The sequence below is a fragment of the Fructobacillus sp. ChS1-6f1-1-27 genome (assembly GCF_059579415.1).
Genome location: NZ_JCAOER010000002.1, coordinates 114196 through 170773, shown reverse-complemented (window position 1 = coordinate 170773; position 56578 = coordinate 114196). Strand labels below are relative to the sequence as shown.

Below are 56578 nucleotides of genomic sequence, written 5' to 3'. Positions count from 1 at the left end.
TGTTTCGATCACTGATAGGTCCCGAGCGCCAACCATCGCCATGTTCAAGGTTCGAGGGATTGGAGTCGCCGTTAAGGTCAAGACATCGACGTTAGTTCGTAGTTGCTTCAGCTTTTCCTTGTGCTTAACCCCAAACCGTTGTTCTTCATCAATCACTAAGAGCCCGAGGTCAGCAAAAGAGACATCGGCGCTAAGCAGACGGTGGGTCCCCACCACAATGTCGAGTTCATGGTCTTTTAAAGCCTGGATGGTCTGCTTGTTTTCCGCGGCCGTTTGAAAACGAGACAAATGACCAATCCGAATAGCTGGAAAGTCAGCAAACCGTTCGACCAAGGTTTCATAGTGCTGCTGAACCAAAATGGTCGTTGGTGCCAAAAAGGCAACCTGTTTACCCGCATGAGCAGCCTTGAAGACCGCCCGTAAGGCAACTTCAGTTTTTCCAAAGCCAACATCCCCAACCAGGAGTCGGTCCATTGGTCGGATTTTTTGCATATCCGACTTAATTTCTTCAATACTACGAACTTGGTCCGGGGTTTCCGGATAGGCGAAGTCGTTATCAAACTTAAACTGAGCTTCATCATCTGGTGGGAAGGCATAGCCTTGCTTGGCTTCCCGTTCGGCATAAAGCTCTAACAAGTCATCAGCAATGTCTTCAATCTTGGATTTAACCTGGGTCTTCGTCTTCTGCCACTCGGTTCCACCCAGCTTGTTGACCTTCGGCGCCTTGCCGGCATCCGAACCGCCAACGTATTTTTGAATCAAGTTTAATTGCGTCACCGGTAGGAAAATCTTGGCATTTTTCTGATAAGCAATCACTAAATAATCCTGCTTACCACCGTCAGATTCCAGGCTTTGCAAGCCCTGGTACTGGCCGATTCCATGGTTCAAATGGACGACATAGTCGCCCTCTTTCAACTCGTTATAAGACTTCAACCGCTCAGCGTTGGCCATCTTGCGAGACTTGCGGGCCACCGGCTTTCTCGCTTTGGCAAATAACTCGCGTTCCGACAGAACCGTCAAGTGGCTCATCGGCCATTCAAAACCGGCTTCTAAGTTACCAATAATAATCTGAACCTGGTTGGCTTGGATCGTTTCTTGGATATTAACAACAATTTTTTGGGCCGCTAAGGACTCAATTAAGTTGTCCGCCCGGTCACGGTCACCAACTAATAAGACCCAGGTCAAGCCCCGTTCTTGGGCATAACGGAGGTCTGTCACCAAGGCCGGCAACTGGCCATAGTACTGCTTTGGTGGTCGGGAGGTAATTTCCTCTAAGTGCGCAAAAGTTAAGCGGTTCAGTCCGCGCTTAAAGTTGGCAATTAAAAGTTCAGCCTGGTTGCCCTTGGCCAAAACGGCTTCCAAATCGGCCTTAATCGTCAACGGCGGTACGATTTGGTAGGATTCAATTTGCTGGTCGAGCCACTCGGTATCTAAGGCCTGTTGGTTCAGCAAATTTTCCTGGATCCGGGCGTATTCATCAAAGACAAGCAGGCCGGTTTCATCCAAGTAATCCAGCAAGGTCGTTTCTTCTGGAAAGAAGTACTTTAAGTACGGCAAGATTGCCTGGTCCCGCCGCCCCTCGTCTAAAGCCTGCTGGGTCTTATCAAAGCCTTCCGTAGCGTGTTTCTTTTCCACGCCAGCTAAGCCCTTCCGGTAGTCAGTAAAGGCTTCTTCCAGTCTCGTCTTACCGGCCTGGTAGCGGTCTTTATCAATCACTAAGTCAGTCGCCGGCTGCAAGGCAACTTCTTGAACGGACTCCAAGCTATTTTGCTTGATTGGGTCAAAAACCTTAATCGCATCCAGCTCATCATCAAAGAAGTCCAACCGGTAAGGATTGTCAGAAACGGGCGGAAAGACGTCAAAAATTGACCCCCGCTTGGCAAATTCACCTGGGTTTTCTACCCGAGTGACCAGGCGGTAGCCCAAAGTAACCAACTGACTAGTTAATTGGCCAAAGTCATAGGTCTGCCCAACCTTTAATGCTAATTGGGCCGCTAAGAAATCCGCTTGTTGTGGTTCAAACCGGGTAAAGGCCGACAAATTTGCCAAATACAGCCCAGGTTTTGACTGGGCCAAGGCATTTAAAGTAGCCACCCGGTCTGTCACAAAGGCGTTAGAAGAAATTGCCAGTTCCGTTGCCAACGCCTCTTCTGCTTGGAAGAGGTACAGGTCTTCTTCACCAACCAGGTCCGCTAATTCGGTTGCCAGGTCATTTAAGTGGGCCTGAGTATCCGTTAAGACAACGATTGGTTGCGGTTTAAGTTGGTAAAGGGTTGCTAAAGAAGCGGCCTTGGCGGCCCCGTTTACACCCAAAAAAAGCTGACGTTCGCCAACTTTTTGCTGTGCGCTCAAATTCTTCAGCGCGGTTTCATTTGTTAAAAAATTTGTTAATTGCATGGTCACCCATTGTACGCGTTACTTAACTGTGCTGCATCAGCACCCTTGACCCAGTCGACCAAAGCTTGGTCGACCTTTTGAAAGGTTTCGTCCCAAGTGGCTAAGTCCTCTTTTGAGAACTTGCCCAAGACATAGTTGACGACAGATTCGTGGTCGTGGTCTGGGTGACCAATCCCAAACTTCAACCGTAAGAATTCCTGGCTCTGAGTATGAGCCATAATCGACTTCAAACCGTTATGGCCACCAGCAGACCCCTTGGCCCGGAAGCGAATCTTACCAAAGGCAGAATCCATATCATCGGCCAAAACTAAAATATCATCAACGTGGCCACCGTAAAAGTCCAAAAAGGCCCGGACAGCCTGACCAGAATCATTCATATAAGTACTTGGCTTTACCAGCCAAACTGTCTCACCGTCAATCACCGTTTTGGCAGCAGAGGCGAAAAGCTTTGTCGGCGCGAAGGAAACACCCTGACTATCAGCGAAGTGGTCAACGGCCATAAAGCCGATATTGTGCCGAGTTAAGTCATAATTTTGTCCAATGTTTCCTAGACCAAAGATAAATTTCATGAAATTTCCTTCCCAATTGCAAATGTCGTCTATCTTTTCTATTATAGCACGGCAAAGTCTTTGAAATGTGTTAAGATAGACCCAGAAGACACTTTTCAAAGGCAGGCAGATATGTTTCCCAAGTCATTAATTATTCCAAAAAATAAACTTTTGACGGTTTCAGAAGACACCACCATCCAAGAGGTTTATGACCTCTTTCAAAGTAAGGAAGCCGACCACATCCGGACCATTCCAATTTTGGACTCAACCGGCCACCTCTTTCGGGGAAACATCTACCGCCAGCACGTTTACGAATACATCACCCAGCACGGCGACACCAGCAAGTTGGCAACGTCGATTATGCGTAATTCGACCAAGTTTATTTCAACTTCGGCTAATTTCTACGAATTATTCTTTTCAATCCGTGACCTGCCCCACATTGCTGTTGTCGATGACAGCCACCACTTCATGGGTGTTTTGACCCACGCGACTTTGATGAACTTATTGTCTCAGTCATGGTCACTGGAAAAGGGTGGCGTGGCCTTAGCCGTTAAGGACCAGCAGCACCGTGGCGACTTACAAAAGATGGCCAAGGTAATTACTCGCTATGCCAACATCGAATCCGTTCAATCAATCCAGGCAGAAAAGAACGCCCCATTGGCAGTCTTGTTCACCTTACCATTGACCGAGGATTCACCAATCTTGCGCAAGATTATCACCAAGTTGGAAGCAAAACGGTTCCAGGTTCTCTCAGTAGAAAACCTCAGTCAATTTATGTAAAAATCAGCATTGAAAAACCAGCCAGGATCGAACCTGGCTGGTTTTTATTTGCTTAAATTCATAAAGTATCAACGAGTAGGACTAGGACCAAAGCGCTCATTGTAATCATCAAGTTTCGCACCGGTAAATCAGCTGACTTATCCAAGTCGGACTCTAGGCCCACCGCCAACGCCTGGACCATAATCAATGGCAAAAGCACAATCATCGACCAAGCCAAAAGTGGTAGATAGCCGGCAAAAATCATTAATAGGATCTCAACGTAGGCCACAATTGGTAAGGCGATAAAGAACGGCCGCAACCGGCGGTATTGGTGAATCGCCGCTTCGTCCTTCCCCTTTTCATCCATCACCTGTAGCCGAACTAAGCGAATATCATCGGCTAAGTAAATTGCCACCGATAACAGGATAAAGGGCAAGGAAACACCAAGCCAAACTAAGAGCATCAGCCCCGTCACCTTAAAATTCAAGTTCCAAGCAACCTGGAAGGCGAAGAACAGATAGGGCAAAACCAGGTTAGTTGTCCAATCAAACCGACCAAGGGGGTGGTCTACCTTACCGCGGTTAACTGCCACAGTATCAAAAGCCCATTTTAGGGCCATTACTATCAAAACAACCGTAACCGACCGCCACCATGAAAATTGGTGGTACCGCCACCAGGCATAGGCCCCACCAAGAATTAAAGGAGCAACTGTAGGCCAAATACTACTCTTTTGAATTTTGTTAAAAATAGTTTTAACCGCCACTTTGCTCTCCTACATTATCTGTTATAACCGTTTATTAGTCGTGCTTCTTTGATTGTTGGTCTGGCTGTACATATGGCGTCAAGCGTAACTTACCTTCAATATATTCACCAACAAAAATATCATATATTCCAGAATAACCGGCCTCAACGACTTGGTTAGTTAACCAATCTTCATCTTGGTCGATTGCATCCAGCACATCTTGATTAGCTTGTCCATCATAAATAACTGGATACTTGGGATTTTGTTCACCATATTCGATAACGGTCAACTGGCCATTTTGTTCTAAGACCGCCCGCTTAACCTTGGCGATATCATAAACCTGCTGTTCCCGAAGTTTCAGCATCAAATCTGAAGCAGATTTACCGGACATCACGACTGCATCTACATCTATTTTACCATGGTTAACCACAATTGTCGGTTTCCCATCAATTACACGTTTAACCCAACTGCTATGGTCACGCAAAAATTTAAGTACCATCACCAACAAAGTCCAGATAATCAAAACAACAATGAACTGCATTACCGTAATGGCTTCAGAATAAATGGTTCCTCCAATGATGGCACCCAAAACATAGTTTTGAACTTGGTCCAAAGCTGAGGCCGGTGCGAGGTTCCCTTTTCCATAAATATTTAACTGAACAATCAAGACAATCAAACCAATACTTAACTTTAAAAAGATTGGCAAATACATACTTGTAATACTCATCAGTCTTGGACCTCCACGTTCTTATTCATCAAGTAAACCTGGGTCCGTGAATAGGACTGGCCGTCTTGGGCAATTGTCAACTGGTAGTAATCTTTACCCTGCTTAGCGATAATTCCAGTGGCCAAAGAGGTCGAATTAAAGGACAAGTTCTTTTCCTTAATCTTTTGGTCATGGGCATAATTTTTAGCAAAGGTTGCCATCTGAGTTTGCTCAGAATTCTTTGCTTTCGTATTTTCCAAGTTAATCCACTGAAAAGCTGCAAAAAGCAAAAAGAGTAAGAAGGCAATAATTGTCAAGTCGCGGTACCGAGTGTTTAAACGATTTTTAGCGTTAGCCACCACGCCCATCGCCATTAGAACAAAAGTCACAACGACCATTGTTATACCAATTGTATTCGTCAGGCTGGTCTGCCTGGATAAGTAATCTACACTGTAAAATGTCATTTGTTACCTCCAGATTTATTGTATCACAAGGATTTAGAATAATTGTAACCTTGTCCACCAAAAAAGCTAGTCTTTTTCAAGACTAGCTTCGAAAAAATGTTTTTTATTAACGTGAGCTAAGCAAAGATAAAAATTAGAAATTTTGAAAAATAATTACATCATTCCAGGCATTCCAGCAGCCCCACCATCAGACATGGCCGGAGCGTCAGCCTTTGGTTGCTCGGCAACCACAGCTTCAGTCGTCAACAGCAAGGCTGAAACTGAGGCAGCATTTTGCAAAGCTGACCGGGTCACCTTGGTTGGGTCAACGATTCCGGCCTTGACCATGTCAACCCATTCATCAGTCTTGGCATTGTAACCAGTTCCTTCAGGTTGTTCCTTTAACTTGTTAACAATCACAGACCCTTCCAAACCAGCATTCTCAGCGATTTGGCGAACAGGAGCTTCAAGGGCAGCAACAACGGTCTTCACACCGGTCGCAACATCCCCTTCTGCCTGAACACTAGCGGCAGCTTCCATGGTGTTAACCAAGGCTGTTCCACCACCAGCAACGAAGCCTTCTTCAACCGCGGCCCGAGTAGCGTTCAAGGCGTCTTCAATCCGGTACTTGCGTTCCTTCAATTCAGTTTCAGTAGCGGCACCAACGTTAATGACGGCCACACCGCCGGCCATCTTAGCCAAACGTTCTTGCAACTTTTCCTTATCAAAGCTTGAAGTCGTTTCGGCAATTTGCTGCTTAATCGTTTCGACTCTGTCCTTGACCTGGGACTTGTCCCCGGCGCCTTCAACAATCGTGGTATTATCCTTGGTAACGTTAACCTTATTGGCCTGACCAAGTTGGTCAATCGTCACGTCCTTCAAGTTCAAACCAAGGTCGTCTGTGACCACTGTTCCACCAGTCAAGATAGCAATATCTTCTAGCATGGCCTTGCGGCGGTCACCAAAACCAGGGGCCTTAACAGCCACAACATTAAAGGTTCCCCGCATCTTGTTCAAAACCAAGGTTGGCAAGGCTTCTCCGGTGATATCATCAGCCAAAATCACCATTGACCGGCCTTGTTCAACAACTTGTTGCAAGACAGGTAAGATGTCTTGGATATTGCCAATCTTCTTGTCGGTAATCAACAAGTAAGGATTGTCCAAGTTAGCTTCCATCTTTTCGTTGTCGGTCACCATGTACTGGGACATATAACCGCGGTCAAATTGCATTCCTTCGACCACGTTCAAAGTCGTCTCAATTCCCTTGGACTCTTCAATTGTGATAACCCCGTCGTTACCAACCTTTTCCATTGCTTCGGCAATCAACGAGCCAACTTCTTCGTTAGCTGCTGAAATCGAAGCGATTTGGGCAATTTCATCCTTGGTCGAAACGGCATGAGACATATCGTGAAGCTTTTGAACGGCAGCGGCCGTCGCCTTTTCAATTCCAGTCCGGATACCAACTGGGTTGGCACCAGCAGTCACGTTCTTTAACCCTTCGCCAACAATGGCCTGCGTCAAAACGGTCGCAGTTGTGGTACCATCACCAGCAATATCATTAGTCTTAGAAGCGACTTCGGCGACTAACTTGGCCCCCATGTTTTCAAAGTGGTCGTCCAAGTCGATTGCCTTAGCAATCGTAACCCCGTCGTTTGTGATGGTTGGTGAACCGTATGATTCTTCCAAAACAACGTTGCGTCCCTTGGGACCAATCGTCGTCTTGACCGTATCTGCCAACTTATCAACGCCGACCTTCATCTTAGATCGAGCATCTTCTGCAAACTTTAATTCCTTTGCCATAAAAATCTGCCTCTTTTTCTTAATTACGATTAATTTAACTGTTCAAACTTATTCAACGATGGCAATCAAATCTTTTTCATGCAAAGCCAAATAGTCCTGACCATCAAAGCTAACTTCTTGGCCAGCAAACTTATCAAAGAGAACTTGGTCGCCTTCTTTAACCGTCATTTCAAGCACTTGGCCGTTGTCAGTCTGCAAGCCAGCTCCAACAGCTACAACCTTTCCAGTTAGCGGTTTTTCTTGGGTATTGGCGGCTAAGACAATGCCACCAACCGTTTGCTCGCTTTGCTCTGGCACGCTGACAATCACGCGGTCTCCTAATGGTTTTAACATAAATCGAATCCTCCGTTTTATAAGTTTTAGCACTCTATTATTATGAGTGCTAAACTACCTTTAGTATAGCACGGGTCACTTTCATGTCAACAACCGATTTACGAATTTTATCGGATAAAACCAGCCCTTTTTGACAAATAAAAACAGCCCAAACTATCATACGTTTGAACCGTTAAAAAATTTATTTTAAGTTAAAACCTTTGTCCTTTGGATATTGTGACAAGGCTGAGTTAGCCGGAATCTTCTTGAACAAAGATTCATTGTGCTTCGTCCAGTTCGTCTCCATATCCCGGTTAGCAAAGTACTCAGCCATTGTCTGGTCGTATTCCTTGACCGCTTCTTCCAATTGATCTTCTTGGTAACCGTCTGTCATCAAGGAACCTGCTAATGGCAACTTTGGCTTGATGCCAGGCATTTGGTCAGGGTAACCAAGCGAGAAGCCCATGATTGGCTTCACGTACTTTGGCAAATTCAAATTTTGCTCATAAAGTTCGTAAGCACCCATGGCACCAGCCATCGTCACCGATCCAATTCCAAGCGATTCAGCAGCTACTTGGACCCGGCCCAAGGCGATTGATGCCGAAACAATCCCACCTTCAAGGTATTGGTAGTGGGCCAACCGGTCCTTCATGATTTGAACCGTCTCTTCGTCTTGGCCGATAAAGACTTTGTTCCAGTCAACGGCAACCACAAAGTACCGGGTCGCATTTTCGATATACTTCATGTGAACCTTATCAGTAATCTGCTTCTTTAAATCTTGGTCGGTAATTTCAATAAAGGTGACTGGTTGAAAGTTCTGCATATTAGGGCCAGCTAAGGCTGCTGAAAAAATTTCCTCAACTTGGTCATCAGTCACCGGTTGATCGGTAAACGACCGGATTGACTGGTGGTCATGCAACTGCTTTAAAACTTGGTTATCTACTGTCATCAAAGAGCCCCTTTTCTGCAAATAATTTCTTTTCTGTCGCACTCTATGATACGCTTAATAGTACCAAGTTAACAGGAGTTTTCAATGAAAAATATTCAGTTCCGCCTCGGTATGCGGACCGTCAAGACGGCCATCGTGGTGATGTTAATCTTAATCACCTACTTCTTTATCGGTCGGTCCGCTTCCGTCCCTGCGATTGCGGCCGTCTTTGCCTTGCGAGAAAGTTGGGACAACACCATCCAATTCGCCAAGGTCCGGCTGGTTTCCAACACCGTCGGTGGGTTTTTCGCCCTAATGTTCTTCTTCGTCCGGCAATTATCCCACCATAACGCCTTGATGGAAATCATCTTCCTGCCATTATTTGTGATTGGCACCATTATGATTTTAGACGCACTGAATTATGAGCTGGGCATTATCGGTGGTCTCGCCGCCCTCTTGCTGATTGCCTTAACCATTCCAGTCGATGCGACCGTCGACTACGTCTTCTTGCGGATTTTTGATACCTTTGTCGGTGTAATTTTTGCGGTCGGGGTCAACTGGTTTGGCATCCCAAAAAATGAACACGACTAAATAAAAAAAGATGAGCCAATTGGCTCATCTTTTTATTTTAAGTTCAATTCTTTTTTAATCGTCTGCAAGACGCCCTCTTCGACACTTTGTGCGACTGCGAAGTCCTTGTCAGAGTGAATTTGCTTCATTTGGTCCGAAGCGTTTGGCATCAAATAAGCGTGGTTGTATTTGGCCAACATTTCAGAGTCATTGGTATTATCACCAAAAACCATCAACTCATCATCCAAGACATCGTAGTAGTCTTGTAAGACTTCTAAGGCCGCCGCCTTATTGACACCCTTTGGCAAAATATCAACTGATCCAAAACCAGACCCTGTCACGTGGATATCATCTCCAAACTGCTGGTTGATTTCATCGACGTGCTCTTGGACCTCTTCGTTTGGCCAAACAAAAGAAACCCCCAAGATTTGGTCATCAATCTGCAAGAGCTTTTCAACCTGGGTCACATTTGGATAAAACATGGCCAGCATGTCCTGGAACTCCTGACCAACATGGTTGGAAATGTAAGTTCCCTTCACCCCAGACAAAACAATCACATTATCAGCTGATTGCGGGTTTAGGCTATTCCAGTCGATGACCTTGCGAATCTGCTCTGGCGTCAGATAAATGGAGAAAAGTTCCTGACTGGCAGCTGCGACCACCGACCCATTCGAGCCAACATAGTCAATTTGGTCCAAGAGGCCATAATCAGCCATTGGGGCAAATAAGGACTTCAAGTTTTCAACTTGGCGACCCGAAGCAGCCACAAAGCGAACATTTCGGTCTTTGAGCTGCTTTAAGACAGTCGCAAAGTGGTCGTGGTTAAAATCATCTTCAGTTGGGAGGAAGGTGCCATCCATGTCAGAGGCAATCATCTTAATGGTCATATTCTGCCTTTCTGTCTAATCCTTAGTCGGCCAGTTACGTTGCTGGTGGGCTATTTTAGGCAATTTAGGCAAATTGCTCTAGGTATTTTTGGTAGGCGTCCTCATCAACCACCCAGTCCAATTCACCAATATATTCGACCTTAGGGTCGTGGTAAGCAAAACCGTGCTTAAAGCGGAACAAGCCATCGGTGTCGTCCAAGTGGTCAACACCACCAAAGTCATAAGCGACCTTGCCAACTTCAAGTCCCCACTTCAACATTTCCCATTGAATTAAGTAAGGGGCGTAAATCTTAGCAAAGGCGTTATCAGACCCGGCATACATGTACCAAATCTTTTCACCATAGGCAAAGCCAATGCCGGCCGCCACTACTTGGCCTTCATAGTGAGCCAAATAAATCCGGAAGTAATCCGAGTCTTGCCACAAAGCAAGCATCCGTTCGAAATACTCGATTGGACGGTAAGTAATTTCGCGGTGGTTAGCCATCGTTTGGTACATGTTAAAGAAGGCTTGAATGTCTTCTTTGCTGCGACCATAAGTCACCGTCACACCGTTTTTAATCGTCTTACGAACCTTGGTCCGAACTTCGCGCTTGAAGTGGAGCATCAATTCATCTTCGTTTGTAATTGGGTTAGCATCTTCACCACGACCATCGTAGTACAAGACCACGTTCTTACGAGGTTGAATGTTTCCGTGCATCTTTTCGATTTGTGTATTTCGGGTTTTGAAACCAGCTGCCTGGTAAGCGGCATTGAGCTGGTCAGAGTACATGATTTCTGGATCCATCCGTAACAAAAAAACGTTATCTGGTAAGGCCGCTAAGGCTTCTTCAACCAAGCCCTTCACCAATTCAACATCTTCAACATCTGCGACCGGGCCCTTTGGCGCGTAAGCTAGCAGCTTACCTGGGACTGCTTCAACCGTCAAAACAGAGATTGTGGCATCAATGTCGCCGTTGGCATTTTCGTGGTAAACGTAAACATGACCCCAGTTGGCCTTCAGTTCACCCCAGAGGGTATCTTGGGTAACCTGGCCCTTCGGATGCTTTTTAACAAAGTCCTGGAACCGAGCTACCTGGGTTTGGTCATTTAAATCAAGTACTGTCATAGTTTTACTTTCCTGTCGTAATTGAACCGTAGTTTTGGATAAAGTAAACCAAGGTCTGCAACTCATTGGTCAAATCAACGTTTTGAACGCGAACGCCCTTGGGTACTGAAACCCGAAGTGGCGTAAAGTTCATAATTCCCTTGACACCAGCCTTCACCAAAGTATCCGTGATATCTTGGGCAGCTTCTTGTGGGACGGTCAAAATCGCAATGTTAATCCGTTGAGCCTTAATCTGTTCTTCCAGTTCGGCCATGTCATAGATTGGCACTCCTGACAGGATTTTGCCGCGGTTTTCGTTGATATCAAAAGCCGCTGCGATCCGCATATTTGATGATTGGTGGAAGTTAAAGTTCAACAAGGCTTGGCCCAAGTGACCAACCCCAATCAAAGCCACGTTAATCAAAGAATTCTGGTCCAAAACATTGGCAAAGAACTTCAACAAGGCCGCTACGTCGTAGCCATAGCCCCGCTTACCCAAGGCACCAAAGTATGAAAAGTCACGGCGAATCGTGGCGGCATCAAACTTAGTCGCTTCGGCTAATTCTGCAGATGAAATCCGGCTAGTACCAGCATCATCTAAGAAGGTTAAATAACGGTAATAGATGGGCAGCCGTTTGGCAGTCGCCCGTGGAATTTGTACTTGGTCGTCCATAGCGTCTCCATTTCACTTTGTGAACTTAATTGTATTAATTATAGCATAGTTTTAGGCTTTCACAATTAATTCGCTCAATTTTCACAAATCAATCAGCCCTGTTTTCATCGGCCCGCAACGGGAAGTCTAACCCGGGATGCGTGTTCAAATCAAGGTCGGCAAAAACCCCATCTTGGAAGTTCAAATACCCAGCTGCACCAATCATCGCCGCATTGTCACCGGTATATTCTTTTGGTACCGGAATAAAGGTCGTTTCGGGGAATCTTTCAAGCAGGGTGGTCAGGGCTTTCCGCAAACCAGAATTGGCAGCAACCCCGCCAGCCAAGACAAAGGACTTCACTTGAAAGTCAGACAAAGCCCGCTTGGTCCGACCAACCAAAGCCTTGATGACTGCAGCTTGGAAAGAAGCCGCAAGGTCAGCTTTCTCAATAGTTTCACCACGCTGTTCTGCATTGTGAACCTGGTTGATCACGGCTGACTTCAAGCCAGAAAAGGAAAAGTCATAGCCAGCTTCCTTCGCCATCGCCTGAGGAAAGTCGATAGTAACCTGACCCTGAGCAGCTAACTCATCAATCGCCTTACCGGCCGGGTAAGGCAGGTCTAAGAGTCGGCCAACCTTGTCATAAGATTCACCGGCTGCGTCATCAAAGGTCTCACCTAAGATTTGGAAGTCGTTGGCTTTTTCCATCAAGACCAACTCGGTGTGCCCACCCGAAACCATCAGGGCTAAAGCCGGGTACTGGATTGGTTCATTAAAGTTAGCCGCTGAAATGTGTCCCGCCAAGTGGTTCACCGGAATCAAAGGCAAGTCGTGGGCCATCGCAAAGGTTTTGGCCCCCATCAAACCGACTAGCAAAGAGCCAACCAGGCCAGGACCGTAGGTGACTGCCACCCCATCTAAGTCACTGGGGTTAATTTTAGCATCGGCCAGGGCAATATCGAGGGTTTTAGTAATCCATTCCAAGTGGTGGCGGGAAGCCACTTCTGGCACAATCCCGCCAAAGCGTTGGTGAGAATTAATTTGAGTAGCAACGGCATTACTCAGCACCGTCTTGCCATCTTTGACAACAGCGACCGACGTTTCATCAGCGCTTGATTCAAATGCAATTAAAGTTGTCATAGAATTTTCTCCATTAAAATCGCCGTTTGCCCGTCATGGTAGTAATTCTTTCGACTAGCATAGCGGTCAAAGCCAAATTTTTCATACAAGGCCCGGGCCGCCTGGTTATTTTCGGCCACTTCCAAATACACCTTGACCCCCGCCGCCAAATTCGACAGCATCTGCTCGATCAATCGGCTGGCAATCCCTTGTCGCATCCGGTCTGGTGCCACCGCTAAAAAGCCCAGGTCAACTTCATCCAGAATTTGCCGGTAGGACAAAAAGCCCGCTCCGTCAGCTGCTAAGAGGTAAGTCACCTGCCCGCGTTCCAACTGACCTTTAATAAAGGTCAGTGGCACTTGGTCAGTGCCAAAGGCCGCTAAAGCAAGTGCATGAATCTGACCAGCATCCTCAATTGTCGCTTTTTCAATGTTCAAGGTCTAGCACCATCGAAATTGCATCTTCCTTGTTATCAAAATAGTAGTGTTCAATCACATCTTGGACCCGAAAACCATGCCGGTCATACAAGGACAGGGCCCCAGTGTTAGACCGCCTTGCTTCCAAAGAAAGGGTTGGCAGACCGATTTCTCGGGCAACCGCCTTCGCCGTGTTAATCAAGTAAGACCCAACTTGGCGGCCCTGCCAAACAGGTAAGACAGCCAAGTTAGCAATATGTAAGTCTTGGACCAAGTCCCGCCGAACTAAGGCAATAAAGGCGACCACCTGGTCATTTTTCAAAGCAACTAGGTACAAGCGGTCTTTTTCCTGGGTTAACTCGTGGTAAAAATCCCGTGATACCCAGGGGGCATAACCGTTATAAACGGCTTCTTGGATGGCGACTAAGCCAGGAATATCTGAAACGGTCGCAACTCGTAAAAATAATTCTTCGCCAGCACTTTCAAAGGTTTCACTAGGAAAGTGGATTAGTCGTTGGGCGACCGGCTTTTCTTTTGATTTCTTTCTAAACTTCAAAAACATAGGGCTTTTCCATTGGTTGGTTTTGGTGGTTTTGTTCCCAGTTTAATTCGGCCTGGGTCTTCCGTAAGTAAGATGGAGTGAGGTTGGCAATATCAGCCACTGGTTTGGCATTTTTGGCCAAAGCTACCAGGCCAGTCCCTGTTGGCAAGGACTGGCCATGGTCCAAAATTTCCAAGGTCAAAGATGACAAACCTTCGGTTAATTCTTCAACGAAGTGGTCGCCATCACCAACAACTGTTACGGGTTCGCCAACCTGTAAGACCAAGTCAAGCACTTCTTCCAGCGGATAGTGGCCATCTTCTAAGACCGTCACACCCCCTAAGTAAGCCCCAGCAAAAACATTTTGGTTGCGGGCATCAAACATGGCCAGTACCACCGTATCCTTGGGTGCCGGTTGGTTAGCTGCCACCGCCTGGTCCTGCTTTGCCAGTCGGACCTGTTCAGCCAAACTTTGCAAAGAAGAAATAGCCAACAGCGGCTTTTGTAACGTATCGGCTAAGACTTTTCCGACCGTCAGACCAATCCGCAAACCGGTAAAAGAACCAGGTCCTTTAGCAACGGCGATTTGGTCGATTTCTGCTAATACCCAGCCTTGCTTGGCTAGCAAATCTTTAGCAGCTGGTAAAAGATCAATTGAATGGTTTTTAGGTTTATCTGTTTGAAAGCTGGCCACCAACTGGTCATCCTGTGCTAAGGCGACCAATAAGGGTTGGTTACTCGTATCAATCAATAGTGTTTTCATCCAAGTCCTCCACCAGTCAACTGGGCATTTTTATCCGCTTTTGACTTACACTTAGTTTACTAAAAATGGGTTTTAATGCCAACAAAAAAAGCCGCAATCGGCGACTTTTTGAAAAGACTAATTAGCCTGTAAATTACTTGGCCAAACCTTCGTCCTTCATAACTTTTGAAACGGCTTCCAAAGCGTCCTTGGCGTCATCCCCATCGGCCTTGATGGTTACATCAGCGTTGTGACCAACACCAAGTGACATCACACCCATGATTGACTTCAAGTTAACTTCCTTACCTTGGTATGACAGGGTCACTTCAGCGGTGAACTTTGAGGCAGCTTGTACTAACAAAGTTGCTGGGCGTGCGTGGATACCCGTTTCTGAAATGATGTTAAATTCTTTTGTTTCTGCCATGTTTTTTCTCCTTTTTGGAAAAGTCTTGTGCTTGACTTTAGTTTATCAAAGCGCTTACAAAATAGCAAGGTCAATCTCTTTATGACGGGTCAAAGACCTGGCCCGCGCTGGCTTTACCCAGGCGGTTGTTGTAAGCCTTCCCTAACCCAGTGGCCGGCATCGACTGAACGAAAATCTTACTAATTGCTTTTTGGTCATCAAAGTACCGCAAGCCGGCAAAGAGGTTTTCACTAGCAGAGTGCAAGTCTTCACCCAAAGACCAAGAAGGTTGGTCAGCAGCCAGGGTTTCTAGCAATGGGTTTTGAGCCATTACCGCTTCATCAGGCTGCAACTGGTCCTTCAAGTCACTAAAATCCAAAGGGTCAAAGACCACCACTGGCTTGTCTGGAGCATAGTGGCGGTACTTCATCCCCGGTGCTTTTGGCACTTGGTCAGCGGCCAGAGACTTCGTTGAGGTCCCGTCAATCACGGTTTCACCCAAGGCTTTTTCTAACCACTTCTGGTCAACAGCCCCGGTCCGTAAAATCGTTGGTTTTTCCGCCGTCAAATCCAAGACCGTTGATTCGACCCCAACCTGGGTGGGGCCATCGTCTAGGACTGCCGCAACCTTCCCATCCATATCGTGGTGAACGTGGGCGGCTGTTGTCGGTGACGGCTTACCAGACAAGTTAGCCGATGGCCCAACAATTGGGAAACCAGCCTGCTTAATTAACTGCCGAGTGGCTTCGTTATCTGGCATCCGGACAGCCGCTGTTTGGAGACCCCCGGTAACCAGCATTGAAACCGCGCCTTCTTTAATCGGCAAGATGATTGTCAAAGACCCTGGCCAAAAGAGTTTCATCAATTCTCGGGCTTTATCCGAGACCTGGACGTAAGGTTCTAACTGGGACAAACCGCCAACCGTCATAATCAGCGGGTTATCGGCTGGACGGCCCTTGGCCGTAAAGACCTTTTGGACCGCTTCATCGTTGGTCGCATCTGCTCCCAAGCCATAAACGGTTTCCGTTGGAAAGGCGACAACTTCCCCATCTTTTAAGAGGTCAGCTGCTTTCTTGATATCTGTTGAATTGTTTTGTAAATTTTCTGTTTTCATTTCGTTAATTCGACCTTTAACATCCGGTCTAAGCCGGCCAAGTCCTGTTTCAAGGTGACTTTAGCTGCTGGCAAGGCTTCCTGGAAGACCTTTTTCAAGGCCTCGCCTTGGTCATAGCCAATTTCAAAGTAGGCCCGACCAACCGGATTGAGGTGGAAAGCCAAGTTCTTGGCCATTTGCTTGTATAAATAAAGGCCCTGGTCTGGCGCGTACAAAGCCAGGTCTGGCTCGTATTTAACCACCGACTCATCCATCTCATCTTGGCCATCTTCTTTAATATATGGCGGGTTGGACACCACAATATCAAAAAGCTGACCGTCAAAGGCAGAAAAGAGGTCGGACTCAACCAAACCAACCCGGTCTTGCAGGGCCAGCCGGTTCCGGTTCGCTTTCGCCACCGTCAAAGCATCGCGAGAAATATCTGCTCCCAAAACTTGTAGGGCAGGATTTTCGGCAGCCAGGGTCAAGGCGATTGCTCCCGACCCAGTCCCAACATCTAAGACAGTAACAGGTCCGACTTGGCCAGCCTGTTCATCAGCCTTCAAGTCAGCCAAGATCCAGTCAACCAGAAGTTCAGTTTCTGGTCTTGGGATTAAGACCCGGACATCGACCTGGAAGTCCCGGCCATAAAAGGGTGCTTCACCCAAAATATACTGGGCGGGTTCTTCCTTGATAAGCTTCGCAATCCAGGTTGGCCACCGTTCGGCCAGCCAAGGGTGCATTTGCCGGGTGATGTTGGCGCGAAGCATCCCGTAGTTCACTTTTAGAGCACCAGTTAACAAGAAGTCAACGTTATCAACGGCTTGATCTGGGTCTTGGCCGGCCTGTTGCAACTCTTGCAGAGCCCACTTCCGAGCTTCCAACAAAGAAATCTTGACCGGTTTGGTGATCGCCCCACGGCGGGGGCTTTTTTCAGGTTCAACGCCAGCCATTACTTGTTCAACTCAGCTAACTTGGCCGTTTGTTCGGCCAAAACTAGGGCATCGATAATTTCTTCCAGGTCACCACCAATAATCTTATCCAACTTGTTTAAAGTCAGACCAATCCGGTGGTCAGTGACCCGGTTTTGTGGGTAGTTATAGGTCCGAATCCGTTCCGACCGGGCCCCAGAACCAACGGCCGTCTTCCGCTGTTCAGCATATTCGGCTTCGTTTTGCTGGGCAAAGTGGTCGTAAACCCGGGCATTCAAAATCTTCCAAGCCCGGGCCCGGTTTTGTTGCTGGGACCGTTCATCTTGCATCGCCACCGTAATCCCAGTTGGTTCGTGGGTCAAACGGATGGCAGAAGAAGTCTTGTTAACGTGCTGTCCTCCAGCACCAGATGACCGATAAACGTCTTCTCGGACGTCCTTTGGATCAATCAAACTATCGGCATCAACTTCTTCAAATTCAGGCATGATTCCAACCGTGGCGGTTGAGGTATGGACCCGCCCCTGGGTTTCAGTGGCTGGGACCCGTTGCACTCGGTGGGCACCCGATTCAAACTTCAGCTTCGAATAAACCCGGTCACCAACAATCATGGCAACAACTTCTTTATAACCACCGACTTCAGTCGTCGTTTCATCAACGATTTGCAAAGACCAGCCTTGGCTTTCGGCATAGCGCCGGTACATATCAAGTAAATCAGCCGCAAATAGCGATGACTCATCCCCACCAGCTGCACCACGGATTTCCATAATGATGTTCTTGTCATCATTAGCATCCTTGGGCAGCATCAAGACCTTCAACTGTTCTTCTAATTCAGACTTCTCGGGTTTCAAGGTCGCCAAGTCTTCCTTAGCCAGTTCGCCCATTTCCGCATCGCCTAGTAATTCCTCGGCGTCTTGTAAGTCGGAAACGACCTGTCGGTAGCGTTGGAAAGTCGCCACCGTTTCCCGGATACCACCGGCTTCTTTCGACAGTTCCATATAGTGAGTTGAATCGCCCATTACATCCGGGTCGGCCAACATTTGGTTTAATTCATCATAGCGGTCGACAACGGCCTGCAATTGTTCAAAAATCGGATCCATTCTAGCTCCTTAGTTCTTTGGAATCATATTAATAATTGGGTGGTGCCAGTGGTACCGGCAGGTTGGCAAGTAAGACTCATCTCCACCGATTTGGACCTGGTCACCTGAGTATTGGGGGGTTCCATTCGCAATCCGCAACTGGGTTGTCGCCTTCTTACCGCAAAACGAGCAAATCGTTTTCATTTCATCTAACTTATCAGCAACTTCAATTAAACGCTTTGAACCAGCAAACAGGTGGTTGAAGGCGTCTTGCTTCAAACCAAAAGTCATCACTGGCAAATCCAAGTCGTCAACGACTTTAGCCAACTGATCAACTTGGTCTGGTGTCAAAAATTGGGCTTCATCAACTAAGACGACTGCCAATTCCTTGGATTCTGCTGCCTCAATCATTTCAAAGAGGTTGTCTTCTTCATCCACAACCGTTGCTTCACGCTTTAAGCCAATTCGAGAGGCAATCATGCCAACCCCGTCCCGGTCATCAACTAACGGCGTTAATAACATCACCTTTTTACCCTGGGACTCATAGTTATGAGCCACCTTCAAGATTTCAATTGACTTACCAGAGCCCATTGCCCCGTATTCAAAGTACAGTTGTGCCACGAACTTCCCCACCATTTCCAAAATATTCTATCCCTATTATTATAGCAATTTTTGTCCGATAAGACGACAGCCCAGACCGGTTTAGGGCAAAAATTAGGCGGTCATGGTAAAATATATTCTTAGAAACAAGGGGGATTATCTCATGTCTTTAAAAAGCCAAACGGCCAAGTGGACTGCCAAAAGCAGCCACTTCTTCTTACACTCAATTTTAAAGCGGGGCGGGACCTCTTTACCCGGCAAGCTCGCTGTTAAAATTGACCCGGATGTCTTAAACTCCGTCAATTCTGAATTTGACCTCGTCGTTGTGACTGGGACCAACGGCAAAACCCTAACGACCGCCTTAGTGACCCGGGTCTTAGAAGCTGGTGGCTATTCAGTCATCACCAACCCCTCTGGGTCAAACATGGTCCAAGGAATTGCCGGCACGCTGTTAACCACCAAGGTCAAGCCTTCACCAAACGGCAAAAAGCCGGTGGCTGTCTTAGAAGTCGACGAAGCCAACGTTTTGTCACTAACCAAGGCCATAAAACCCAAGTACTTCGTCCTAACCAACCTTTTCCGTGACCAGTTAGACCGTTATGGCGAAATCTATACCACTTATGACAAGATTATCGCCGGGATTAACGAAGCACCGGAAGCAACGGTGATCACCAATGCTGATTCACCAATTTTTGCCCGCGGTCAGTACCCAAACAAGCGGGTCTATTATGGTTTTGACCACGTAAAAGAACCAGACTGGCAAGACTTAAAGGCGCCAACTAATACCGATGGGATTTTGTCGCCGACGGACCACTCGGTTTTGCACTACCAATACATCACCTATGCTAACTTGGGCAAGTACTTCTCCGTGACGGACAGCTTTAAGCGCCCAGCTTTAGACTATGCCGTCACTTCGTTGGATAAGCTCACCCCGAAGTCATCAAGCTTTAGCATCGACAACACCCCTTACCAAATCGCCATCGGCGGTTTGTACAACATTTACAACGCCCTTGCCGCCTATGCAGTTGGCCGAGTCTTTGACGTTTCCCAAGCAGAAATCAAGACCGCCTTTGAAGAAGACAAGCAAGTCTTTGGCCGTCAGGAATCTGTCCAGGTCGGTGACAAAAACGTCACCATTTTACTCATTAAAAACCCAGTTGGAACCAACTCCGTGATTGATATGATGGAAACGGAAGAAAAACCTTTCTCATTAATCACCCTGTTAAACGCCAACTACGCTGATGGGATTGATACCTCTTGGATTTGGGATGCGGAATTTGAAAAGCTCCACGATTCTAAGCTCGTCTCCCTCTCAACTGGGGGTGAACGGTACCAGGACTTGACCGTTCGTTTGAAGATGGCTGGTTTTGATTTGGCCGGGACATACCAAAAGACTGAAGATATCTTAAAAGCAATCGAAGAAGCCCCAACAAACAAGGTTTACTTAGCCGCCACCTACACGGCGATGCTACAAATCCGGGCCGTTTTAAAGGCTAAAGGCTACATCAAGGAGGAATTCTAATGGCAGACTACACGTTAAACCTCGCCCACCTCTACGGTGACTTAATGAACACCTACGGTGACTATGGCAACATCATCGCCTTAAAGTACTACGCTAAGCAAATCGGCGTTGAAATTGATGACCAATTGGTTTCTTTGTCCGATGACTTTGACCCCAAAGCTTATGACTTTGTCTTGTTTGGCGGGGGTCAGGACTACGAAGAAACAATTGTTGCCAAAGACTTAAAGGGCAAGGCCGAAGGTTTGAAGGAATACATCGAAGATGATGGCCCTCTCTTGGCCGTCTGCGGCGGCTTCCAACTCCTTGGTCACTACATGGAAATGGCAGACGGGTCCAAGGTCGATGGAATCGGCGTGATGGACCACTATACCACCAACATGACGGCTGACGAGGTTAAAACCTTAAAAGGCGCTCGGTTAACCGGTGATATTGTCATTAAAAACAACGAAACTGGCGAAGAATACCACGGTTTTGAAAACCACCAAGGTCGGACGTTCCTAGGTAAAGGCGAAAAAGCCCTTGGGACCGTCACCACCGGCCAGGGCAACAACGGGATGGATGGCAGCGAAGGCGTGATTTACCACAACGTCTACGGGTCATACTTCCACGGCCCAATTTTCACCCGGAACGGGAACTTGGCTAAACGGGTCTTAGCGACTGCTTTGACACGGAAGTACAAAGATATTGATTGGACCGCTAAGTTGGCACCAATCGCCGCTGAAACTTTTTAATGAACTGACAAATAAAAACGCCTGACGACAATGCCGTCAGGCGTTTTTCTGTAATTCGATTATTCCGATAAGTGGTAATAATAAGTTGAAATTGAGATGTTATCCATCGTTGACAAAGCGGCCCGCAACCGAAGCGATGACTGATTATGCAAGATGTTTTGCCAAGGCTTCTTTGGCACAAACTGTGGCAAAATGACCGTGACCGAGTGGTTGATCTTTTCAGACTGGCGGGAAACCTTCGTGACAAAGCGCGTAATCGGCTTCACAATTGACCGGTACGAAGTATGAACATCGACATAGCGGACATCTGGAAAGTCTTTTTCAAACAAATCGGCAATTTTCGCCTCTTTTTCCGGGTTAATATCAAAGGAAACGTGCATCGCCACGACCTTGGTTGAGATTGACTGTGCATAGTCAATCGCCTCAGACGTAACCTGAGTCAAGTTTGACACCAGCACAATCGCCGTTGACCCGTCATAGTGGTGGCGGGCTTTATCGTGGTTATCGATATATTGAAGGCGGAGTTGTTTGGAAATTGACGTATAGTGCTTTTTAATCTTAAAGAAGATGAGCAAGACGACTGGCATAATCACAACGTACGGCCAAACATGGGCAAAACGGGTGATAAACAAAACCAAGACCAAGCTACCAGACATAAAGGCCCCTAAGAAATTAATTGAAGCCTTTGCCCACCAAAACCGGGGCTTCAACCGGTGCCAGTGGATAATCATGCCTGACTGTGACAAGGTAAAGGGTACGAAAACCCCAACCGCATAGAGTGGAATTAAATCATCCGTTGACCCATGGAAGATAATCGTTAAGATCATGGCACCAATTGACAAAGACAAGATTCCGTTGGAATAGCCAAGCCGGTCACCCCGGTCCATAAAGAGGTGGGGTAAGTACTTGTCCTTGGCCAAGTTAACCGCCAAAACTGGAAAGGCTGAGAAACCAGTATTGGCAGCAACGGCCAAAATCAAGGCGGTTGCTAATTGAACCATGTAAAAACCAAGGCCATGACCACCGTAGGTAATGGCCGCAATCTGTGACAACACAGTTGAATGTGAATTTGGCCGGATACCGTACCAGTAAGACAGGAAAGTGATGCCAAAGAAGAAGGCCGCCAAAATCAAAGCCATCATCGTCAAGGTCGTAGCAGCATGCTTTTCTTTCGGCGCCTTAAAGTTTGGCACGGCGTTGGAAATGGCTTCGACCCCGGTCAAAGATGATGACCCAGATGAGAAGGCCCGCAAGAAGAAAATCACGGACAAACCAGAAAAGTCGGTACCAATCTTAGCGGCATAGTGGGCCGGTACCGCACCGGTCACAACTTGGTACAAACCGTAAGCAACCGTGACGGCCATCACCATAATAAAAAAGTAAACCGGGACCATCAAGAAATTGGCTGACTCGCGCAACCCACGTAAGTTCATGGTCGTCAACACCCAGATGATCACAATTGATAGCAAGACGGCATAAGGCAGCATGGCTGGAATTGCAGCCGTAATCGCATCTGCAGCGGCAGAAGCTGAAACCGCGACTGTTAACATGTAGTCAACTAAGAGTGAACCACCAGCAACCAGGCCAGCTTTAGACCCCCAATTTTGGCTAGCAACCGTATAGGCCCCACCACCATTGGGGTAAGCGTGAATAATTTGACGGTAAGACATCACAATTGCGGCTAACAAAAGCAAAATCAAGAGGGCGATTGGGAGTTGCAACCATAAAGCAACCGCCCCACCAGCAAGCAAGACAGCTGTAATTGATTCCGTTCCGTAGGCAACCGATGACAAAGCATCCGAAGATAAGAGGGCAAGGGCCTTAGACTTTGACAAGGCTTGGTCAGATGCTTCTAAAGTTTTCAGCGGCTTTCCAATCAGGACACGCTTTAGATTCCGTAACATGTTAATCTCCATCAAATTAGTATCAATTTATTGTACTCCCCTCCTCTAATTAAAAAAAGATTTTTCAGCCAATTCGAACAACTTTTCACAAATATTTTTTTAAAAATCTTCAACTTTTTACCGTTTGTGACTAGACCATTTCTTTTGTTAGCCTTTTCTACTGTTCTTGTTGCAGTTATTATCACGTTTATGCCAAGATTTCGCCTACAATTATTGGGAAAATCACAACTATCCCAATTAATTTTGACTGTGTTATAATGTTCTTCGAAACGGAGGTTATTTATGTACCAACCAGAAAAACACACAGATGATGAAATTCAGGCTTTTGTTACAAAGCCCGGTCGTCAATTGATGTTCTTATCAGCCGACTGGTGCTCTGATTGCAAGGTGATTAAGCCCTTTGTCCAAGCAATCAAGGATGAAGTAACCAAGACCGCCGGCTGGATTGACGCCGACCGCGACGACAACTTGGACTTAGCAAAGAGCTATGGCTTAATGGGTATCCCCTCTTTCGTCTTATTTGAAGATGGCGAGAAGGTTGACCAACTCGGCCACGGTGAACGGCTGATGCCACAGCAAGTAACCGAATGGTACGAAAGTACTTTAAAGTAAAACAAAATAATTTAATTCAAAAAGCCCGACCATGATGGTCGGGCTTTTATTGACTTTATTTATTTGATAAAGGAAGCAACTGTGTTTGAAGGAATGGCAAAGCCCATCCCTTCAATACTTGTATCGGATGAAGAAGCTGAAATCTTGGCTGAGCTAATTCCAATCACTTCGCCGGCCATATTAATCAAAGCCCCACCGGAATTACCTGGGTTAATGGCCGCATCAGTTTGGATGACTTGGATACTCTGGTAATTCGTTTCAGCTGTCGTCAATGTTCGACTTGGTGAGGAAACAATCCCCTTCGTCATCGTTGAGGCATAGGCTGCACCAAGTGGTGATCCCAAGGCCATCACGTGTTGACCTGCCTTTAGAGAGGAACTATCGGCCAACTTGGCAACCGTCTTAAAGGCAGTTGACTTGACTTGGACAACCGCCAAATCCTTGGAAGAATCCGACTTAATAATCGTTCCTTCAACCTTGGTCCCATCTGCCTCAACAATCTGAATGGCATCAGAACCAGAAATTACGTGGTAATTGGTCACAATGTTAACCGTACCGTTTGAGATTTTCACAACTACCCCTGACCCCTGCGAAGCCGTTTCATAGTCGGAAGTCTGCTTATCCTTGGTTTGGTCATTAAAGGCCGCCGTCCCCTGACTCAATGAGGCTGACTTTTGCATGTTTTGGACCGTTACCACGGCATCTTTGACCTTATTATAGGCCGATGTCGCCTGGTCATTACTCTTATAGGCCGTTTTAGCGATTGTCGCGGTCCCAACTGCATTGGTATTCGTTGACAAAGCCAGCCGACTTTGGAACCATGAATTAGGCATAGCGGCTACAAAAACTAAGGCAGACCCTACTAAGAAAGCCACTGCCACGCTAGCGGTATATAAAATTTGACGCTTTGACAGCATGGTGTAGCTTTCCTTTCCAATCAGAATTTAAAGCGGCAGGCTAATGTTAAAGACCGTACCGTGCGGCTCGTTATCACTTACCGTTATCTTACCATTATGTGCCGCAACTATCCATTCGGCAATTGAGAGGCCCAGGCCAGTTCCACCAGTTTCACGGTTACCAGTCTTATCTTCGCGGTAAAAGCGGTCGAAAATGTGCTTTTTGGCGTCGTCCGAAATCCCGCGGCCGGTATCAGCAACTGACAACAGCAAGTGCTTCTTTTCAACACCAGCTTTCATGGTGATGACGGCGCCTTCGTCAGAATACTTCAAGGCATTGTCCATCAACAAGACGAGCAGTTGGTGAATTCGCTTTTGGTCAATCGCCACTTCTTGTGGCACATCCGTTTCAATCGTAACTTCCTTGTCTGAAATTTCACCCATTTCAACGTATGGGGTCATAATCTGGTTTAAGAAAGCAGCGATATCGGTTGGCTCTTTTTCAATTTTGGTCATATTTGACCCGGTTTTAGCCAAAGTCAGCATGTTATTGGTCAAAGAATTTAACCGGCGAACTTCTGACAGTGACAAGATGATGGATTCATATTGGTCTTGAATCGTCGTCTTTGGCTTCGTCAGCATCGTTTCCAACTTTCCCTGAATAACGGCCATTGGCGTCCGCAATTCATGGGCAGCATTGTTCACGAAGTCTTGCTGTTGCTGCCAAGACTTAATAATTGGTTTCATACTCCGTCTCGAGACAAAGAAAGCAAAGAATAAGGCAAAGATAAAGGCCGAAACAAAGGACCAAATCATCACGTCCTGGAACTTTTTCAAATTCAAAACCGTGTCGGTTACATCAACAAAGACGTAGCCATACTTGGCAGAAGTAACGCCGCCCTTGCCATCTGGGACGTAAACCGTATTGGTCTTAAAACGAACTGCTTGTATTCTTAAATAAGAGGTCTTAGTATGAATGGTCTTAGTGGCCTCACCAAGGTCATCCTTATTAAACTTCAAGCCCAAACTCTTAGTGAAAACATTTTTAGAACCATTTGTGCTGGTGACACCCTGGTTTTGGATTTGCTTGCCCGTTTTATCGTAGTAAACAATACTACCACGGTAATCATCTGGCATCCGCTTCTGCTGGCTTGGATCGCCACCCTGGTATTTTTTATCAAGCTTAACTGTTCCGTTTAGCCAGTTGTTTTTCTGGTAAAACTCGACGTACTGGTTGATGACTTTATCTGAACTATCGTAAACCGTAAAAGTATAAACCCAAAAGATTACCCCGGCCAAAAATGAAAAAATCACCATCAGCCCGAGGGCCAGGGTGGAGAAATTATCAATTTGTTGACGGCGGTTAATCAGCTTGGGCATCAGGCACCTCGAGGATAAATCCGATATTACGTAATGTCTTGATCAAGCCACCTTGGCCAACGGCTTCCAGCTTACGGCGTAAGTTGTTCAGGTAGATGTTAACAACGTTGATAGTTGTATCAGAATCAATTCCCCAAACCCGGTCAAAGATTTGGTCACGGGTAACAATAATGTTTTTGTTTTGACCCAAGTAAGTCAAAATATCAAACTCTTTTCCAACCAACTTAACAGATTGACCGTGAACTTGGACACCGCGGTTTTCCAGGTTAATCGTTAATTCACCAACCGTAATCGTGTTATCTTCTGAGTAAACACCTGTTCGACGAAGCAAAGCCTTGACTCGGACCAACAATTCTTCCCGGTGGAAGGGCTTGGTCAAGTAGTCATCGGCCCCAACATTAAAGCCTTCAAGTTTGTCATCCAAAGAATCCTTGGCAGTCAAAATCAAGACGGGAGTTTCAACCTTATCTTCCCGCAAGTTCTTAATGATTTCGAGCCCGTTTTCGCCAGGCAACATCAAATCCGAAATGATCAAATCATAAGGAACTTCTTTTCCTTCAAATTCACCGTCTAAACCATCGTTAACTGCCGTGACATCGGCGAAATCTTCCAAAAAGCCAACAACATTATCAGCCAGGTTCTTGTCATCTTCAATTAATAAGATTTTGATTGCTTTGGCCATACTTGTACTCCTCTTTTTTTGGTTAATATTTTTAACAAAGTTATTCAATAATGTTACTTTAGCAATAATAGATTAAGGTCATATTAAAGCACTATGTCAAAGACCAACGCTGACTTTCAATGACTTAGCTACGTCCTGCATCACTTTCGAATCTGCTGGCAAATGGGCAATCCGGTCGCGCAAACGGTGCTTATCAATTGTTCGGATTTGCTCACACAGGATAACTGAATCCCGTTTCACCCCACCTTGGTCAGCCGGCAAGGAAACATGGGTTGGTAACTTAGCCTTGGCCATCTTTGACGTAATCGCTACAATAATCGTGGTTGGGGCGTTAATGTTGCCCGCATCATTTTGAACAACCAAGACCGGCCTCAAGCCAGACTGTTCCGAACCGATTCCCTGCTTTAAATCCGCATAAAAAACATCGCCACGGCGAACATTTTCATAATCTGCTGTCATATTTTCCCTCTTGATATGTATGGGCCATTGGCCCGTAAATTCTTTATTTCTAATTATACTATTATTTCACGTCAATCCTTGGTACCCGGTTGGAAATTCCGGTTAAGAGTTCGTGTGGAATCGTGTGGCCGTAGTCTGCCAGGTCTTCAATGGTAATTTTTTGGTCGCCGTCTCGACCAACCAGTGTGACGGTTGTTTTAACAGGGACTGGTTCTGATAGTGAAACCACTAACTGGTCCATTGTGACCCGACCCAAGATATGTTCAACCTGGCCATTGACCAAGACCTTTGCCCCGGCTAAAGCTCGTTTGTAACCGTCAGCATAACCAATCGGCACGGTGCCAACCAACTGGTCTTCTTGGGCCACATAAGTAGCGCCATATGATAAAGCTTCACCTTTTTTTAACCGGCGAACTGCCCATATTTGAGCCTGCCAACTTAAGACTGGCTCCAAATCAATCGGGCAGTCCTTCAATGGGTAAGCAGGGTTATAGCCGTACAAGACGGACCCCACCCGGATGGTCTGGGTTGAAATTTCGTTTGAATGGTACAGGGCGGAGCCTGAGTTTGCCAGGTTCCAGTACTTTTCTTCAATACCAACCGCTTGGACCAGGCCCAAAAACTTTTGCTTTTGCCGATCATAGTAAGGTTGGTCATTTTCATCAGCCGTCGAAAAATGGGTGAAAACCGACCCAAGCTGAAAAATGGGTTCTGCTTTAACCAAGTCGTAAATGGCTTGAAGGTCAGAAACCGTTTTAACTCCCATCCGGCCCATACCAGTATCTAAGGCAATGTGAACCGTCAAGGGCTGGTTATTTCCATCCGTTTTCTCAATCACCTTCTTAGCCTCTTGCAGCCAGTCCAATGAGCCAACCGCCGGTTGGAGGTTGGCTTTGGCCATCACAGCTGCTGCGTCGGAATTTTGAATACCAAGTAAGATCACGTTGGTTTGGCCTTTTGGCAAAACGGTCCGAAGGTCTAAGCCTTCTGCTACCGTTGCGACTGCAAAGTCCTTTACCTGTGCTTCTTCAAAAAGAGTTTGACCCACCCAGGTGGCGCCATGACCATAAGCGTTGGCCTTGACGACAGCAATTAAGCGGTTTGCTTTGGCGTGTTTCATCACAGCCAATGCATTATGAACCAGGGCTTTTTTGGAGCGAAAGAAACCGACGCCCCGGTCTTTAAAAGCAGTTTGTTCTGCCATGTTTATTTCCCAATTCCTTCTCATTATTTGGCAAATAACCGAGTAAGCCAAGAAGCCTTTTCAATGATAACAACGGTACTAACAAAGTCGCCACTGTGGGTGATTGCCACTGACAGGCGGTGCTTTTGTCCCTTAACCTTAATCACTGGTCGGCCGGATGGCGCATTTAAAATCGAAACATCCTGCCAGGAAACAGACTTGCCAATCCCCGTTCCCAGTGCTTTCGAATAGGCCTCCTTCGCTGAGAAACGACCAGCTACATACTCCAGGTAGTGCTTACCCGTTCGTTCATTAGCGGCCGCTTGCTCAGCTGGCGTTAAAATTGTTGACAAAAAGTTTGGCCGGCGGTCCAAGACAGCTTGGACCCGGCTGATTGACTCCATGTCATTTCCAATTCCGATAATCATACCCTTATTTTAACAAAAAAAACTAACCAGGACACCATTAGTCCTAGTTAGCTTTAATTTTTATGAAAACGACTGCAGGCTTTTGTCCTGAGGCTTAAAGTTTTGCCATTCCTTGGACAAGAAGCGGTTATTAATCGTGTAATGTTGGTCTTGGTAAGGTGATGACAAGAATGGATTCAAGTACTGGTCAAGCTTTAACCAACCACGCCAACCGATGTGAATCGTGTCTTGCATGTAGTAATCGTGATTACCATCATGGGACAAGTCAGCAATGTTATTAAAGCCTTGGCTTTGCAACTGGTACTTAATCTTATCAACAGCCTGGTAGTACATAGTATTTGACAAACCAGTGTACTTAGTCCAACGTTCGTTAACCGGTTGAATAACAAATTCAACATCAGAGTGCTGCTGAGCAAACTCTTCCAAAACGGCTTGCAAGTAAGCATATTCAACTGATTGACGGTAGTCATAGTGGGTCTGTGAATTCTTCAAAGACTTCACTTGTGACTTAACCCGACCATTATAGAACGACTTTTTAATCTGGAACGGATTGCCCTTCGTGGCCTTCTGACCTTCTTTAAAGCCAAGTTGGTTCAAAGCACTTAGACTATAAGTGTTAGGCAACTTGTTCCGGGCCGGCACAATCCGTTGACTATAATTCGTGTTCTTATCGAAGTTCGAGAACAATTCATCTTGGCGAGACAAGACCCGTTGTTGAACCTTCAACAGTGAAGTATCACCAGAAGATAGTGCTTCCCCATTTGAAATCTGGGTTAAAATCCGGTGGTACATCGGCTTGTTGCTGACCACACTTTGGTCAAGCAAGGATTTAGCAATGAACTCTTCTGTCTGGTTTGGCTTCCCATCAATGTTTAATAACCAATCAACTGTTTGAAGTGGTGAGTAGAACAATGAAAAGGCGCCAGTTTCCCCGGTCTTTGTGAACCACTGAGGTGAAATGACATAAACAACCTTCTTATGGTCCAAGCCGTTCTTCATTTCTTGCATGCTCATATATTGGACCAGTGATTCAGAACCGGCCTTACCAATCATAAATGGTCGGTAAGAGCGATGGTACTTTTCCGCCAGAACAACTGGGTGCAAGGAGTCAATTCGAGAAAATTCTGAAGAACCCAAAAAGGCAACATAATTTACTTTTTTATCGTTAAAGGCAGCCTGCTTGATTGCCTCGCCCTTGACCACGTTGTAGTCAAAAGAAACGGATTGTTCCCGCAACTTGTTTTGGCTCAAGTGGCTCAAAGGAAATGGCAGCAAAAAGACTAAGCCAACCAGAAGGAAGGCACAAATCACTGGTCCGAAGATCTGCCATAGTTTTTTCTTGTCACTCATGACGTTTTATCCCATCAAAGATTCTACTTTTGCAATAATCTTGTTGGCTGTGTTCCAGTCTTCACGGTTAAATTCAGAAACAGGGGCTTGGATGTTGAACTTACCTTCCATATCGAGGAGCAATTCAACTGTTGCCATTGAATCCAACAAACCAGCTTCGAACAAGTCTTCATCCATTTGACCAGACATGTCTTCACCAATTACGTTTTGCAAAACTTCTAATACGCCTTCTTTTACATCCATTGTTAATCTCCTTCAATTAGTTGTTAAACCAAAACTGGTTCAAGAATCCACAAAATACTAAGAACGTTAACATCACGAAATTAAAGGTCAAGAAGATGGCAAATAATTCCGTAAACTTATTGTGTGGGATTTGGTCGCGGTGCTTCTTTTTAAACCGTAACCAGGCATCGTTAACCGCCATCCCCGTGGCGTGCAACAAAGCATAAACGATGTAATACCAGGTCAAACCGTGCCACAGTCCCATCACCATCATGTTCACAAAGTAACCGATGTTTGAAACGGTGTTGCGGTTCTTAATCCACTTTTTCTTCAACATTAAGAAGACAAAGCGCATAAAGACAAAGTCTCGGAACCAAAATGACAGTGACATGTGCCAACGGTTCCAGAAGTCTTTAATGTTTTTAGCCCGATATGGCTGGTTAAAGTTCATTGGTGATTCAATCCCCATCAAGTATGAGGTTGCAATGGCAAAGCGAGAATAACCCGCAAAGTCAAAGAACAAGTACATACCATATGAGTAAGCCACCGCAATCAACCACCAAGAAAAGCCATGGTGGTTGTTAGCCATTGCCATACTTTGGAAGTATGGGTAAATCACTTGGCCAAAGTAATAAGACAAGATGAACTTATAAACGAAACCGACAAAGTAAGATTTGACGGCATAGTTCAACATGTCTAAGTACTTCGCCCGGTCAGGCACTGAACTAGCATCCTTGGCAAACCGAGTATACCGGTCAATTGGACCAGAAGACAAGGTTGGCATAAAGAGCATGAACCGCAGGAACATCAAGGGTTTGAAGTCCTTGATAGCTCCGTCCCTGGTTTCAATAATCATCCCCGTTGACCGGAAGGTCAAATAAGAAATTCCCAAGAAACCAAGCAAGGTAAACTGGGCCTGGTAAACGCCGATATCACCAAAACGAACAATAACGATTGGGACAATCGACAACGCCACAGTTAGGTAAAAGACCCAACCGGCGTTATGCTTCTTCCGGTACCAAGAATAAAGCGATACCAAGAAGAACTGGAAAATACTATAAATAATTAAGGCAATTCCTTGGCCGATATACTTACCAGCATCAAAAGTCAAAAACAAAAAAGCCAGTGATGCTAGGATTTCATACCAAACCATGCGCTTACCAAAGTAAAGCGCAATTGCCAACGGTGCCAACGCTAAAATCAAATAGAAGAAATAGGTTGGATCGTTATAGGGTTGGAGGTTAGGCATTGCCGTTCACCTCAGCAATCAAGCCCTTCAAGTTGACCTTACCATTTGGTGTCAAAGGCATCGCATCGCGGTAAATGAAACGGGAAGGCATCATGTAAGGCATGACGATATCCTTCAAGTCATCTTTAATCGCGTTGGTCAAATCCATAGGCTTTTCAAAGTCGTTTTCCTTAGCAACCACGATAGCAAGCATTTGCTTAACCTTACCATCGGCATCATAGCGAGGCACAGCCGCAGCTTGTTCAACCCACTGTGATTGTTGCAAGTGCTGGGCCACTTCTTCGAGTTCCACCCGGAAACCGTGAATCTTAATTTGGAAATCAGCCCGACCCTTGTAATGCAAGAGTCCGTCTTCATCGATGAAGCCAAGGTCACCAGTCCGGTAACCAGGTTGGCCATCAACTTCTAAGAAGGCAGCAGCAGTCTTTTCAGGGTTGTTCAAGTAACCCTTTGAAACGGCTGGACCAGACAAGACGATTTCACCAGCTTCACCTTGTGGTAAAGCCTTGCCATCTGGGTCCATAATCGTCGCAGTCATATCTGCTTTCATATAGCCAATTGGCAACTTGTCATACTTGGCCAAAACGCCATCAGTAATTTCCAAGCCCGAAACGGCCACCGTTGCTTCAGTTGGACCGTAAGTGTTATAAATTTGAGCACTTGGGAACCGTTCGCGTAACTTCTTAGAAGTAGTTGACGTCAAAACTTCACCACAGAACAAGAACTTCTTCAAGTTTGGATAGTTTTCTTGGTTAAAGTCAGGGCTTAACAAGGCCACGTTGGCAAATGAAGGTGTTGAAACCCACAAATCCAAGTTCATTTCAGGCAAAACGGCAAAGAGTTGCTTGAAGTCATCCGCCACTTCCTTTGGCATCGGCTTCATAACACCACCAAGGAGGAATGAACCGCCCCATGACATCACGGAAACGTCAAAGGAGAATGGTGTTTGCGTCAAAACGTTCATACCTTCAGTCAAACCGAAGTCTTCTGACAAAAGCCAGTTCACGTATGACAAGGCGTTCTTGTGTGAAATCTGAACACCCTTTGGCTTACCGGTTGTACCGGAAGTAAAGATAATATAGTAGTTATCGTCGCCCAAAACTGGGTGCGTTAATTCATAAGATTTATTTGCTGTCAAAGCATTTTGCAATTGGTCGCCCTTGAAAACAGGGACAGAGTCAATTGTCATTGGCAATTCATCAATCGCAATCACTGCTGCGGGTTGACCAATTTCTAAGATATTATCAATCCGGTCTTGGGCCGAGTCCTTATCAACAGGGACGTAGGCGTGGCCCGACTTAACGGCTGCTAAGAACGAAGCAACCATTTCGAATTGGTGCCCACCAAAAACCATGATTGGCGCCTTATCTTCAAGACCTTGTTCGTCCAAAAATGCGGCTAAGGAGTCAGAATATGACTTCAAATCACCATAGGTATAGGTCTTACCCATTCCATCATAAGCAACCTTGTCAGGATTTTCCATGGCAAAGGCATCAATATGTTTGTAGATATTTTCAATCATTTTTATATCCTTTTAATCAAAATTCGTTATAAATAAAGTGGCCGCCTGTGACGCCTGAGTAACTATATAGGTACATCAAGGCTAAAATGATTAGAAAATAGGCCAAGGTTTTTAAAACAAAAACCACCCACGGCCTACTGATAAAACGCTTAAACATCGCTGTGCGCCCCCAAAAACTGCTAAAGTGCTATAATAGTCTTCGCGTTGCCGAACCAGTCCGGCAAAACACTTTTACTATTATAGCACAGACTAAAATTTTTAACTCTGTCATCATTTTTGTGAATTAGAACCATTCGGGAGGTTTTGTTAGATGATAACAAATTTCAAAGCAAGATTAAAAAGGTGGGATGACGCCTGGGTCAACTTGGTCCCAATCAAAACCCTCTTTGCTTCTTTTATGGAAGTTTTACCACTTGTCGTCATTGACGTCTACTTCCACTTAATCAGCCAACTCTTTTTGTACCCCGGGGCCTTGTTCCCTTCAATTTTCCGCTATAAAACCAAGATGCTATCATTCTTGCTGTTTAACCAAACTGCGGCAAACGTTTTAGACTACTTAATTATTATCTTGGTCATTGCCTTATGGAGTAAAAAATACTTAGGCGAATACCTAAATAGCCAACGCGATACAACTTTACCGGTTACAGTGAATTCTGGCATTGTCTTAATCCAGGCATCCGAAATGCTAAACTACCAAAGCCAAACCACAATTCACCTTGGCTTCACTTTCCTCGTAGCTTACTTAGTTAACCTCTCTTACTTAGGCCTAACCAAGGCAAGCAAGGATAAGCTCCACGACCTTGGCTTTGTCTACATTGCCTGGGGAGCTGTCTTAGTCATTTTGGCATTAATCATGTTTAATTTTATGCCAGATGTCTTGTTTCAAGGATCATACGCTTCCTTCTTTTCAAATGACTTTTTCTCCCACTCTTGGGGATTAATGTTAACAGCCTTCTTGCTCCCCTTCTTTACCTTGCTCGGTATTTCAGTACCAACTGATTTTTCAAGCTCAGCAACTGACCTTGGCCAGATCAACAATAACCTGAACGCCGTTTACCAGTCAGTTTCAGCTACTTTGCCAGACCCACAAAACATTTACTCGGTCATCACGACCTCTGCAATGATCGGTGGCGTCGGGGCCTCGTTGGCCTTGGCGCTTGTCTTGCTCTTTTCAAAGAGTCACAAGGCCCAACGCCTTGGGGTTTGGTCAGTCATTCCAGCCTTGTTTGATAACAACCAAATCTTGGCCTTTGGCTTTCCCCTTTACTTCCGGCCATTGATGCTGGTTCCAATGATTTTAAGTTCTGTCTGGGGGGCCGGCATTACCAGTATCGCGATTAAGTTGCACCTCGTCCGGTCAACGGTCTTCAGCGCACCAAGCGGGACCCCGCACTTAATGCTTTCTTACTTTGCCAGCCAAACCCCAATTCGATCACTAACCTTGGCCTTAGTTGTCCTAGCCGGTGCAATTGTTATCTACTGGTACTTCTTAAAAGAAATTATTTTCAAGGAGGGGCACCATGCTTAAGATTCCAAAAAGTTCAAAAATCGTCTTAGCCATTACCGTCCTAATCGTGGTGATTATCGCCATCATTGGTGGATTTTGGAATAAGTCAGAACATAAAAATGACCGAGCCATCCAAAAATCAAAGATTGAACCCGTCATCTTCATTCCCGGTTCATCTGCAACGATTAACCGGTTTGACGGTTTGTTTACGACTTTGAATAACGAAGACAAGGGCAAGAACGCTCACTCTGTTTTGAAGGTCCAAGTCAATAGCGATGGCTCATTGACGTATTCCGGCCACCTATCAACGGATAACAACCACCCATTCATCGTCATTGGTTTCCAACGTAACCAAGACAACTACCCAACCATCCAAGCCGATTCAAAGGCCGTTGCCACCGTGATGTCGGACCTACAAGCCCGGTACCACTTCCGTAATTTCAACGCCTTGGGCCACTCAAACGGAGGCTTGATTTGGACAGATTATTTGGAAAACCATTACGATTCACAAAGCTTCCACATCAAGGCCTTGATGACCTTGGGGTCACCATTTAACTTCTCAGAAACCTCAACGACTCGTAAGACGCAGATGCTCTCTGATATGATTGACAACGCTTCGAACTTGCCAAGTGACCTAACGGTTTACTCGGTCGGTGGGTCTGAAGATTATACCGATGACGGTCTCGTGCCACTCCAGTCTGTTTTGTCTGGTAAGTATATCTTCCAAAACCACGTTGCCAAATACACACAAACGACGGTTTCTGGTGACAACGCCCAACACTCAAAGTTACCTGAAAACCCTGAAGTAATTAACTTAATTCGTGAATTGTTACTAACCAATTCAAACGGTATCAGCCCTGACCGTGCCAAAAAGCTTGGTGCCAAAGACGCCCAAAACTAAGAATCACCAATCACAAGAAGCCCGACGCAGCTGTGTCGGGTTTCTTTTTTACGCTTTAATACCTTGGCAGATATTGTCAAGGTATTCTCTGGAATTTGTCAAAGTCGGTCTAAATGTTGGCTTTATTAACACAAGCCTTTCTTGTCCTAGTAATTTCATTTATAATGAACCTATCAAAAATCACGTTTTAAAGGAGCCTTTCTATGGCAGTTATCGGACTACTCATTGTGGCCTTCGGCCTTCTAATCATCTTGTTTGCCGGAATTCATGGCTTTATCCGCTTACAAAACGGCGATACCAGCATGCTTCCCTTGCTCTTTATTGCCGCCACCCTCTTTTTAATTGGCCTGGTCTTTATTATTTTTAACTTGGTGAAGCTTTAAGCCTTCCCTTAACATGGTTTAAAGTCTTGTGATTACCACTTGTACAATGGAGTACACTACCCTAAATAAAGTCCATTAAAGCAGCCTTTCTACCAGGGATAACTTTGACTTTACTAAAAATAGCAACAAAAAAGAGCCTGGCACAATGACCAGGCTCTTTTTAGATTTTCTCATGAAGAAATGAAAAGAATCGAGTATAAGCGTAAGTTTTATTGAACGACAACCTGCCAAGTTTCAGGAACTTGCAAAGTATTGCGTTCCTTAACGAGGTTATCTTCCTTGTGTTGCTTGAACAACCACTTCATCAAGTCAGACTTGTAAACCCACTTCGTGGTCTTGGTCTTAACTTGAGCAGTTTGAACGTTAGCCTTTTCGAAAGTAGCTGACGTCTTCACTGTCTTGATGATGTCCTTGTTATTTGGAACAAAGTGAGCAGATGCCTTGGCATCGCTTTGCTTGTCCTTATAAACCAAAACATAGTCATTAGGGCCAATCTTCTTGGCAGCAACTGCACTAATTGGTGAAGCTGCTGGTGTTGAAGAATAAACCTGCTTAGTAGTGGTCGTTGTTTCCTTCTTCATTCCATAGTGGCTGTCCATGTTTGCGGCCAAAAGTGCAATTAAAACAACACCAATAATGGTGAAGACGGAACCAAAGATGACTTGTAAGGCAGTTGACTTAACCAGCAACCAGCTTGCTACGGCCAAAACCATAAATAATACAATAAGCCAAAGAATCATTATTCAGCCTCCTTTTCATTCTTCAAGAAGAATACGAAGATAAAGCCAAGGACAGCAAAAGCTAGCGAAATCATGAAGGCGGTCTTAAAGCCATCCAATGAAGCATCCAAGACCCGACTTGCATAGTGCAATGGATTGGTTGTTTGCATGTGCTTTGAAGGAGTATTGTTGTTAATCACGTTTTGTACAACAGAAGTCAACAAGGCAACCACAACAGAACTTGAAACCTGACGCAAGGTGTTGTTAGCGGCAGTTCCATCAGCATTCTTGTTATCTGGCAAAGAAGCCATGGCATTTGTCGTCAAAGGCATCATTGTCATCGCAATTCCAGCCATCCGCAAGGCATACAAAACAGTGATGATGATTGTTGGTGTTTCAGGTGTCAAGAAAACCAATGGGAAAGTTCCTAAAACAAGCAAACCAAATCCCATGAAGGCCAACTTGCGAACCCCAACCTTGTTGTACAATGCTCCGGCAATTGATGAAACAACCCCCATGAACAAAGCACCCCAAAGCAAAGTCAATCCTGAATCAAAGGCTGACAACCCACGAACGTTTTGCAAGTAGGTTGGCAACATCATTTCAACCCCGTACATTGCCATTGTCGTCAACAACAAGGCAATCGTTGGGAAGGTAAAGTCCTTGTTAGCAAAGACGCGGACATCCAAAAATGGTACATCTAACTTCAATTGTCGCCATACAAAGACAGCCAAGAGAAGGACACCAATTACGATTGGCATAATCACATTACCAAAGTCAGACCAACCATCTGAACCAACGTTGGTGAAGCCCCACAAGAAAAGGCCAAAGCCAATGACTGACAGGATAAGCGAAACAAAATCTAGTTTCAACTTCTTAGTTTCAACAACATTTTGCATAGCAAAGATTCCAAAGATAATTGCAATTGCAATAATAATCAAAGGAATCACGAAGATTGACCGCCAGCTATCTGACAAAGTCATTCCCAAGATAGTGTGGTCTTTTTGCAAAATCCAGCCCGACAAGGTAGGGCCAATGGCTGGTGCCATTCCAACAACCAAGCCCATTGAACCCATGGCAGCTCCTCGTTCCTTTGGTTCATACATGTGTAAAATGATGATTTGCAACAAAGGCATCATCACCCCAAAGGCCATCGCAGCCAAAATTCGGCCGACCAAGAAGACCCACCAGTAATCCTTATTTTCAGGGGTGAACATCGAGATTGCCACTCCAGCAAAAAGTAAGGCAAAGGCAGTCAACGTTAAAATTTTTGTTGGAATCCGGTTTGCCAAGTAAGCTGACAAGGGTACCATCATTCCGTTAAAAAGCAAAAACCAGGTTGTGGCTTGTTGAGCAGTCGATAGGTTAATATCGAAAGCCTTCATCAAGGTTGGTAAAGCTGTTCCCAATGAAGTCTGCATCAAGGCACCGGCAGCCATGGCAACCATCATAACCGCAAGGACAAGTGTCCGGTTATATGATTTTCCAGTTTGTGTTTCTGACATCATAATTTCCTTTCCGTGATACAATTTGTATCAGTTAATGATGGTACATAGTGTACCACGTTTCCAAATGATGAGTCAAACTGTTTCATTTTTGATTTTTCTGCTATAATAATTTGTTATAAAGAACACACTTTTACTTATAAAAAGAAGGGAGACTATGATGAAAATTGACCGCCACCAAAACGTTCAAGTTAAGGACAGGATTGTTGATGGTTTTTTCAAATGTTTAGAAACTTGTTCCTTTTCAGAACTTAGTGTTTCTAAAATCATTAAGGCCGCCGGCGTAGCCCGGGTATCTTACTACCGGAACTTTAAGAGCATCGAAGAAATTTTAGACTACTACCTCTTTAGAATTCTCCGTCGCCATCACGAAATGATTAAAGATGACAAGCGCAACAGCATTCACTCCAAGGAGCGAACTCGCGACCACATGCGCGACTCTTTTATTATTTTTAAAGCTGAAATAGACCGCTTTGCCCTCTTATTTGACAAAGGTGTTTCCAGTCACGTCTATGACTTCTTTCAGGAATTCTTTAACCGGGTCCACCCAAAAAACACAACCAATTTAAAGATGATGTATACTAAGTCCTTCTTTTCTGGGGCAGTCTACCATGTTTTGATGACGTGGTTACAGACCGGTGCCAAAGAGACTCCTGATGAAATGGCCGACTTCATCATCCACTACACACCATCTTCAATCTTTGAAGAGGCAAATGAAAACGACTAACGAGAGTTAGCCGTTTTTTAAATTAATTCTTTTCGATGAGCAAGTAAAAAGTCAATAAAATATTGGCTAGCAATTGGTAAGGTTTGCTTGTCACGGTAGACAATGGCAACCGGCCGAGTAACCTTAGGCGTAATTTCTTTTGTCACAATTTCAAAATTTGTTCGACTCGCCACCAATTCAGACAGCATACTAATTCCTAAACCAGCCTCAACCATTGCCATAATCGTATAGTCATCTTGGATTCGATAACGAATGTTTGGTTTTACCCCAGCATTACGAAAGGCCTCTAGTGGTTCACTATAGCCTCCTCCTTCTACTAAGATAAACGGGTCGTCGATCATGGCAGTAATTGGCACCTGGTCAAATTTCGCCAACGGGTGGTTTTTAGGAAGAACTGCCTTCATTTGGGTCGTATGCAAAATTTCTTTATGCAGGCCATCACCATATTCGGCCGTCATCAAGCCAAAGTCAATGCTCCCATCTTTTAACCACCGTAAAATCGTCCCATAATCCCCTTGGTGCAAAACAAATTCAATTTCTGGATACTGTTTTTGAAAGTCCTTAAATAAGTCAGGCAACCAGTAACAAGAAACACTGGTAATGGCGCCAATCCGGACCGTTCCAGTTTTTAGCCCCCGAATTGCACCAGCCGTTTCCTCAAAGGTTTGGTATTGACGCAAGGCTTGCACTAAGTACGGATAAAGTTTTTGACCCTCAGCTGTTAACTCAACCCCTGTCCGGGACCGCTTTAAAATTTGGACACCCAATTCTTGTTCGAAGTTAGCGACCATTTGACTGATCGATGACTGGGTATAGCCCAGTAGTGCCGCTGCTTTGGTAAAACTCTTAGTTTGAATAATCGCTTCAATCACTTTCAACCGGTTCATATCATTTTTCCTAATGTAACTATTCGATTTATTAATTTTACTTATTGGTGTATTCAGCTTATATTGTATCATGCAGATTAAATAAAAAGTCGAGGAAGTATTCTATGAATATATTTAAGAAAGAATCGGTTGACAACTTTATTAAAGCCGATTCGAAGTTAGCTAAAACACTAACTGCCAAAGACCTGATTTCCCTTGGAATCGGGGCCGTAATCGGAACTGGAATTTTTATTCTACCTGGTCACGAAGCTGCCAGCCATGCTGGTCCCGCCGTTGCCATCGCCTTTTTGATTGCAGCCCTAGTATCCGGGTTAGTCGGGATGGCTTACGCTGAATTTTCTTCCGCCATGCCAATCGCCGGGTCAGCCTACTCGTTTGGCTCGGTTGTCTATGGTGAATTTATTGGTTGGATTTTAGGTTGGTCTTTAATTTTGGAGTACTTCCTTGCCGTTTCAGCGGAAGCAACCGGTTTTGCCGCCTACTTCAATAACAATATTTTGGCCAGTTTAGGTATTCATTTACCAGCCGCCTTGCAAGCCAGTCCGATGGAAGGGGGCTTTATTAACTTAACGGCTGTTTGGGTCGTTTTGATTATTGCCTTCATTTTGATGAAGGGAACCGCCCTTTCCACCAAGGTTGAAAACTTTGCCGTCATCGTCAAAGTTGCCATTATTATCATCTTTATTGTTGTTGGCTTCTTTTACGTCAAGTCATCCAACTATGTTCCCTTCTATCCAAAGGAATTTCACAGTACACCATTTGGCATGGGTGGAATTTTGACCGCTGCCGCCACCGTGTTCTTTGCCTTTATCGGCTTTGACGCCTTAGCATCAAATGCAGCCGAAACGGTCAACCCTGGCAAAAACGTCATTAAAGGAATTCTTGGTACGGTCACGATTGCTGTAGTACTGTATGTTTTGTTTTCTCTTGTACTAACTGGGATTGTTAACTACCAACAATTAAACGTTGATGACCCCGCAGCCTTTGCTTTAAGTGTCGTTCATTTGACCGCCTGGAATAAACTAATTACGATCGGAGCACTCTTTGGTATCTTTACGGCGATTGTCACCATGTTCATTGGTGGGTCACGGCTTGTTTACGCCCTTGGTCGTGATGGTTTACTCCCCAAAAAAATGGGAACAGTTAGTGCTAAACATTCCGTTCCTAAGAACGCCATTATTGTGGCAACTATCGTCCAAGCTTTCTTTGCTGGTTTAGTACCACTAACCCAACTTGCAGCTTTGATTAATGCCGGTACTTTGATTGCCTTTACCTTTATTTCCTTTGGAATTTTAAAGTTACGCAAGCGCACTGATTTAACCAATACTGGTTTCAAGATGCCTTGGTACCCTTACCTACCAATCATTGCTGGTTTGTGCAGCATCTTCTTTATCATTATGCTGCCAAATATCACAAAGGTATCCGTTGGAATTTGGCTGGTTATTGGTGTGGTTGTTTACTTCACATATAGTATCCGCCACTCCAAGTTACAACAGCAAGAAACCGACTAGCGAGACAGCTGAACTAGGCTTTACAAATAAAATAATTTCGCTAAAAAAAGAGTCAGGAATTTTTAAACTTCCTGACTCTTTTTACTATGCTTTTTCAATCGTATTCGCACACTTTTCCATATAAGCAACGCGTTGTTCTTGGGTAACACCAGAGTCCATGTGACCCAAAATAAAGGCCTTATTCAACTTCATCCCCGTATAAGCAAAAATTCCAAACTTATAACGAGTAATCAAATTACCAAACATCTTGTAATACCAACCACCAAAGTTTGCACTCGTAAAGACATCAGCCTTCTTACCATTGAGGTAATGAACAGACTTGCCATCTTTCTTATTATAAGCAAATCCTGGCGTAAAGACCCGTTCGATTAACCCCTTTAAAACAGAAGGTTCCGCTGACCACCAAATTGGAAAGAAGAAAGAAACCCGGTCAGCCCACTGGATTTTTTCTTGAACCTCTTTTGGAAAAGTTTCATCTTCCATATGTTGGCGATAACCGTAACGCAAAACGCTATCAAACTTAGCTGTTGCCAAGTCAACAATTTGAACCTCATGGCCCTGTTCTTGAGCCTTTTGATAGAAGTTCAACGCATTAGCATGGGTAAAGGACTGTTCATCTGGGTGACCTTGGATTACGAGAATTTTCATAATTTGCTCCTATTTGGGGTTTGTCATCTTTCAAAAAATATCAACAAACAATTAATATGTTTATCCCTTTTAAGTATATCAGACTGTATTTAATAAAAGAACAACAGATAATGAACGAGTGTTGGGAAAAATATAAAAATTTAATTTTCGTTTGATGCTCACTTAATTTTTATATAGGCAACACCTTTTAGAATAAAGTCATTGCAAACAAGGAGGTCCACGCTTTTGCGAAATAAAAGGATACACAACTATGATTGGTATCTTATCGGGATCCTAGTTCTCAGCGCCTTTCTATATGGCTGGGGAATCTGGGATGCCGGTAGTGCCAACAGCTTCTACACGGCTGCTATTACCTCAATGACCAAGTCTTGGTCAAACTTCTGGTATGGTGCCTTTGACCCCGCCGGCTTTATCACCGTCGATAAGCCACCTATTGCCCTCTGGTTCATGGCAATCTCTGCTAAGATTTTTGGTGTTCACGGCTGGTCAGTCGTTTTGCCATCTGTCTTATTCGGAATTGGTTCCGTTTACCTACTATATAAGTTGGTTGCTTCCAAATTCGGACCATGGGGTGGACGCATTGCTGCCTTAGTAATGGCCCTTACCCCAACAGTGGTTGCCAACAGCCGGACAGATAACATGGATGCCACCTTGGTATTCTTCCTCTTGTTAGCCGTCTTTATTCTTCAAAAGGCCGTCAATAAGAAGAACATCTGGCTAGTAATGGTCAGTTTTGGTTTAATCGGGGTTTCCTTTAACATCAAGATGTTACAGGCCTTCATGATTTTGCCCGGAATGTTGGTCTTCTACTGGGTAGCAATCAAGCTTCCTTGGAAGAAAAAGACTGCTTGGCTTGGCCTAGCGATGGCCTCTCTGGCCGTCTTTACCTTAGCCTACCCAATGGCCGTTGACTCAGCTAATAAGAGTGACCGTCCATACATTGGTAGTTCACAAACCAACTCCTTGATGGAATTGGCCTTTGGTTATAACGGAACGCAACGTTTGTTGGGTCAATCAACTGGTACCGGTGGAACCTTTGCTGGTATGGGTAACTCAAAGTCTAAGTCGAAATCAAACTCTAAGCAACAAGCCCCTACTGGTGGCACCAAGGGTGGTCAAACCGGTAACAAGACCGGAACTACTGGTGCCCCAACTGGTACTGGTGGTAACGGCGGTGGTACCCCACCTACTGGTACGACAGGAACCGGCAAGAAACCAAGCGGTACTGCTCCAACTGGTGCAAACGGTAAGAAGATGACTGGTACTAAGCCATCTGGAACTGGCCAAATGGGCAAGATGTCCAATAAGGGCGGTAAAGCTGGTGGTAATGGTGCCGGTGGCGGAAACGGTATCGGTTCAGCATTTGCGATTGGTAATGCTGGTGTCTTCCGTCTCTTCCAAGCAGACCTTGGTTCACAAATTGGCTGGTACTTACCATTTGCCATCCTTGGCCTTGTGGCTGGTTGGTTTGGCTTTAGAAAGCGCGGTGCTAAGTGGTACCACATTTCTTCAGAACAAGAAGATATTTTGCTCTGGGCTGGTTGGTTCGTTCCAGTTTATGGCTTCTTCTCAGTTGCCTCATTCTTCCACCCTTACTACACCATCATGTTGGCCCCAGCCATCGCTGCTTTGACAGCAATCGGAGTCCTTGGAACCGCTAAGATGATGAAGGCTGGTAAGAATACCTCAACGACTGAAGTTGACGATGCAACAGATGGCACCATTGCTGCTGAAACACCGGTTATTTCACGTACTGCCCCTAAGGCAAATAAGGAAGCCCTTGCAGGCCGAATCTTACTTGCTATCACCGTTCTGGGCACAATGGCCTTGCAAGCCTACTACGCTTACTCAAACTACCCTGCTATTAGTATCGCAATGGTTGTGGTTGGCGGTGGACTTGGTGCTTGGTGGTTGTTCCCACAGCAAAGTGGTAAGGCAGTTAAGATTGCGGTTACTACAGTTGCTGTCGTTGCAATGGCTGGTTGGTGGTCACTGACCCCAACCTTGTCACACACCTCCGCCGCTATCCCATTTGCTAGTCCATCATTGTTGACTTCAAAGGGTAGCTCAGATATGGGTGGTTCCGTTGACTCCGACTTGCTTTCATACACTGAAAAGCACCAAGGATCAGCTAAGTACCTCTTTGCCACAACTGATTCAAACTCAGCCTCAGGCTACATCATTAAGTCTGGTAAGGCAGTGATGGCTCTTGGTGGTTATAACGGTACCGACCCTACCATGACCTTGAAGCAATTCAAGAACTTAGTAAAGACTGGCCAATTGAAGTACTTCATGATTGGTTCAACGACTAAGAGTTCTGATGGTCAAATTTCTAAGATTCTCGCTTGGGTTAAGAAGAATGGAACAAAGGTAACTTATAGTTCTAAGTCAAGCCAAAGCTCTTCATCATCAACTAGCCAGCAAGTTGGTATGACTGGTGGCATGGGTGGCAGCTCAACTTCTACTCTTTACGACCTTTCAAGCATTTACTAAGTTAGTAAAAAAAGGAGGCACAACCCGATGCTTTCTCGCACTAAAACACCCAGGTTAGGGTTGATCTTGCCGGCTTATAACGAAGAAGAAGTTTTACCTACGACCTTGGAAAAGCTTCACGAGTTAAAGACTGGCTTAATCGACAACCAACTTGTCACAAATGATTCTTTCATCATGATTATTGATGATGGATCTGCTGACAAAACCTGGACCCTCATTGAAGAACAAGAACAGGCGCATGACGATATTATCGGTGTCAAACTTTCAAAAAACTTTGGTCATCAATCAGCCTTATTAGCTGGGATGTCTGAAAGTATTAAGTTGGCTGATATCATCATCACCTTGGATGCCGACATGCAAGACAATCCCGAAATCATCGAGCAAATGGTCCAAAAATACCACGATGGTAACGAAATTGTTTACGCAGTTCGTTCCAACCGAGAAACCGATACTTGGTTTAAGCGCAATTCCGCTTTAGCCTTCTACAAAGTAGCTGGTTACCTTGGCGTCAAATTGGTTCCCAACCACGCCGACTTCCGCTTAATGAGTAAGACAGCTGTGGCAGCATTACTCCAATTGCCTGAACGCAACGTCTTCTTACGAGCGATGGTTCCATTGGTCGGTTACCAATCTGATAAGGTTTACTACGAACGTGGTAAGCGTCAGGCTGGTTCTTCGAAGTACCCACTGAAAAAGATGCTCTCATTTGCCTTAGATGGCATTACCAGCTTCAGTATCCAACCAATCAAGTTGCTACTGAACTTGGGCGTCACAGTTCTTGGTATTGCTGGAATCGAAATTCTCTATACCCTGTTTGAAAAAATGGCAGGTAACTCGACCGCCGGTTGGTCGTCATTAATGATTTCCATCTGGCTTCTCGGTGGCTTAAACCTACTCGCCCTTGGTGTCGTTGGCACCTATGTCGGCAAGGTCTTCACCGAAGTCAAGCACCGACCACACTTCCAAATCGAACAAGAAAGTGGTTCGATTATCACCCAGTTAGCTAATAACCAACCACAAAAGCCGGTACAACCACCAGTACAAAGCGTTGTACCACAGCAGACCCCGATAGGAGATTCCAAAGAACCAGAAACATCCCCCGCTTTTCAAGCATTCATTGAACCAGTTAGCCCCCACTAATTGGTCCAACTTCTCTCTTCTCTTAATGTTATAAAAAAGGCGCCGCCCACCTCGTATCGAGGTGGGCGGCGCCTTTTGGTTTAGAGAGTATTTTATTTAATTATTTAACAGAATACCATTCTCAAACTAATCGCTTACGAATTTGTCCAGATAGGAAATCAATCAAAGTGACCATCAAGACAATTCCAATCACAATAATTCCAACCCGTGGCCATGACCGCGTTGATAGAGCAAAAATTAACGGGGAACCGATTCCCCCGGCACCAACAATTCCAAGAATCGAGGCGGAGCGAACAGAGATTTCAAACCTGTATAAGGTATAATCCATAAATTTAGGCAATACCGCCGGGAAGGTCGCCAAAGAAAGTTCATCGATGGCAGTTCCACCGGCCGAACGAATTGCCTCTTTTGACCCCGGTTCAACACTCTCAACAGCTTCAGAAAAGAGTTTTCCCATCATCCCAACGGAATGAAATCCGAGAGCTAATGTCCCAGCAAAAGCCCCTGGACCGACGGCTTTAATAAACATAATGGCCAACACCAATTCTGGAAAAACACGAATTACCGTAAGAGCGAACTTCCCGGTTGCTGAACGTGGTGAAAAGAATCGGTGAGAGGTTTTAGCTGCCCAAAAGGCAAAGGGAACCGCCATAATTGCTGAAATAAATGTTCCTAATATAGCAATAGCTAATGTTTCGAGTAAGTTAGATAGGAGGTCTTCCCCATCACCAGTGTAAAAATAGGCCCAGTCCGGGTGAATAAGTCCGTTCAAAATCGAACCTAGCACCTGACCCGCATTACTTTTAATACCAGAAAATGGAACACCAATAAAGGACCAAATAAAGATAATGAGAACAAGTAAAGTAATTAACCAAGGCCTTGCACGACGCATAGCAGTCTGTTTTCCAATCATTATGCCAATGCCTCCCGTAGTTGGTTAGAAATAAAATCAACAATCAGAACAACAATTAAAATTCCTAAAATAACAATTACTGCTCGATCATAACGGAATAACTCGAGACTTGTATTCAAGTAAAGGCCAATTCCCCCAGCACCTAGATAGCCCAAAATTGCGGATGCACGAATATTAATCTCTAACGTATATAAGAAGAAACTCAACACTTGATTAATAACTTGTGGTACCACCGCAAAAGCAACTATTTGAACATTATTTGCGCCCGCGGCTTTCATTGCTTCAATGGGACCATTGTCAATCGTTTCAATCTCTTCATAGAGTAATTTAAAGACCATTCCAAAGGAAAAGATTGCCAGGGAGGCAACACCGGAAAACGCCCCAATTCCAACTACAGCAACGAACAATGCAGCCAACAGCATTTCAGGCAAAGACCTTGTCAAGTTCATAATAATACGAACAATTGCACGTACTGTTGCACTCTTAGTAATATTTTTAGAAGCTAAAAAAGCTACTGGAACAGCTGCGGTGCCACCAAGGAAGGTACCGGCCAACGCCATTTGCATTGTTTGTATCAATGGTGTCAAAATCGCTGGGAAATATCCCCAATCAGGGCTCGACATCTTAATCCATAATTGCCAAAATTGATCCCAGGAAAAATCCTGAACAATTCCGACAATATTACCCGAAACAAGTAACAAGAGTACAAAACTGATAAACATTGAAAAACCGATTACATGCCACTCTTTTAACCCTGACCTTTGAGGTAACTCATTCATCATTATTAGTCACCTGCTTCCGCGTAAATTTGATTAAAGTCAGCTGCGTCTACGGCGGAAATTGGCTTATCATAAACTACTTTACCAGCCTTCAACCCGATAATTCGAGTAGCATACTTCATCGCAATTTCTTTGGAATGAAGGTTCGCAACCACTGTTAAACCATCTTCTTGATTAAGCCGTTGTAGGTCATTCATCACAATTCTCGTTGTTTTTGGATCAAGGCCAGAAACTGGTTCATCTGCTAAGAAAACGCTCGGTTCTTGCATCAAAGCTCTGGCAATACCAACTCGTTGCTGCTGACCACCGGATAAGTCCCGTGCTTTTGTATAGTACTTTTCAAGCAAATTTACCCGTTTCAAGCTCTCAGCAGCACGCTCTTGGTCTTCTTTATCAAACAACCCCAAAGCCGATTTCCAAGTTGAATAATACCCAACTCGACCAGACAAAACATTTCGAGCAACAGAAGAGCGACCAACTAAATTATAATTTTGAAAAATCATTGCGATATTACGCCGAATAGTGCGTAAATTCTTTTTTGAAGCTTGGGTAATATCTTGGCCATCAATCAGAATGTTGCCTGAACTGACATCATGCAATCGATTAATTGCTCGCAATAGCGTTGATTTTCCTGCTCCCGAAAGTCCAACAACCACAACGAATTCACCAGATTGAATATTCAAATTGATGTCATCTAACCCAACAACACCGTTCTTGTATACCTTTGATACTCCAGATATCTTAATGGTACCTTTATTATTCATCCTTTATCCTTTTGAATACACGTTAATTAAAACAACGTACTGAACAATATGTAAAAAGGCCGCCGCCATTCAAGATGGAGGCGACTTTTTTACTCAACCTTGCTATTTAATTTTTTGAATTTCTTTAGCGTATTCACGAACACTGTCGAAATTTGAATCTTTTGAGCTAGTTACGCCATTCCATTGGTAAACTTCACTAAAGATTTTCTTACCTTCGGTAGTCTTCGAGACAGCAATAATAGCTTTTTTAATTTTATCAGCGTCAGAGTTTGAAATACCGCTACGCAAAGTAACTGTATCGTTTGGAATACCCGTCGTGTAATAAAGAACACGAGTATCTTTGAAGACATCAGGTTGGTCTTTTTTAACAACGTTTCGAGCATCGTCAAAGACAAACGCAGCATCAACGTCACCGTTGAGGACCGACATAACAGCCTGATCGTGACCGTTTACTTGGACAAGGGTTGAATCCTTAACAACGTTAACACCCTTCTTGTTTAATTCAACAATTGGATAAATATATCCGGATGTTGAACTTGCACTTTGAACAGCAATCTTCTTGCCCTTCAAATCTTTAATAGACTTAATTGAAGATCCCTTCTTCACTACGACAATTGACTTGAAACTATCAACTTGCTTGTTAGTCGTGTCTCCGGTGTTGTTATCAGACAAGCCCCATCGGGTTGACTGAAGAATAACCTTAGCACCATATTGCTTATGAGCAATGACATAATCATTAGGTGGCAAGAAGCCCACATCAATCTTTTTAGAACCAAGTGCCTCAGTAATCGTACTGCTACCAGTCGAAATTGAGACATGTACAGGAATACCTAATTGCTTACTTAGCAATCCTTCAAGCGGCTTAGCTTTTGCTAAGAACGTATTTGCTTGGGATGCTGGGGAAAACTGAATGTTAAGTTCTTTCATCGAAATCTTTGAAGAACTTCCAGACGAACTAGACGCTGAAGACTTCCCGTGTGATGTAACCGCGAAAAATCCAATAACAACGACTAGAAGGACGGCAATTGCTGCAACAACCTTCTTCATGACGATATTTATCTCCTAATTTTCGGGACAACTATAAACTATAACTATGCAATTGTATTCTGTTACTAGTTCTGATTAGAAATGGGCCCATATCTGATCTCTTGTAACACCTAATTTATACCATAGATTAAATGAATATTTAAATTGATTTTAGGTTACAAAACGTTTTCGTGAATTTCGAAACATTCTAAACGCCTTAGAATAAGCATTTTATTTCTGCAAAAGCCGAATTATAACTTAGTAAAAAAGTCATTTTTTCAAGGTGATATTTGTTCTAAAAAGTATTCTACTTTTATTAAAAAACTATTTTTTACCATAAATAAAAAAAGGTCTTAAACCAACAAATCTTTGTTGACTTGAGACCTTTTTTTAGCTGATGGATCTGAGGGGATTCGAACCCCTGTCCAAACCGCCCGCCACACTAGCGTCTACATTCATAGGGCAATCTTAATTACCACAAGTCCAGCAGTCATTGTCCAGAACTTAACTGAAAATGGGAACCTAATTGATTTAAACTCAGCCGTGCAGGCATCACCACTAAGCCGATCTGACCATTTATTAAAGCAAGCAACCCATGTCAGACTATGTTACTTGCCTACGAATCACTGGTTTTTAGGCAGCGACAGCGTAAGAGTTATTGTTTTTTGCAGTTAAATATCTGCCCGCTTTACGCCCGGATGGCGGAACGCAGCTAGTGCTCGTAACAGCCTGTCGAATTCCAGGAACAGACCCAAAATAAAAAGCTGAGGAACATTCCTCAGCCTTTATTATAACAGACAATCGCCTGTTAGATTTTGCTTTTTAATCTACCAGTAAGCATTTAATCCTTCTTGTTGCGACTAAGAAAGGCAAAGAGCGACAAGATTCCGACTAGGGCCTCAAGACTAGCAGCAGTTAGGGTAGTCCGTTGCTGCTTAGCAGTCTTTGGCAGGGCAATCTCTTCCAAATCACTGGCTTGGTCGGTGGCGGATGGCGTTGCGGAGCTGGTATTCGATGAGCTTGTTAACGAACCACCGGTCACTGGCAAAACATTCTCATCATCGTTTGAATTAGTTTCTGAAGATGAATTGGCTTCATTAGCAGCATTGTTTGATGACCCACTATTATTGCTTGAAGTGTTATTAGCTGATGAGCCACCGTTTGATGACGTTCCACCATTAGTACTGCTTGAACCACTATTAGCCGATGAGCCACCGTTATTTGTCGACTTCGTCTGATAAACAACGTTTACAGTTGAATCGGTATCATCAGCACTAGACGTTTGGCTAGCTACTTCGGTTGCTGATTGGCCGTTAACCGTTGGGTTAGTGTATTTATCATCAATATCTGTCGGCAACTTAACGGAAGCAAAACTAGTGGTATTGCTATCATCTGGTTCCCAAGCACCGTCCGTTGTTTGACCGGTAAACTCATTCTTCGTTACTGTCCGGTGGTAAGAAACACTTTGAACAGTTGGCGTTGTGTTAGCAATTTCATTGCCATTCGAATCTTGGTAGTTAATCGTCCGATTAACCGTCTTATGTTCGGTTGTTGTTGTCGTCTTACTTTGGTAGTTAATCGTATAGGTATCTTGGTTCATTGTACCGTAGTAAGGACCGCCAATGATATTACCAAGACTTGAAAGACCGGTTGCATCACGGTCAACAACCGTATAACCATCAATGTTGAAAAAGGCTGGGTTAAAGTAATTTTCTTCATTGCTTGGTTGACTAGAAGTAAAGAAGTACTGATTGGTAGAACTTAGCACCGTATTTGCATTCTGGTAAGTCTGATTTGAGTTCGTCGATGAAACATATTGAACTTGACTAGCTGAGAGGCCGGTATTATAGGCCACCCCATCCAGCCAGAAACTGTGACCACCAGAACCATTAGTCGTTATATTTCCCCAACTAGTTGTAGGGTCTTTGGCAACTTGGCCAGTGATAATATTGGCATCTGACCCATCATCTTGTTGCAAGGTCCAATACACCTTTTTAACACCATTTTCATGGCGAATAATCAACTTCCGGTGTAGGGTAAAGGTTTGATTAATGTGCTTATATTCTTGGCCATCGACATTGATGGTAACGTCCATTGGAATATTGTAAGTGAAGAAGATTGGGTCAACCCCACCGTTATTGTTTTCATCATAAACGCCGTCAGTATTTGGGTAGTAATCCAGGTTGGCATAGTCAGCAAAAGTTGGACCAGTCGCATCTGCATTGGCAACCACAGCCTGGCCAAAGTGAAGCGGACTAACACCATGTACACCGGCACTAACCCCCAGCAGTGCAAATGATGCCAATGGTAGTGCCACCCACTTTTTATTAATTTGCCGAATCATAATACCTTTCATAATAATGCTGCTCTTTTCTCTTATTGTTTATATTACAATTATAAGACAATAAGTCTAAAAGGTCAATGTGATTACATTTATATTACTATAGTTATATTTTCGGGGTAAATGAAAAAGCTTAGGAATTAAATTATCCCAAGCTCTTTCTAACAAAGATAAAAATATAGAGGGCCTAACTCTATGAATTAAAAGGCCCGGAAACGGTCACGGCGTTGCTTCAACAAGTCTTCATCAGACAATTCTTGCAATTCACCGATCTCTTCAGACAACTTAGTCTTGATACCGTCAAAGATTTTGGCGTGGTTGCGACCTTCGCCAATCACATAATCAATAATGTGCTTTTCATAAAGGTCAGCAGCGGTAATCCCCATAATCCGGGCCGCTTCATCCGCCCGCTTTGAATCTTTCCACAAGATTGAGGCAAAGCCTTCCGGTGACAGAATTGTATAAGTGGCGTTTTCAAACATCCAAACTTGGTCCGCAGTCGCCAGAGCCAAGGCCCCACCAGAACCACCTTCACCATAGTCAATGGCAATCATTGGTACTGGCAATTTCATTGATTCCAGGATTGATTGGGCAATTGCTTCACCCTGACCCTGTGCTTCAGCATCCTTACCAGGAAAGGCTCCTGGCGTATTAATGAAGGTAACAATTGGGCGGTGGAACTTAGCGGCTTGCTTCATCAACCGTTGTGCTTTCCGGTAACCCCAAGGTTCTGGAGAACCATTACGCTTCGACAACTTATCGTTGATGTCCGTTCCTTTATCGATTGCGATAACGGTAACAGGTTGACCGTTTAACCGGGCCAAACCACCAATGACAGACTTATCATCACCATACAAACGGTCACCGTGCAATTCAACGAAGTCATCAAAGATGCCGTTGATCAATTCACGGGCCATGAAGCGGTCTTCACGAGACTTCTTCACCACCTCGGCTGGATCAACATCTTTTTTAAACAATGTTTTGATAAAGTCTAACATTATTTAGCCTCCTGTTGGTGCATTCCCACGATTTTAGCAATCATGTCTGCCAATTCTTGACGAGGGACAATCTTGTCAACAAAACCGTTTTCAAGCAAAGTTTCAACCCGTTGGAAGTCCTTTGGCAACTTTTCGTGAATCGTCGATTCAATTACACGAGCACCAGCAAAACCAACTAAGGCATGTGGTTCTGCTAAGGTCACATCACCCTGCATGGCAAATGAAGCCGTAACACCACCAGTGGTTGGGTCAGTCAAAACGACCAAGTACAACAACCCAGCTTCTTGGTGCTTGGCCACAGCAGCAGATACCTTGGCCATTTGCATCAAGGAATTAATTCCTTCTTGCATCCGAGCCCCACCAGAAGCGGTAAACATCACAACTGGCAAGCGATTTTCAGTCGCATGTTCGAACAAGCGGGTAATCTTTTCACCCGTTTTTGAACCAAGTGACCCCATCATGAAATAAGCATCCATGATACCAAGGGCAACCTTTTGACCTTCGATGGTTCCGGTTCCGGTCAGCACTGATTCTTTCATATCAGTTTGCTTCTTGGCCCGGGCCAACTTGTCTTCGTAACCAGGGAAGTCAGAATGGTCAATCGTCAAGTCTTCGTTTAATTCAACGAAGTCGTCAGACAACAATTCGACCCGTTCCTTCGCCTGCAAACGGAAACCGTAGTTACAGTTTGGGCAGACACGGTAGTCACCTAATTCTTTGTTGTAAATTTGCTGGCCACAGTATGGGCACGCAAGGAACAAACCATCAGGAATCCGGTCTTTGATGTCACTTGTGACCTTTATTTTATTTGCTTCTTGTTTTTTTGAATTAAATAAATCCATCATTATTTGGGCTAAGCCCATCCCCCTCATCAATGTTTGGGTATTAGTAATTTAATAAGCTAAAGCCGCACAAAGGCGGCTTTTCTTAATTACTCTGCGGTTGCTTCTGCCATCTTTTCTTCCCACTCTGGCATAAAGTGGTCTTCCAAGTACTTAGTACCGAAGTTGTCAGTTAAGACGTTTTCATCAAGCAACAAAGCCTTTTGGAAAGATTGTGACGTTGAAACACCAACCAATGATGTTTCATCCACCATTCGTTCCAACTTAGCCAAGGCGCTCGCACGGTCTTCATCGTGCGCAATCAACTTAGCAATCATTGAATCGTAAAATGGTTGGATAGTATCACCATTGTACAAAGCGGAATCAATCCGAACACCAGGTCCACCAGTTGGCAAGAAGACAAAGTCAACCTTACCAGCAGATGGGGCAAAGTTCGCTTCAGGCTTTTCAGCCGTCAAACGCATTTCAACGGCATGGCCGTCAATCTTAACGTCTGATTGCTTCAACTTCAATTCTTCACCAGCGGCAACTTCCACCTGCAAACGAACCAAGTCAAGGCCAGTTACCATTTCAGTGACTGGGTGTTCAACTTGAATCCGAGTGTTCATTTCCATGAAGTAGAACTTACCATCTTGGTCTTGCAAGAATTCGATGGTACCAGTGTTTTCGTAATCAATGGCGTTAACAGCCTTGGTTACGATGTCCATTAATTCTTCGCGCATCGTTGGTGTAACAGACGCAGCTGGTGATTCTTCCATCACCTTTTGGTTCCGGCGTTGCAAGGAACAGTTACGTTCTGGCAAACACAAGACGTTACCAAATTGGTCACGGATCACTTGCATTTCGATGTGGCGGACATTCGTCATCACCTTTTCAATATACATGTGGTCATCACCATATGACAACTTCGCTTCACTTTGGGCGTTGGTAAAGTTTTCAGCCAAGTCTTCTTCCTTGAAGACAAAGCGCATTCCCTTACCACCACCACCAGCAGCAGCCTTCAACAACAATGGGAAGCCAGTCTTCTTTGAAACTTCTTCGGCTTCTTCAACGTTGTGGATATAACCATCTGAACCAGGGATAACTGGGACACCAGCCTTGGTCATTTCTGCCCGGGCGTGTTCCTTGTTTCCCATCAAATCAATTGTATCTGGACGTGGGCCAATCCACTTAATGTTGACATCGCCAACCATTTCGGCAAATAGGGCGTTTTCAGACAAAAAGCCATAACCGGGGTGGATTGCTTCTGAACCCGTCAAAACGGCTGCAGAAACCACGTTTTTCATGTTTAGGTAAGAATCAGCAGGCTTTGGGCCACCAACACAAACCGCTTCGTCAGCGACTTGAACGTGCAAAGAATTCTTATCGGCAGTTGAGTAAATAGCAACCGTTTGGATGCCCATTTCCTTCAAAGTACGAATGATTCGCACAGCGATTTCGCCACGATTGGCTACCAACACTTTTTTAAACATTTTAGTCTCCAATGATAAAAGTCAATTCAGCAGTTGTTGCCTTCTTGCCGTTGACCCAGGCAATTCCCTTACCTGAGCCAACAGGGCCACGCAAGCGGTCCAAAACAACTTCAAGCTTCATTTGGTCGCCAGGGCGAACCATTTGACGGTAACGAGCCTTCTTAATGCCACCAAAGTAAGCAGTCTTACCCTTGAATTCAGGCATTGAAAGCAAGGCAACGGCACCAGCTTGGGCCAAGGCTTCAACAGTCAAAGCACCAGGGAAAGTTGGGTTACCAGGGAAGTGACCTTGGAAGATTTCTTCGTTGATTGAAATGTTCTTCATCGCAACACAGCGCTTGCCGGGTTCCAATTCTTCAACAGTATCCAACATCAACATTGGGTAACGGTGTGGCAAAATTTCTTGAATTTCTTGGGTGTTTAATAGGGACATGGTTTTTCTCCTTTTGTCTATGTATGCCCAAAAAAAATTGGGCGTTACACTCTAACGTGTAGGATAAATCAGTTCTTAGCCTTCTGTAACAAGGTAAAGTGGCTTGTCAAAGTCAACCACTTCTTCGTTTTCAACAAGGACTTCTGCAATCGTACCAGTAACGTCTGACTTGATTTCAGTCATCAACTTCATGGCTTCGATAATCGCAACTGTTTCGCCCTTTTCGACGTGGTCGCCAACTTGCTTGAAGTTTGGTTGGTCAGGCTTTGGTTGCAAGTAAACAGTTCCAACCATTGGTGCCTTGATTTCCTTGCCGGAAGCAGCAGCTGGCGCTGCAGGTTCTTCGGAAGCAGTGTTTGCTGCAGGAGCAGCTGGAGTAGCTGGTGCAACAGGAGTTGCTTGGCTTTGAACAGGGGCAGCAGGAGCTGCTTGAACCTGTTCATTCTTTGACAAGTGCAGTGAAAATTCACCGTCTTGAATTGCTACATCGCGCAAAGTTGACTTTTCCAAGTCAGCCATTAATTCGCGAATTTCTTTCACATTCAAATTCATGGTTAGCCTTCCCTTACCACTTCTTAAAGATAATGGCAGCGTTGTGGCCACCAAAACCATAGTTGGCTGACATTACGTATTCTGGTGCAAAGTCCTTGTTTGACTTGTTAACCAAGTTCACCAACTTTGTGTGTTCGTCTGGTTCGTCAAAACCAACGTTAACTGGCACTTGGCCACGAACGATGGCACCAACTGAAGTAACCGCTTCAATAGCACCAGCGGCACCAAGCAAGTGACCAGTCATACCCTTGGTTGATGAAACCAAGACAGAGTTAGCACCGAAGACAGAGGCAATTGCTTCTGCTTCACCTGAATCGTTAGCACCAGTAGCAGTACCGTGAGCGTTAATGTATGAGATGTCTGCAGGCTTCAAATCAGCATCCTTCAATGCCAAGTTAAAGGCCCGGGCAGCCCCTTCACCATCAGGAGCTGGTGATGTCATGTGGTAAGCATCAGAAGAAGCACCGTAACCAACGATTTCTGCCAAGATGTTAGCACCGCGGGCTTCAGCGTGTTCCAATGATTCCATCACCAAGATACCAGAACCTTCACCTAAGACGAAACCATGACGGTTCTTATCGAAAGGCTTTGAAGCTTGGTCTGGGTCTTCTTCCTTTGACAAAGCAGTCAAAGCGGCGAAACCAGCAATTCCGATTTCGTTAACAGTGGCTTCAGCACCACCGGTCAACATAACATCTTCACGGCCAGATTGGATCCGCCAGAAAGCTTCACCAACAGCGTTAGTAGCGGAAGCACAAGCAGTAACAAGGGTGTAGTTAACACCACGGGCACCGAAGCGCAATGAAACGTTACCAGCAACCATGTTTGGAATAGCTTCAGGAACGAACAAAGGTGATACTCGTTGAGGACCCTTTTCGTGCATCTTGATAACTTGTTCTTCAATGGTTGTCAAACCACCAATTCCGTTTCCTAAGATAACTCCGAAACGGTCTGGGTTTGCAACAGTGGTCTTTTGGTCTGAGTCTTCATCAGCCAACAAACCAGCTTGTTCCATGGCTTGGTAAGAAGCATCGATCGCATATTGTGAGAACAAATCCATCTTACGAGCATCACGCTTACCAACACGGGCAGCTGGGTCGAAACCATCAACTTGCCCGGCAACTGAAATACCAGTTTCTGAAGCAT

General features: G+C 44.9%; 60 protein-coding genes and 1 other RNA gene (2 of these 61 running past the window's edge). 12 read left to right on the top strand and 49 right to left on the bottom strand.

All coding sequences use genetic code 11. The features are described from left to right. Both mfd and pth read right to left on the bottom strand, forming a co-directional pair. Positions 1 to 2397: the 5' portion of a transcription-repair coupling factor gene (gene mfd / locus AC5162_RS01915; protein WP_496533571.1), read on the bottom strand. 1146 nt of this gene lie to the left of the window's left edge; only the first 2397 of its 3543 coding nucleotides appear in the window; its start codon is at positions 2395 to 2397; the stop codon falls past the left edge of the window. A 2-nt stretch (positions 2398 to 2399) separates the two neighbouring features. Next, on the bottom strand, positions 2400 to 2966 hold the full coding sequence (gene pth, locus AC5162_RS01910; RefSeq protein WP_496533570.1) for an aminoacyl-tRNA hydrolase: 567 nt from the start codon (positions 2964 to 2966) through the stop codon (positions 2400 to 2402). A gap of 111 nt (positions 2967 to 3077) precedes the next feature. Here pth and cbpA point away from each other — a divergent pair, with 111 nt between their 5' ends. Next, positions 3078 to 3725: a cyclic di-AMP binding protein CbpA gene (gene cbpA / locus AC5162_RS01905; RefSeq protein WP_496533569.1), complete on the top strand. Its 648-nt coding sequence runs from the start codon at positions 3078 to 3080 to the stop codon at positions 3723 to 3725. A gap of 58 nt (positions 3726 to 3783) precedes the next feature. Here cbpA and AC5162_RS01900 read toward each other — a convergent pair whose 3' ends face one another. From AC5162_RS01900 to AC5162_RS01875, 6 genes are all read right to left on the bottom strand, one after another. Continuing rightward, positions 3784 to 4467 carry a hypothetical protein gene (locus AC5162_RS01900; RefSeq protein WP_496533568.1) on the bottom strand — a complete coding sequence of 228 codons (684 nt, stop codon included), beginning with the start codon at positions 4465 to 4467 and terminating at the stop codon, positions 3784 to 3786. A 34-nt stretch (positions 4468 to 4501) separates the two neighbouring features. Further along, on the bottom strand, positions 4502 to 5173 hold the full coding sequence (locus tag AC5162_RS01895) for a DUF421 domain-containing protein (RefSeq protein WP_496533567.1): 672 nt from the start codon (positions 5171 to 5173) through the stop codon (positions 4502 to 4504). Continuing rightward, positions 5173 to 5616, bottom strand: coding sequence for a DUF3290 family protein (locus AC5162_RS01890; protein WP_496533566.1), 444 nt, complete (start codon positions 5614 to 5616; stop codon positions 5173 to 5175). Before AC5162_RS01890 ends, AC5162_RS01895 begins: the two co-directional genes overlap by 1 nt. 153 nt (positions 5617 to 5769) lie before the next feature. Further along, positions 5770 to 7395, bottom strand: a complete 1626-nt coding sequence (gene groL, locus AC5162_RS01885) for a chaperonin GroEL (protein WP_496533565.1) — start codon at positions 7393 to 7395, stop codon at positions 5770 to 5772. A 48-nt stretch (positions 7396 to 7443) separates the two neighbouring features. After that, complete coding sequence (gene groES, locus AC5162_RS01880) at positions 7444 to 7728, bottom strand: co-chaperone GroES (protein ID WP_496533564.1); 285 nt, start codon at positions 7726 to 7728, stop codon at positions 7444 to 7446. A 181-nt stretch (positions 7729 to 7909) separates the two neighbouring features. Further along, complete coding sequence (locus AC5162_RS01875) at positions 7910 to 8656, bottom strand: nitroreductase family protein (RefSeq protein ID WP_496533563.1); 747 nt, start codon at positions 8654 to 8656, stop codon at positions 7910 to 7912. A gap of 84 nt (positions 8657 to 8740) precedes the next feature. On the opposite strand from AC5162_RS01875, the gene AC5162_RS01870 reads away from it, so the two are divergent. Beyond that, complete coding sequence (locus AC5162_RS01870) at positions 8741 to 9226, top strand: FUSC family protein (RefSeq protein ID WP_496533562.1); 486 nt, start codon at positions 8741 to 8743, stop codon at positions 9224 to 9226. Between the two features lie 32 nt (positions 9227 to 9258). On the opposite strand, the gene AC5162_RS01865 is transcribed toward AC5162_RS01870, so the two are convergent. The 12 genes from AC5162_RS01865 to AC5162_RS01810 form a co-directional block, all read right to left on the bottom strand. Next, entirely contained in the window at positions 9259 to 10092 is an 834-nt protein-coding gene (locus AC5162_RS01865; protein ID WP_496533561.1) for a Cof-type HAD-IIB family hydrolase, read from the bottom strand. A gap of 64 nt (positions 10093 to 10156) precedes the next feature. After that, positions 10157 to 11197 (bottom strand): lipid II:glycine glycyltransferase FemX, encoded by a 1041-nt coding sequence (locus AC5162_RS01860; RefSeq protein ID WP_496533560.1) that lies wholly within the window; start codon positions 11195 to 11197, stop codon positions 10157 to 10159. Positions 11198 to 11201: 4 nt separating this feature from the next. Beyond that, complete coding sequence (locus AC5162_RS01855; protein ID WP_496533559.1) at positions 11202 to 11849, bottom strand: redox-sensing transcriptional repressor Rex; 648 nt, start codon at positions 11847 to 11849, stop codon at positions 11202 to 11204. Positions 11850 to 11937: 88 nt separating this feature from the next. Next, the gene (gene tsaD, locus AC5162_RS01850; protein ID WP_496533558.1) at positions 11938 to 12969 is read right to left on the bottom strand and encodes a tRNA (adenosine(37)-N6)-threonylcarbamoyltransferase complex transferase subunit TsaD; all 1032 of its coding nucleotides are present in this window, start codon (positions 12967 to 12969) and stop codon (positions 11938 to 11940) included. Next, positions 12966 to 13385, bottom strand: a complete 420-nt coding sequence (locus AC5162_RS01845) for a GNAT family N-acetyltransferase (RefSeq protein WP_496533557.1) — start codon at positions 13383 to 13385, stop codon at positions 12966 to 12968. The genes tsaD and AC5162_RS01845 overlap by 4 nt, the downstream gene beginning before the upstream one ends. Next, complete coding sequence (gene rimI / locus AC5162_RS01840) at positions 13375 to 13926, bottom strand: ribosomal protein S18-alanine N-acetyltransferase (protein WP_496533556.1); 552 nt, start codon at positions 13924 to 13926, stop codon at positions 13375 to 13377. The genes AC5162_RS01845 and rimI overlap by 11 nt, the downstream gene beginning before the upstream one ends. Further along, entirely contained in the window at positions 13910 to 14668 is a 759-nt protein-coding gene (tsaB, locus tag AC5162_RS01835; RefSeq protein WP_496533555.1) for a tRNA (adenosine(37)-N6)-threonylcarbamoyltransferase complex dimerization subunit type 1 TsaB, read from the bottom strand. Before tsaB ends, rimI begins: the two co-directional genes overlap by 17 nt. A gap of 133 nt (positions 14669 to 14801) precedes the next feature. Beyond that, on the bottom strand, positions 14802 to 15071 hold the full coding sequence (locus AC5162_RS01830; protein ID WP_496533554.1) for a phosphocarrier protein HPr: 270 nt from the start codon (positions 15069 to 15071) through the stop codon (positions 14802 to 14804). 79 nt (positions 15072 to 15150) lie between these two features. After that, entirely contained in the window at positions 15151 to 16164 is a 1014-nt protein-coding gene (locus AC5162_RS01825) for an L-threonylcarbamoyladenylate synthase (RefSeq protein WP_496533553.1), read from the bottom strand. Then, positions 16161 to 17096: a peptide chain release factor N(5)-glutamine methyltransferase gene (gene prmC, locus AC5162_RS01820; RefSeq protein ID WP_496533552.1), complete on the bottom strand. Its 936-nt coding sequence runs from the start codon at positions 17094 to 17096 to the stop codon at positions 16161 to 16163. The genes AC5162_RS01825 and prmC overlap by 4 nt, the downstream gene beginning before the upstream one ends. Beyond that, on the bottom strand, positions 17096 to 18172 hold the full coding sequence (gene prfA / locus AC5162_RS01815) for a peptide chain release factor 1 (protein ID WP_496533551.1): 1077 nt from the start codon (positions 18170 to 18172) through the stop codon (positions 17096 to 17098). Before prfA ends, prmC begins: the two co-directional genes overlap by 1 nt. A gap of 9 nt (positions 18173 to 18181) precedes the next feature. After that, positions 18182 to 18772 carry a thymidine kinase gene (locus AC5162_RS01810; protein ID WP_496533550.1) on the bottom strand — a complete coding sequence of 197 codons (591 nt, stop codon included), beginning with the start codon at positions 18770 to 18772 and terminating at the stop codon, positions 18182 to 18184. 142 nt (positions 18773 to 18914) lie between these two features. On the opposite strand from AC5162_RS01810, the gene AC5162_RS01805 reads away from it, so the two are divergent. Both AC5162_RS01805 and AC5162_RS01800 read left to right on the top strand, forming a co-directional pair. Further along, positions 18915 to 20273, top strand: a complete 1359-nt coding sequence (locus AC5162_RS01805; protein ID WP_496533549.1) for a MurT ligase domain-containing protein — start codon at positions 18915 to 18917, stop codon at positions 20271 to 20273. Beyond that, the gene (locus AC5162_RS01800; RefSeq protein ID WP_496533548.1) at positions 20273 to 21004 is read left to right on the top strand and encodes a type 1 glutamine amidotransferase; all 732 of its coding nucleotides are present in this window, start codon (positions 20273 to 20275) and stop codon (positions 21002 to 21004) included. The genes AC5162_RS01805 and AC5162_RS01800 overlap by 1 nt, the downstream gene beginning before the upstream one ends. Before the next feature lie 59 nt (positions 21005 to 21063). Here AC5162_RS01800 and AC5162_RS01795 read toward each other — a convergent pair whose 3' ends face one another. After that, positions 21064 to 22908 carry an APC family permease gene (locus AC5162_RS01795; protein ID WP_496533547.1) on the bottom strand — a complete coding sequence of 615 codons (1845 nt, stop codon included), beginning with the start codon at positions 22906 to 22908 and terminating at the stop codon, positions 21064 to 21066. Positions 22909 to 23190: 282 nt separating this feature from the next. Here AC5162_RS01795 and AC5162_RS01790 point away from each other — a divergent pair, with 282 nt between their 5' ends. Then, positions 23191 to 23520 carry a thioredoxin family protein gene (locus AC5162_RS01790; protein ID WP_496533546.1) on the top strand — a complete coding sequence of 110 codons (330 nt, stop codon included), beginning with the start codon at positions 23191 to 23193 and terminating at the stop codon, positions 23518 to 23520. Positions 23521 to 23579: 59 nt separating this feature from the next. Here the strand turns inward: AC5162_RS01790 and AC5162_RS01785 are convergent, their stop codons facing one another. The 11 genes from AC5162_RS01785 to AC5162_RS01735 form a co-directional block, all read right to left on the bottom strand. After that, complete coding sequence (locus AC5162_RS01785) at positions 23580 to 24437, bottom strand: S1C family serine protease (protein ID WP_496533545.1); 858 nt, start codon at positions 24435 to 24437, stop codon at positions 23580 to 23582. Between the two features lie 27 nt (positions 24438 to 24464). Next, positions 24465 to 25796, bottom strand: a complete 1332-nt coding sequence (locus AC5162_RS01780) for a sensor histidine kinase (protein ID WP_496533544.1) — start codon at positions 25794 to 25796, stop codon at positions 24465 to 24467. After that, positions 25780 to 26478: a response regulator transcription factor gene (locus AC5162_RS01775; protein WP_496533543.1), complete on the bottom strand. Its 699-nt coding sequence runs from the start codon at positions 26476 to 26478 to the stop codon at positions 25780 to 25782. Before AC5162_RS01775 ends, AC5162_RS01780 begins: the two co-directional genes overlap by 17 nt. A gap of 96 nt (positions 26479 to 26574) precedes the next feature. Then, positions 26575 to 26937, bottom strand: coding sequence for a type II toxin-antitoxin system PemK/MazF family toxin (locus tag AC5162_RS01770; RefSeq protein WP_496533542.1), 363 nt, complete (start codon positions 26935 to 26937; stop codon positions 26575 to 26577). Positions 26938 to 26998: 61 nt separating this feature from the next. After that, positions 26999 to 28141: an alanine racemase gene (alr, locus tag AC5162_RS01765; protein WP_496533541.1), complete on the bottom strand. Its 1143-nt coding sequence runs from the start codon at positions 28139 to 28141 to the stop codon at positions 26999 to 27001. A gap of 23 nt (positions 28142 to 28164) precedes the next feature. Beyond that, on the bottom strand, positions 28165 to 28548 hold the full coding sequence (gene acpS / locus AC5162_RS01760; protein ID WP_496533540.1) for a holo-ACP synthase: 384 nt from the start codon (positions 28546 to 28548) through the stop codon (positions 28165 to 28167). Positions 28549 to 28608: 60 nt separating this feature from the next. Further along, positions 28609 to 29898, bottom strand: coding sequence for a D-alanyl-lipoteichoic acid biosynthesis protein DltD (gene dltD, locus AC5162_RS01755; protein WP_496533539.1), 1290 nt, complete (start codon positions 29896 to 29898; stop codon positions 28609 to 28611). Positions 29899 to 29904: 6 nt separating this feature from the next. Next, positions 29905 to 30141 (bottom strand): D-alanine--poly(phosphoribitol) ligase subunit DltC, encoded by a 237-nt coding sequence (dltC, locus tag AC5162_RS01750; protein ID WP_496533538.1) that lies wholly within the window; start codon positions 30139 to 30141, stop codon positions 29905 to 29907. Between the two features lie 16 nt (positions 30142 to 30157). Next, the gene (gene dltB, locus AC5162_RS01745; RefSeq protein ID WP_496533537.1) at positions 30158 to 31369 is read right to left on the bottom strand and encodes a D-alanyl-lipoteichoic acid biosynthesis protein DltB; all 1212 of its coding nucleotides are present in this window, start codon (positions 31367 to 31369) and stop codon (positions 30158 to 30160) included. After that, positions 31362 to 32891 carry a D-alanine--poly(phosphoribitol) ligase subunit DltA gene (dltA, locus tag AC5162_RS01740; RefSeq protein ID WP_496533536.1) on the bottom strand — a complete coding sequence of 510 codons (1530 nt, stop codon included), beginning with the start codon at positions 32889 to 32891 and terminating at the stop codon, positions 31362 to 31364. The genes dltB and dltA overlap by 8 nt, the downstream gene beginning before the upstream one ends. 16 nt (positions 32892 to 32907) lie before the next feature. After that, positions 32908 to 33048: a teichoic acid D-Ala incorporation-associated protein DltX gene (locus tag AC5162_RS01735; RefSeq protein ID WP_496533535.1), complete on the bottom strand. Its 141-nt coding sequence runs from the start codon at positions 33046 to 33048 to the stop codon at positions 32908 to 32910. A gap of 153 nt (positions 33049 to 33201) precedes the next feature. Here AC5162_RS01735 and AC5162_RS01730 point away from each other — a divergent pair, with 153 nt between their 5' ends. From AC5162_RS01730 to AC5162_RS01720, 3 genes are all read left to right on the top strand, one after another. Further along, positions 33202 to 34419 (top strand): PTS transporter subunit EIIC, encoded by a 1218-nt coding sequence (locus AC5162_RS01730; RefSeq protein ID WP_496533534.1) that lies wholly within the window; start codon positions 33202 to 33204, stop codon positions 34417 to 34419. Continuing rightward, positions 34412 to 35299: an alpha/beta hydrolase gene (locus tag AC5162_RS01725; protein ID WP_496533533.1), complete on the top strand. Its 888-nt coding sequence runs from the start codon at positions 34412 to 34414 to the stop codon at positions 35297 to 35299. The genes AC5162_RS01730 and AC5162_RS01725 overlap by 8 nt, the downstream gene beginning before the upstream one ends. A gap of 203 nt (positions 35300 to 35502) precedes the next feature. After that, the gene (locus AC5162_RS01720; RefSeq protein WP_496533532.1) at positions 35503 to 35682 is read left to right on the top strand and encodes a hypothetical protein; all 180 of its coding nucleotides are present in this window, start codon (positions 35503 to 35505) and stop codon (positions 35680 to 35682) included. 75 nt (positions 35683 to 35757) lie between these two features. Here the strand turns inward: AC5162_RS01720 and AC5162_RS01715 are convergent, their stop codons facing one another. Genes AC5162_RS01715 through AC5162_RS01705 form a run of 3 tightly spaced genes read right to left on the bottom strand, consistent with a single transcriptional unit; the run spans position 35758 to position 37909 of the window. Next, positions 35758 to 35913, bottom strand: a complete 156-nt coding sequence (locus AC5162_RS01715) for a KxYKxGKxW signal peptide domain-containing protein (protein WP_496533531.1) — start codon at positions 35911 to 35913, stop codon at positions 35758 to 35760. After that, entirely contained in the window at positions 35892 to 36422 is a 531-nt protein-coding gene (locus AC5162_RS01710) for a DUF4811 domain-containing protein (protein ID WP_496533530.1), read from the bottom strand. Before AC5162_RS01710 ends, AC5162_RS01715 begins: the two co-directional genes overlap by 22 nt. Then, positions 36422 to 37909 (bottom strand): MDR family MFS transporter, encoded by a 1488-nt coding sequence (locus tag AC5162_RS01705; RefSeq protein ID WP_496533529.1) that lies wholly within the window; start codon positions 37907 to 37909, stop codon positions 36422 to 36424. Before AC5162_RS01705 ends, AC5162_RS01710 begins: the two co-directional genes overlap by 1 nt. Positions 37910 to 38063: 154 nt before the next feature. Between AC5162_RS01705 and AC5162_RS01700 the strand changes: the two genes are divergently transcribed. After that, positions 38064 to 38633 carry a TetR/AcrR family transcriptional regulator gene (locus AC5162_RS01700; RefSeq protein WP_496533528.1) on the top strand — a complete coding sequence of 190 codons (570 nt, stop codon included), beginning with the start codon at positions 38064 to 38066 and terminating at the stop codon, positions 38631 to 38633. Positions 38634 to 38650: 17 nt separating this feature from the next. Here AC5162_RS01700 and AC5162_RS01695 read toward each other — a convergent pair whose 3' ends face one another. Continuing rightward, positions 38651 to 39520: a LysR family transcriptional regulator gene (locus AC5162_RS01695; protein ID WP_496533527.1), complete on the bottom strand. Its 870-nt coding sequence runs from the start codon at positions 39518 to 39520 to the stop codon at positions 38651 to 38653. A gap of 104 nt (positions 39521 to 39624) precedes the next feature. On the opposite strand from AC5162_RS01695, the gene AC5162_RS01690 reads away from it, so the two are divergent. Then, the gene (locus AC5162_RS01690; RefSeq protein WP_496533526.1) at positions 39625 to 41031 is read left to right on the top strand and encodes an APC family permease; all 1407 of its coding nucleotides are present in this window, start codon (positions 39625 to 39627) and stop codon (positions 41029 to 41031) included. Between the two features lie 84 nt (positions 41032 to 41115). Here the strand turns inward: AC5162_RS01690 and AC5162_RS01685 are convergent, their stop codons facing one another. Beyond that, entirely contained in the window at positions 41116 to 41679 is a 564-nt protein-coding gene (locus tag AC5162_RS01685) for an NAD(P)H-dependent oxidoreductase (protein WP_496533525.1), read from the bottom strand. Between the two features lie 225 nt (positions 41680 to 41904). On the opposite strand from AC5162_RS01685, the gene AC5162_RS01680 reads away from it, so the two are divergent. Continuing rightward, positions 41905 to 44172 (top strand): ArnT family glycosyltransferase, encoded by a 2268-nt coding sequence (locus AC5162_RS01680; protein WP_496533524.1) that lies wholly within the window; start codon positions 41905 to 41907, stop codon positions 44170 to 44172. Between the two features lie 27 nt (positions 44173 to 44199). Next, complete coding sequence (locus AC5162_RS01675; protein ID WP_496533523.1) at positions 44200 to 45312, top strand: glycosyltransferase family 2 protein; 1113 nt, start codon at positions 44200 to 44202, stop codon at positions 45310 to 45312. 121 nt (positions 45313 to 45433) lie between these two features. Here AC5162_RS01675 and phnE (AC5162_RS01670) read toward each other — a convergent pair whose 3' ends face one another. The 12 genes from phnE (AC5162_RS01670) to fabF all read right to left on the bottom strand — a co-directional run. Then, a complete protein-coding gene (gene phnE / locus AC5162_RS01670; protein WP_496533607.1) occupies positions 45434 to 46228 on the bottom strand; it encodes a phosphonate ABC transporter, permease protein PhnE in 795 nt (264 codons plus the stop codon). Next, a complete protein-coding gene (phnE, locus tag AC5162_RS01665) occupies positions 46225 to 47007 on the bottom strand; it encodes a phosphonate ABC transporter, permease protein PhnE (RefSeq protein WP_496533522.1) in 783 nt (260 codons plus the stop codon). Before phnE (AC5162_RS01665) ends, phnE (AC5162_RS01670) begins: the two co-directional genes overlap by 4 nt. 2 nt (positions 47008 to 47009) lie before the next feature. Continuing rightward, entirely contained in the window at positions 47010 to 47768 is a 759-nt protein-coding gene (gene phnC, locus AC5162_RS01660) for a phosphonate ABC transporter ATP-binding protein (RefSeq protein WP_496533521.1), read from the bottom strand. Between the two features lie 102 nt (positions 47769 to 47870). Next, entirely contained in the window at positions 47871 to 48815 is a 945-nt protein-coding gene (locus AC5162_RS01655; RefSeq protein WP_496533520.1) for a phosphate/phosphite/phosphonate ABC transporter substrate-binding protein, read from the bottom strand. Between the two features lie 374 nt (positions 48816 to 49189). After that, positions 49190 to 49547, bottom strand: a transfer-messenger RNA (tmRNA) gene (ssrA, locus tag AC5162_RS01650). An 88-nt stretch (positions 49548 to 49635) separates the two neighbouring features. Next, positions 49636 to 51150, bottom strand: coding sequence for a mucin-binding protein (locus AC5162_RS01645; protein ID WP_496533519.1), 1515 nt, complete (start codon positions 51148 to 51150; stop codon positions 49636 to 49638). Positions 51151 to 51335: 185 nt separating this feature from the next. Next, entirely contained in the window at positions 51336 to 52133 is a 798-nt protein-coding gene (accA, locus tag AC5162_RS01640; protein ID WP_496533518.1) for a carboxyltransferase subunit alpha, read from the bottom strand. Next, complete coding sequence (accD, locus tag AC5162_RS01635; protein ID WP_496533606.1) at positions 52133 to 52975, bottom strand: acetyl-CoA carboxylase, carboxyltransferase subunit beta; 843 nt, start codon at positions 52973 to 52975, stop codon at positions 52133 to 52135. Before accD ends, accA begins: the two co-directional genes overlap by 1 nt. A gap of 89 nt (positions 52976 to 53064) precedes the next feature. Then, positions 53065 to 54447 carry an acetyl-CoA carboxylase biotin carboxylase subunit gene (locus AC5162_RS01630; protein ID WP_496533517.1) on the bottom strand — a complete coding sequence of 461 codons (1383 nt, stop codon included), beginning with the start codon at positions 54445 to 54447 and terminating at the stop codon, positions 53065 to 53067. Position 54448: 1 nt separating this feature from the next. Further along, the gene (gene fabZ, locus AC5162_RS01625) at positions 54449 to 54880 is read right to left on the bottom strand and encodes a 3-hydroxyacyl-ACP dehydratase FabZ (protein WP_496533516.1); all 432 of its coding nucleotides are present in this window, start codon (positions 54878 to 54880) and stop codon (positions 54449 to 54451) included. 75 nt (positions 54881 to 54955) lie between these two features. Next, on the bottom strand, positions 54956 to 55432 hold the full coding sequence (gene accB, locus AC5162_RS01620; protein WP_496533515.1) for an acetyl-CoA carboxylase biotin carboxyl carrier protein: 477 nt from the start codon (positions 55430 to 55432) through the stop codon (positions 54956 to 54958). A gap of 13 nt (positions 55433 to 55445) precedes the next feature. Then, positions 55446 to 56578, bottom strand: the 3' portion of a protein-coding gene (fabF, locus tag AC5162_RS01615; RefSeq protein ID WP_496533514.1) for a beta-ketoacyl-ACP synthase II. The gene runs 118 nt beyond the window's last position; the window shows 1133 of its 1251 coding nt (coding positions 119-1251); its start codon lies off the right edge, out of view — the gene reads right to left on this strand; its stop codon occupies positions 55446 to 55448.

Excerpts from the sequence above, each read along its gene's own strand:
- pth (WP_496533570.1), bottom strand. The coding sequence starts at position 2,966 with ATGAAATTTATCTTTGGTCTAGGAAACATTGGACAAAATTATGACTTA.
- cbpA (WP_496533569.1), top strand. The coding sequence starts at position 3,078 with ATGTTTCCCAAGTCATTAATTATTCCAAAAAATAAACTTTTGACGGTT.
- AC5162_RS01895 (WP_496533567.1), bottom strand. The coding sequence starts at position 5,173 with ATGAGTATTACAAGTATGTATTTGCCAATCTTTTTAAAGTTAAGTATT.
- AC5162_RS01890 (WP_496533566.1), bottom strand. The coding sequence starts at position 5,616 with ATGACATTTTACAGTGTAGATTACTTATCCAGGCAGACCAGCCTGACG.
- groL (WP_496533565.1), bottom strand. The coding sequence starts at position 7,395 with ATGGCAAAGGAATTAAAGTTTGCAGAAGATGCTCGATCTAAGATGAAG.
- groES (WP_496533564.1), bottom strand. The coding sequence starts at position 7,728 with ATGTTAAAACCATTAGGAGACCGCGTGATTGTCAGCGTGCCAGAGCAA.
- AC5162_RS01875 (WP_496533563.1), bottom strand. The coding sequence starts at position 8,656 with ATGACAGTAGATAACCAAGTTTTAAAGCAGTTGCATGACCACCAGTCA.
- AC5162_RS01870 (WP_496533562.1), top strand. The coding sequence starts at position 8,741 with ATGAAAAATATTCAGTTCCGCCTCGGTATGCGGACCGTCAAGACGGCC.
- AC5162_RS01865 (WP_496533561.1), bottom strand. The coding sequence starts at position 10,092 with ATGACCATTAAGATGATTGCCTCTGACATGGATGGCACCTTCCTCCCA.
- AC5162_RS01860 (WP_496533560.1), bottom strand. The coding sequence starts at position 11,197 with ATGACAGTACTTGATTTAAATGACCAAACCCAGGTAGCTCGGTTCCAG.
- AC5162_RS01855 (WP_496533559.1), bottom strand. The coding sequence starts at position 11,849 with ATGGACGACCAAGTACAAATTCCACGGGCGACTGCCAAACGGCTGCCC.
- tsaD (WP_496533558.1), bottom strand. The coding sequence starts at position 12,969 with ATGACAACTTTAATTGCATTTGAATCAAGCGCTGATGAAACGTCGGTC.
- rimI (WP_496533556.1), bottom strand. The coding sequence starts at position 13,926 with ATGTTTTTGAAGTTTAGAAAGAAATCAAAAGAAAAGCCGGTCGCCCAA.
- tsaB (WP_496533555.1), bottom strand. The coding sequence starts at position 14,668 with ATGAAAACACTATTGATTGATACGAGTAACCAACCCTTATTGGTCGCC.
- AC5162_RS01830 (WP_496533554.1), bottom strand. The coding sequence starts at position 15,071 with ATGGCAGAAACAAAAGAATTTAACATCATTTCAGAAACGGGTATCCAC.
- AC5162_RS01825 (WP_496533553.1), bottom strand. The coding sequence starts at position 16,164 with ATGAAAACAGAAAATTTACAAAACAATTCAACAGATATCAAGAAAGCA.
- prmC (WP_496533552.1), bottom strand. The coding sequence starts at position 17,096 with ATGGCTGGCGTTGAACCTGAAAAAAGCCCCCGCCGTGGGGCGATCACC.
- prfA (WP_496533551.1), bottom strand. The coding sequence starts at position 18,172 with ATGGATCCGATTTTTGAACAATTGCAGGCCGTTGTCGACCGCTATGAT.
- AC5162_RS01805 (WP_496533549.1), top strand. The coding sequence starts at position 18,915 with ATGTCTTTAAAAAGCCAAACGGCCAAGTGGACTGCCAAAAGCAGCCAC.
- AC5162_RS01800 (WP_496533548.1), top strand. The coding sequence starts at position 20,273 with ATGGCAGACTACACGTTAAACCTCGCCCACCTCTACGGTGACTTAATG.
- AC5162_RS01795 (WP_496533547.1), bottom strand. The coding sequence starts at position 22,908 with ATGTTACGGAATCTAAAGCGTGTCCTGATTGGAAAGCCGCTGAAAACT.
- AC5162_RS01790 (WP_496533546.1), top strand. The coding sequence starts at position 23,191 with ATGTACCAACCAGAAAAACACACAGATGATGAAATTCAGGCTTTTGTT.
- AC5162_RS01785 (WP_496533545.1), bottom strand. The coding sequence starts at position 24,437 with ATGCTGTCAAAGCGTCAAATTTTATATACCGCTAGCGTGGCAGTGGCT.
- AC5162_RS01780 (WP_496533544.1), bottom strand. The coding sequence starts at position 25,796 with ATGCCCAAGCTGATTAACCGCCGTCAACAAATTGATAATTTCTCCACC.
- AC5162_RS01775 (WP_496533543.1), bottom strand. The coding sequence starts at position 26,478 with ATGGCCAAAGCAATCAAAATCTTATTAATTGAAGATGACAAGAACCTG.
- AC5162_RS01770 (WP_496533542.1), bottom strand. The coding sequence starts at position 26,937 with ATGACAGCAGATTATGAAAATGTTCGCCGTGGCGATGTTTTTTATGCG.
- alr (WP_496533541.1), bottom strand. The coding sequence starts at position 28,141 with ATGGCAGAACAAACTGCTTTTAAAGACCGGGGCGTCGGTTTCTTTCGC.
- acpS (WP_496533540.1), bottom strand. The coding sequence starts at position 28,548 with ATGATTATCGGAATTGGAAATGACATGGAGTCAATCAGCCGGGTCCAA.
- dltD (WP_496533539.1), bottom strand. The coding sequence starts at position 29,898 with ATGAGTGACAAGAAAAAACTATGGCAGATCTTCGGACCAGTGATTTGT.
- dltC (WP_496533538.1), bottom strand. The coding sequence starts at position 30,141 with ATGGATGTAAAAGAAGGCGTATTAGAAGTTTTGCAAAACGTAATTGGT.
- dltB (WP_496533537.1), bottom strand. The coding sequence starts at position 31,369 with ATGCCTAACCTCCAACCCTATAACGATCCAACCTATTTCTTCTATTTG.
- dltA (WP_496533536.1), bottom strand. The coding sequence starts at position 32,891 with ATGATTGAAAATATCTACAAACATATTGATGCCTTTGCCATGGAAAAT.
- AC5162_RS01735 (WP_496533535.1), bottom strand. The coding sequence starts at position 33,048 with ATGTTTAAGCGTTTTATCAGTAGGCCGTGGGTGGTTTTTGTTTTAAAA.
- AC5162_RS01730 (WP_496533534.1), top strand. The coding sequence starts at position 33,202 with ATGATAACAAATTTCAAAGCAAGATTAAAAAGGTGGGATGACGCCTGG.
- AC5162_RS01725 (WP_496533533.1), top strand. The coding sequence starts at position 34,412 with ATGCTTAAGATTCCAAAAAGTTCAAAAATCGTCTTAGCCATTACCGTC.
- AC5162_RS01720 (WP_496533532.1), top strand. The coding sequence starts at position 35,503 with ATGGCAGTTATCGGACTACTCATTGTGGCCTTCGGCCTTCTAATCATC.
- AC5162_RS01710 (WP_496533530.1), bottom strand. The coding sequence starts at position 36,422 with ATGATTCTTTGGCTTATTGTATTATTTATGGTTTTGGCCGTAGCAAGC.
- AC5162_RS01705 (WP_496533529.1), bottom strand. The coding sequence starts at position 37,909 with ATGATGTCAGAAACACAAACTGGAAAATCATATAACCGGACACTTGTC.
- AC5162_RS01700 (WP_496533528.1), top strand. The coding sequence starts at position 38,064 with ATGATGAAAATTGACCGCCACCAAAACGTTCAAGTTAAGGACAGGATT.
- AC5162_RS01695 (WP_496533527.1), bottom strand. The coding sequence starts at position 39,520 with ATGAACCGGTTGAAAGTGATTGAAGCGATTATTCAAACTAAGAGTTTT.
- AC5162_RS01690 (WP_496533526.1), top strand. The coding sequence starts at position 39,625 with ATGAATATATTTAAGAAAGAATCGGTTGACAACTTTATTAAAGCCGAT.
- AC5162_RS01685 (WP_496533525.1), bottom strand. The coding sequence starts at position 41,679 with ATGAAAATTCTCGTAATCCAAGGTCACCCAGATGAACAGTCCTTTACC.
- AC5162_RS01675 (WP_496533523.1), top strand. The coding sequence starts at position 44,200 with ATGCTTTCTCGCACTAAAACACCCAGGTTAGGGTTGATCTTGCCGGCT.
- phnE (WP_496533522.1), bottom strand. The coding sequence starts at position 47,007 with ATGATGAATGAGTTACCTCAAAGGTCAGGGTTAAAAGAGTGGCATGTA.
- phnC (WP_496533521.1), bottom strand. The coding sequence starts at position 47,768 with ATGAATAATAAAGGTACCATTAAGATATCTGGAGTATCAAAGGTATAC.
- AC5162_RS01655 (WP_496533520.1), bottom strand. The coding sequence starts at position 48,815 with ATGAAGAAGGTTGTTGCAGCAATTGCCGTCCTTCTAGTCGTTGTTATT.
- AC5162_RS01645 (WP_496533519.1), bottom strand. The coding sequence starts at position 51,150 with ATGAAAGGTATTATGATTCGGCAAATTAATAAAAAGTGGGTGGCACTA.
- accA (WP_496533518.1), bottom strand. The coding sequence starts at position 52,133 with ATGTTAGACTTTATCAAAACATTGTTTAAAAAAGATGTTGATCCAGCC.
- accD (WP_496533606.1), bottom strand. The coding sequence starts at position 52,975 with ATGGATTTATTTAATTCAAAAAAACAAGAAGCAAATAAAATAAAGGTC.
- AC5162_RS01630 (WP_496533517.1), bottom strand. The coding sequence starts at position 54,447 with ATGTTTAAAAAAGTGTTGGTAGCCAATCGTGGCGAAATCGCTGTGCGA.
- fabZ (WP_496533516.1), bottom strand. The coding sequence starts at position 54,880 with ATGTCCCTATTAAACACCCAAGAAATTCAAGAAATTTTGCCACACCGT.
- accB (WP_496533515.1), bottom strand. The coding sequence starts at position 55,432 with ATGAATTTGAATGTGAAAGAAATTCGCGAATTAATGGCTGACTTGGAA.